General features: G+C 65.4%; 52 protein-coding genes and 1 riboswitch (2 of these 53 only partly in view). Of the genes, 36 read left to right on the top strand and 16 right to left on the bottom strand.

The genetic code is table 11. The features are described 5' to 3' along the window. The 7 genes from QX124_RS06800 to QX124_RS06770 form a co-directional block, all read left to right on the top strand. On the top strand, positions 1-178 hold the 3' portion of the coding sequence (locus QX124_RS06800) for an ABC transporter permease (protein WP_315796728.1). 740 nt of this gene lie to the left of the window's left edge; 178 of the gene's 918 nt are visible here — the last part of the coding sequence; its start codon lies off the left edge, out of view; the stop codon is at positions 176-178. Positions 179-259: 81 nt separating this feature from the next. Beyond that, the gene (locus tag QX124_RS06795; protein ID WP_315796727.1) at positions 260-1,339 is read left to right on the top strand and encodes a BMP family ABC transporter substrate-binding protein; all 1,080 of its coding nucleotides are present in this window, start codon (positions 260-262) and stop codon (positions 1,337-1,339) included. 203 nt (positions 1,340-1,542) lie between these two features. After that, positions 1,543-3,144, top strand: a complete 1,602-nt coding sequence (locus QX124_RS06790; RefSeq protein ID WP_315781890.1) for an ABC transporter substrate-binding protein — start codon at positions 1,543-1,545, stop codon at positions 3,142-3,144. A 92-nt stretch (positions 3,145-3,236) separates the two neighbouring features. Next, positions 3,237-4,247, top strand: coding sequence for an ABC transporter permease subunit (locus QX124_RS06785; protein ID WP_315738539.1), 1,011 nt, complete (start codon positions 3,237-3,239; stop codon positions 4,245-4,247). Continuing rightward, on the top strand, positions 4,244-5,155 hold the full coding sequence (locus QX124_RS06780) for an ABC transporter permease subunit (RefSeq protein WP_315781892.1): 912 nt from the start codon (positions 4,244-4,246) through the stop codon (positions 5,153-5,155). Before QX124_RS06785 ends, QX124_RS06780 begins: the two co-directional genes overlap by 4 nt. A 27-nt stretch (positions 5,156-5,182) precedes the next feature. Next, positions 5,183-6,217 carry an ABC transporter ATP-binding protein gene (locus QX124_RS06775; RefSeq protein ID WP_315796726.1) on the top strand — a complete coding sequence of 345 codons (1,035 nt, stop codon included), beginning with the start codon at positions 5,183-5,185 and terminating at the stop codon, positions 6,215-6,217. Continuing rightward, on the top strand, positions 6,214-7,191 hold the full coding sequence (locus QX124_RS06770; protein WP_315796725.1) for a peptide ABC transporter ATP-binding protein: 978 nt from the start codon (positions 6,214-6,216) through the stop codon (positions 7,189-7,191). The genes QX124_RS06775 and QX124_RS06770 overlap by 4 nt, the downstream gene beginning before the upstream one ends. 9 nt (positions 7,192-7,200) lie before the next feature. Here the strand turns inward: QX124_RS06770 and QX124_RS06765 are convergent, their stop codons facing one another. Continuing rightward, a complete protein-coding gene (locus QX124_RS06765) occupies positions 7,201-8,547 on the bottom strand; it encodes an 8-oxoguanine deaminase (protein WP_315796724.1) in 1,347 nt (448 codons plus the stop codon). Positions 8,548-8,687: 140 nt separating this feature from the next. Here QX124_RS06765 and QX124_RS06760 point away from each other — a divergent pair, with 140 nt between their 5' ends. Together QX124_RS06760 and QX124_RS06755 are read left to right on the top strand one after the other, a co-directional pair. Beyond that, positions 8,688-9,515: an FAD binding domain-containing protein gene (locus QX124_RS06760; protein WP_315796723.1), complete on the top strand. Its 828-nt coding sequence runs from the start codon at positions 8,688-8,690 to the stop codon at positions 9,513-9,515. Then, entirely contained in the window at positions 9,512-12,226 is a 2,715-nt protein-coding gene (locus tag QX124_RS06755) for a molybdopterin-dependent oxidoreductase (RefSeq protein WP_315796722.1), read from the top strand. Before QX124_RS06760 ends, QX124_RS06755 begins: the two co-directional genes overlap by 4 nt. 116 nt (positions 12,227-12,342) lie before the next feature. Here QX124_RS06755 and QX124_RS06750 read toward each other — a convergent pair whose 3' ends face one another. Further along, positions 12,343-12,654: a hypothetical protein gene (locus tag QX124_RS06750; protein ID WP_315796721.1), complete on the bottom strand. Its 312-nt coding sequence runs from the start codon at positions 12,652-12,654 to the stop codon at positions 12,343-12,345. A 200-nt stretch (positions 12,655-12,854) separates the two neighbouring features. On the opposite strand from QX124_RS06750, the gene QX124_RS06745 reads away from it, so the two are divergent. Further along, positions 12,855-14,039, top strand: coding sequence for a urate hydroxylase PuuD (locus tag QX124_RS06745; RefSeq protein WP_315796720.1), 1,185 nt, complete (start codon positions 12,855-12,857; stop codon positions 14,037-14,039). A gap of 519 nt (positions 14,040-14,558) precedes the next feature. Then, entirely contained in the window at positions 14,559-14,858 is a 300-nt protein-coding gene (locus QX124_RS06740; protein WP_315781907.1) for a hypothetical protein, read from the top strand. Between the two features lie 310 nt (positions 14,859-15,168). On the opposite strand, the gene QX124_RS06735 is transcribed toward QX124_RS06740, so the two are convergent. Beyond that, complete coding sequence (locus tag QX124_RS06735) at positions 15,169-15,807, bottom strand: TetR/AcrR family transcriptional regulator (protein ID WP_315796719.1); 639 nt, start codon at positions 15,805-15,807, stop codon at positions 15,169-15,171. Between the two features lie 315 nt (positions 15,808-16,122). Here QX124_RS06735 and QX124_RS06730 point away from each other — a divergent pair, with 315 nt between their 5' ends. The 4 genes from QX124_RS06730 to QX124_RS06715 all read left to right on the top strand — a co-directional run bounded on the left by QX124_RS06730 (position 16,123) and on the right by QX124_RS06715 (position 22,776). Continuing rightward, a complete protein-coding gene (locus QX124_RS06730) occupies positions 16,123-17,244 on the top strand; it encodes an efflux RND transporter periplasmic adaptor subunit (RefSeq protein WP_315796718.1) in 1,122 nt (373 codons plus the stop codon). Next, the gene (locus tag QX124_RS06725; protein WP_315796717.1) at positions 17,241-18,317 is read left to right on the top strand and encodes an efflux RND transporter periplasmic adaptor subunit; all 1,077 of its coding nucleotides are present in this window, start codon (positions 17,241-17,243) and stop codon (positions 18,315-18,317) included. Before QX124_RS06730 ends, QX124_RS06725 begins: the two co-directional genes overlap by 4 nt. Continuing rightward, positions 18,314-21,391 (top strand): efflux RND transporter permease subunit, encoded by a 3,078-nt coding sequence (locus QX124_RS06720; RefSeq protein WP_315781916.1) that lies wholly within the window; start codon positions 18,314-18,316, stop codon positions 21,389-21,391. Before QX124_RS06725 ends, QX124_RS06720 begins: the two co-directional genes overlap by 4 nt. 110 nt (positions 21,392-21,501) lie before the next feature. Then, positions 21,502-22,776 carry a DUF2130 domain-containing protein gene (locus tag QX124_RS06715; protein ID WP_315796716.1) on the top strand — a complete coding sequence of 425 codons (1,275 nt, stop codon included), beginning with the start codon at positions 21,502-21,504 and terminating at the stop codon, positions 22,774-22,776. A gap of 106 nt (positions 22,777-22,882) precedes the next feature. On the opposite strand, the gene QX124_RS06710 is transcribed toward QX124_RS06715, so the two are convergent. The 4 genes from QX124_RS06710 to asd all read right to left on the bottom strand — a co-directional run bounded on the left by QX124_RS06710 (position 22,883) and on the right by asd (position 26,846). Then, complete coding sequence (locus QX124_RS06710) at positions 22,883-23,776, bottom strand: DUF3313 domain-containing protein (RefSeq protein WP_315796715.1); 894 nt, start codon at positions 23,774-23,776, stop codon at positions 22,883-22,885. Positions 23,777-23,950: 174 nt separating this feature from the next. Continuing rightward, positions 23,951-24,829 (bottom strand): DMT family transporter, encoded by an 879-nt coding sequence (locus QX124_RS06705; protein WP_315755497.1) that lies wholly within the window; start codon positions 24,827-24,829, stop codon positions 23,951-23,953. A 30-nt stretch (positions 24,830-24,859) separates the two neighbouring features. After that, a complete protein-coding gene (locus QX124_RS06700) occupies positions 24,860-25,855 on the bottom strand; it encodes an NUDIX hydrolase (protein ID WP_315796714.1) in 996 nt (331 codons plus the stop codon). 115 nt (positions 25,856-25,970) lie between these two features. Continuing rightward, positions 25,971-26,846 (bottom strand): archaetidylserine decarboxylase, encoded by an 876-nt coding sequence (asd, locus tag QX124_RS06695; protein ID WP_315796713.1) that lies wholly within the window; start codon positions 26,844-26,846, stop codon positions 25,971-25,973. A 35-nt stretch (positions 26,847-26,881) separates the two neighbouring features. Here asd and QX124_RS06690 point away from each other — a divergent pair, with 35 nt between their 5' ends. Further along, a complete protein-coding gene (locus tag QX124_RS06690; RefSeq protein ID WP_409997673.1) occupies positions 26,882-28,546 on the top strand; it encodes an aminotransferase class III-fold pyridoxal phosphate-dependent enzyme in 1,665 nt (554 codons plus the stop codon). Between the two features lie 275 nt (positions 28,547-28,821). Here QX124_RS06690 and QX124_RS06685 read toward each other — a convergent pair whose 3' ends face one another. From QX124_RS06685 to QX124_RS06675, 3 genes are all read right to left on the bottom strand, one after another. Continuing rightward, positions 28,822-29,454, bottom strand: coding sequence for a hypothetical protein (locus QX124_RS06685; protein ID WP_315775983.1), 633 nt, complete (start codon positions 29,452-29,454; stop codon positions 28,822-28,824). 144 nt (positions 29,455-29,598) lie between these two features. Then, the gene (locus QX124_RS06680) at positions 29,599-30,288 is read right to left on the bottom strand and encodes a class I SAM-dependent methyltransferase (RefSeq protein WP_315738560.1); all 690 of its coding nucleotides are present in this window, start codon (positions 30,286-30,288) and stop codon (positions 29,599-29,601) included. A 50-nt stretch (positions 30,289-30,338) separates the two neighbouring features. Further along, positions 30,339-31,394 (bottom strand): glycosyltransferase family 1 protein, encoded by a 1,056-nt coding sequence (locus QX124_RS06675; RefSeq protein ID WP_315796711.1) that lies wholly within the window; start codon positions 31,392-31,394, stop codon positions 30,339-30,341. A gap of 357 nt (positions 31,395-31,751) precedes the next feature. Between QX124_RS06675 and QX124_RS06670 the strand changes: the two genes are divergently transcribed. The 4 genes from QX124_RS06670 (at position 31,752) to QX124_RS06655 (ending at position 36,931) form a co-directional block, all read left to right on the top strand. Continuing rightward, entirely contained in the window at positions 31,752-32,450 is a 699-nt protein-coding gene (locus QX124_RS06670; RefSeq protein WP_315738562.1) for a L,D-transpeptidase, read from the top strand. 255 nt (positions 32,451-32,705) lie between these two features. Further along, positions 32,706-34,343 (top strand): DUF4403 family protein, encoded by a 1,638-nt coding sequence (locus QX124_RS06665; RefSeq protein ID WP_315738563.1) that lies wholly within the window; start codon positions 32,706-32,708, stop codon positions 34,341-34,343. A gap of 411 nt (positions 34,344-34,754) precedes the next feature. Then, positions 34,755-35,495 carry a response regulator gene (locus QX124_RS06660; RefSeq protein WP_315717811.1) on the top strand — a complete coding sequence of 247 codons (741 nt, stop codon included), beginning with the start codon at positions 34,755-34,757 and terminating at the stop codon, positions 35,493-35,495. 23 nt (positions 35,496-35,518) lie between these two features. Continuing rightward, on the top strand, positions 35,519-36,931 hold the full coding sequence (locus tag QX124_RS06655) for an ATP-binding protein (protein WP_315776250.1): 1,413 nt from the start codon (positions 35,519-35,521) through the stop codon (positions 36,929-36,931). A 71-nt stretch (positions 36,932-37,002) separates the two neighbouring features. Here the strand turns inward: QX124_RS06655 and QX124_RS06650 are convergent, their stop codons facing one another. From QX124_RS06650 to QX124_RS06640, 3 genes are all read right to left on the bottom strand, one after another. Continuing rightward, the gene (locus QX124_RS06650; protein WP_315738564.1) at positions 37,003-37,539 is read right to left on the bottom strand and encodes a PRC-barrel domain-containing protein; all 537 of its coding nucleotides are present in this window, start codon (positions 37,537-37,539) and stop codon (positions 37,003-37,005) included. Positions 37,540-38,126: 587 nt separating this feature from the next. Further along, entirely contained in the window at positions 38,127-38,375 is a 249-nt protein-coding gene (locus QX124_RS06645) for a hypothetical protein (protein WP_315772004.1), read from the bottom strand. A gap of 163 nt (positions 38,376-38,538) precedes the next feature. Then, positions 38,539-40,026, bottom strand: coding sequence for a hypothetical protein (locus QX124_RS06640; RefSeq protein ID WP_315796710.1), 1,488 nt, complete (start codon positions 40,024-40,026; stop codon positions 38,539-38,541). A 215-nt stretch (positions 40,027-40,241) separates the two neighbouring features. On the opposite strand from QX124_RS06640, the gene QX124_RS06635 reads away from it, so the two are divergent. From QX124_RS06635 to QX124_RS06575, 13 genes are all read left to right on the top strand, one after another. Beyond that, positions 40,242-41,024 carry a lytic transglycosylase domain-containing protein gene (locus QX124_RS06635; RefSeq protein ID WP_315738566.1) on the top strand — a complete coding sequence of 261 codons (783 nt, stop codon included), beginning with the start codon at positions 40,242-40,244 and terminating at the stop codon, positions 41,022-41,024. A 79-nt stretch (positions 41,025-41,103) separates the two neighbouring features. After that, positions 41,104-41,214: riboswitch (TPP riboswitch) on the top strand. Next, positions 41,202-42,215, top strand: a complete 1,014-nt coding sequence (locus QX124_RS06630) for an FAD-dependent oxidoreductase (RefSeq protein WP_315796709.1) — start codon at positions 41,202-41,204, stop codon at positions 42,213-42,215. Its footprint overlaps the riboswitch before it by 13 nt. Further along, a complete protein-coding gene (gene thiS / locus QX124_RS06625) occupies positions 42,206-42,403 on the top strand; it encodes a sulfur carrier protein ThiS (RefSeq protein WP_315738568.1) in 198 nt (65 codons plus the stop codon). Before QX124_RS06630 ends, thiS begins: the two co-directional genes overlap by 10 nt. Before the next feature lie 358 nt (positions 42,404-42,761). Further along, a complete protein-coding gene (locus tag QX124_RS06620) occupies positions 42,762-43,544 on the top strand; it encodes a thiazole synthase (RefSeq protein ID WP_315796708.1) in 783 nt (260 codons plus the stop codon). Continuing rightward, positions 43,531-44,139, top strand: a complete 609-nt coding sequence (locus QX124_RS06615) for a thiamine phosphate synthase (RefSeq protein ID WP_315796707.1) — start codon at positions 43,531-43,533, stop codon at positions 44,137-44,139. The genes QX124_RS06620 and QX124_RS06615 overlap by 14 nt, the downstream gene beginning before the upstream one ends. Positions 44,140-44,526: 387 nt before the next feature. Beyond that, positions 44,527-46,425, top strand: coding sequence for a phosphomethylpyrimidine synthase ThiC (gene thiC, locus QX124_RS06610; protein ID WP_315796706.1), 1,899 nt, complete (start codon positions 44,527-44,529; stop codon positions 46,423-46,425). A gap of 49 nt (positions 46,426-46,474) precedes the next feature. Beyond that, positions 46,475-47,587 (top strand): DUF262 domain-containing protein, encoded by a 1,113-nt coding sequence (locus QX124_RS06605; protein ID WP_315796705.1) that lies wholly within the window; start codon positions 46,475-46,477, stop codon positions 47,585-47,587. 5 nt (positions 47,588-47,592) lie between these two features. Further along, on the top strand, positions 47,593-48,732 hold the full coding sequence (locus tag QX124_RS06600) for a DUF3696 domain-containing protein (protein WP_315796704.1): 1,140 nt from the start codon (positions 47,593-47,595) through the stop codon (positions 48,730-48,732). Next, positions 48,723-49,712 carry a hypothetical protein gene (locus QX124_RS06595; protein ID WP_315796703.1) on the top strand — a complete coding sequence of 330 codons (990 nt, stop codon included), beginning with the start codon at positions 48,723-48,725 and terminating at the stop codon, positions 49,710-49,712. The genes QX124_RS06600 and QX124_RS06595 overlap by 10 nt, the downstream gene beginning before the upstream one ends. Before the next feature lie 27 nt (positions 49,713-49,739). Continuing rightward, complete coding sequence (locus tag QX124_RS06590; protein WP_315796702.1) at positions 49,740-50,129, top strand: RidA family protein; 390 nt, start codon at positions 49,740-49,742, stop codon at positions 50,127-50,129. Positions 50,130-50,562: 433 nt separating this feature from the next. Further along, the gene (locus tag QX124_RS06585; protein WP_315796701.1) at positions 50,563-51,822 is read left to right on the top strand and encodes an acyltransferase; all 1,260 of its coding nucleotides are present in this window, start codon (positions 50,563-50,565) and stop codon (positions 51,820-51,822) included. Positions 51,823-52,010: 188 nt separating this feature from the next. Then, complete coding sequence (locus QX124_RS06580; RefSeq protein WP_315738574.1) at positions 52,011-52,268, top strand: hypothetical protein; 258 nt, start codon at positions 52,011-52,013, stop codon at positions 52,266-52,268. A 196-nt stretch (positions 52,269-52,464) separates the two neighbouring features. Next, positions 52,465-52,734: a hypothetical protein gene (locus QX124_RS06575; RefSeq protein ID WP_315738575.1), complete on the top strand. Its 270-nt coding sequence runs from the start codon at positions 52,465-52,467 to the stop codon at positions 52,732-52,734. A 33-nt stretch (positions 52,735-52,767) separates the two neighbouring features. Here the strand turns inward: QX124_RS06575 and QX124_RS06570 are convergent, their stop codons facing one another. Further along, the gene (locus tag QX124_RS06570) at positions 52,768-53,388 is read right to left on the bottom strand and encodes a glutathione S-transferase (RefSeq protein ID WP_315738576.1); all 621 of its coding nucleotides are present in this window, start codon (positions 53,386-53,388) and stop codon (positions 52,768-52,770) included. A 108-nt stretch (positions 53,389-53,496) separates the two neighbouring features. Here QX124_RS06570 and QX124_RS06565 point away from each other — a divergent pair, with 108 nt between their 5' ends. Further along, positions 53,497-54,024: a mismatch-specific DNA-glycosylase gene (locus QX124_RS06565; protein WP_315738735.1), complete on the top strand. Its 528-nt coding sequence runs from the start codon at positions 53,497-53,499 to the stop codon at positions 54,022-54,024. 953 nt (positions 54,025-54,977) lie between these two features. Here the strand turns inward: QX124_RS06565 and QX124_RS06560 are convergent. Then, positions 54,978-55,418, bottom strand: coding sequence for a hypothetical protein (locus tag QX124_RS06560; protein WP_315717830.1), 441 nt, complete (start codon positions 55,416-55,418; stop codon positions 54,978-54,980). Between the two features lie 416 nt (positions 55,419-55,834). Here QX124_RS06560 and QX124_RS06555 point away from each other — a divergent pair, with 416 nt between their 5' ends. Next, positions 55,835-56,104 carry a helix-turn-helix domain-containing protein gene (locus tag QX124_RS06555; RefSeq protein ID WP_315717831.1) on the top strand — a complete coding sequence of 90 codons (270 nt, stop codon included), beginning with the start codon at positions 55,835-55,837 and terminating at the stop codon, positions 56,102-56,104. Between the two features lie 161 nt (positions 56,105-56,265). Beyond that, on the top strand, positions 56,266-56,793 hold the full coding sequence (locus QX124_RS06550; RefSeq protein WP_315775966.1) for a collagen-like protein: 528 nt from the start codon (positions 56,266-56,268) through the stop codon (positions 56,791-56,793). 30 nt (positions 56,794-56,823) lie between these two features. Here QX124_RS06550 and QX124_RS06545 read toward each other — a convergent pair whose 3' ends face one another. Next, on the bottom strand, positions 56,824-57,061 hold the 3' portion of the coding sequence (locus QX124_RS06545; RefSeq protein ID WP_315796915.1) for a DUF2277 domain-containing protein. 35 nt of this gene lie beyond the right edge of the window; the window shows 238 of its 273 coding nt (coding positions 36-273); its start codon lies off the right edge, out of view; it ends in the stop codon at positions 56,824-56,826.

Here is a 57,061-nt window from a genome sequence, read left to right as displayed (position 1 = left end):
TGCGGTGACGATCCTGCAGCTGCATGCGCAAGGCGCCGGCGTCGGCATCCCCTCGCAGTTCATGTCGGCGCTGCCGTACCTCGCCACCGTGATCGTCCTGGTGCTGCTGTCGCGCGCCCGCACCGGCGGCTCCACCGCGCCGGCGGCGCTGGGGACGGTGTTCGTGCCGGATCGTTGAAGCAATCATCCGGAGCGCCAGCGATGGGGCGCGACGCTCTGGCTCACGAGGTTTCCCCCCGACTGTTTGGAGATATTGACGATGATGAAAAGGCTTCTGGGGGCTGCCGCCGCGTTGGTGCTGGCGGGAAGCATCGCCGGCGTGGCGCACGCCGCCGACAAGCTGAAGATCGGCTTCATCTACCTCGGGCCGATCGGCGACCTCGGCTGGACCTATCAGCATGAGCTCGCGCGCCAGGCGCTAGTGAAGGAGCTCGGTGACAAGATCGAGACGACCTATCTCGAGAATGTGCCGGAAGGCCCCGACTCCGAGCGCGCCATCGAGCAGTTGGTCCGCGCCGGCAACAAGCTGATCTTCACGACCTCGTTCGGCTACATGGATCCGACCCTGAAGGTCGCCAAGAAATATCCCAACGTGCATTTCGAGCACGCCACTGGCTACAAGCGCGACAAGAACATGTCGACCTATTCGGCGCGCTGGTATCAGGGCCGCTACATTCAGGGCATCATCGCCGGCAAGATGTCGAAGACCGGCGTACTCGGCTATATCGGCTCGTTCCCGATCCCGGAGGTTATCTCTGGCATCAACGCCACGATCATCGGCGCGCAGACGGTCAACCCGAACATCAAGGTCAAGATCATCTGGGCCAACACCTGGTTCGACCCGGGCAAGGAAGCCGACGCCGCCAAGGCGCTGATCGACCAGGGCGCCGACGTCATCATGCAGCACACCGACAGCCCGGCCGCGATGCAGATCGCAGCCGAGCGCGGTAAGCTCGCCTTCGGCCAGGACTCCGAGATGATCAAGTTCGGCCCCAAGGCGCAGCTCACCTCGATCCTCGACACCTGGGGCCCCTACTACATCGCGCGCGTCAAGGCCGAGCTCGACGGCACCTGGAAGTCGGAGGACACCTGGGGCGGCCTCGATTCCAAGATGTTCGAGATGGCGCCCTACACCAACATGCCCGATGACGTGAAGAAGCTGGCGGAGGAGACCCAGGCGGCGATCACCGCCGGCAAGCTGCACCCGTTCAAGTGCCCGGTGCTCGGCCAGGACGGCAAGGAGATCGAGTGCAAGGGCGGCGACCATCTCGCCGACGGCCAGATCCTCGGCATGAACTTCTACGTCAAGGGCATCGACGACAAGGTGCCGGGCAAGTAATCAAGCTGGAGCTGCCGATCACCCTGCAGCTCTGCTGCGGCAGGGTGATCGGTACTCACATTTGAGTTGGACCTTTTGTTACGACGGATGATGAGGTAGATCGTTACCCGAATGCATCGTGTGGTACGGCCGCATCGTCTGGGTCGAGTCCAATGATGCTCCGCCTTGCGATGCCTTGACAGCCGTAACCGGGAGTTCCAACTGTGAACAGATCTATCCTGCTCGTTGCCGTCTGCACGTCGGCGCTACTGACGACTCCAGCCGCTTTCGCCAAGACCCTGGTTTTCTGCTCGGAAGGCAGCCCGGAGAACTTCTATCCCGGTGTCAACACAACTGGGACATCGTTCGATGGCAATGAGCCAATCTACAACCGCATCGTCGAGTTCGAGCGCGGCAGCACGCAAGTCGTGCCAGGTCTCGCCGAGACCTGGACGATCTCGCCCGACGGCACCACCTACACGTTCAACCTCCGCAAGGGCGTGAAGTGGCATTCGACCTCCAAGTCGTTCAAGCCGACACGCGACTTCAATGCCGACGACATTCTGTTCTCGATCGAGCGGCAATGGAAGGAGGATAATCCCTATTTCAAGGTGACGAGCCCGAACCATTCGTATTTCGGCGACATGGCGATGCCGAAACTTTTGAAGTCGGTCGAGAAGATCGACGATTATACGATCAAGGTGACCCTCAATCAGCCGGAAGCCCCTTTCCTCGCGGATCTCGCGATGCCGTTCGCCGCGATCCAGTCGAAGGAATATGCCGACGCGATGCTGAAGGCCGGTACGCCCGAGAAAATCGACCAGGATCCGATCGGCACTGGTCCATTCTACCTCGTACAGTATCAAAAGGACGCCGTGATCCGGTACAAGGCGTTTCCCCAATATTGGGGCGGCAAGGCCAAGATCGACGACCTCGTCTATGCGATCACGCCGGATGCATCCGTTCGCTGGGCCAAGCTGCAGAAGGGCGAATGCGACGTGATGCCCTATCCGAACCCGGCCGATATCGACACGATCAGAAAGGACCCGAACGTCACCGTGCTGGAGCAGCCGGGCCTCAACGTTGGGTATCTCGCCTTCAACACGCAGAAGAAGCCGTTCGATGACGTGCGCGTGCGTAAAGCGCTCAGCATGGCGATCAACAAGCAGGCGATCATCGACGCGGTCTATTTGTCGACCGGCATCGCGGCAAAGAACCCGATCCCGCCGTCGATGTGGTCCTACAACGACGCCGTCAAGGACGATCCCTATGACCCCGACGCGGCCAAGAAGCTTCTCTCCGATGCCGGATTCCCGAACGGCCTGGAGACCGATCTGTGGGCCATGCCGGTGCAGCGTCCCTACAATCCGAATGCCAAGCGCATCGCCGAGCTGATGCAGGCCGATCTCGCCAAGATCGGCGTCAAGGCCGAGATCAAGTCGTTCGAATGGGGCGAATACCGCAAGCGGCTGCAGGCCGGCGAGCACCAGATGGGCATGTACGGCTGGACCGGCGACAACGGCGATCCCGACAACTTCCTGCACACCTTGCTGGGCTGTGCTTCGGCACAATCGGCATCGGGGTCGAACATCGCAAAGTTCTGCTACAAGCCGTTCGACGAACTGGTCGTAAAGGCCAAGACCGTCAGCGACCAGGCCGAGCGTGCCAAGCTCTACGAACAGGCCCAGGTGGTCTTCAAGGAGCAGGCACCGTGGTTCACGATCGCGCATGCGGTGCAGTTGAAGCCTGTCAGCAAACGCGTGATCGACTTCAAGCTGTCGCCGTTCGGACGCCACAGCTTCTACGGCGTCGACGTCAAGGATTAGCGGACCTCAGGGCGAAGCAGCTTTCGCTGCTTCGCCGCTTCCGCTTCGCTGCCCTCCCGAAGACCTTCCGGGGAAAGTTGACAGAGCTCTGCATGTTGCGGTTCGTCTTTACCCGGCTCAGCCTTGTGGTCCCGACCTTCATCGGCATCACGTTGCTCGTGTTCGTGCTGATCCGCCTGATCCCCGGCGACCCTATCGAGACGATGGCGGGCGAACGCGGCATCGATCCGGCCCGCCTCGCGCAATTGCGCAAGGATTACGGTTTCGATCAGCCCGTGCTGGTGCAGTATGGTCTCTATCTGTCGCGGCTGGCGCACGGAGATTTCGGCCGCTCGATCGTCACCCATGAGCCGGTGATTGCCGAATTCCAGACCTTGTTCCCCGCGACGGTCGAACTGTCGGTCTGCGCGATCCTGTTTGCGCTGTGCGTGGGGCTGCCGGCCGGCATCATCGCCGCGGTCAGGCGCAATTCGATTTTCGATCACGGCGTGATGGGGATCTCGCTCACCGGCTATTCGATGCCGATTTTCTGGTGGGGACTGCTGCTGATCCTGCTGTTTTCGGTGCAGCTCGGATGGACGCCGGTGTCGGGCCGGATCGCGGTGCAGTATTTCATCGAGCCGGTGACCGGCTTCCTGCTGATCGATACGCTCCTGGCCGGTGATGTCGGCGCGTTTCGTTCGGCCCTGTCACATCTCGTCCTGCCGACGATCGTGCTCGGCACGGTGCCGCTCGCGGTGATCGCCCGCATGACGCGATCGGCCATGCTGGAGGTCCTCGGCGAGGACTACATCCGCACCGCCCGCGCCAAGGGGCTGCCGCCGTTCCGCGTGATCGCGATTCACGCCTTGCGCAATGCGCTGATCCCGGTGGTGACGGTGATCGGGCTGCAGGTCGGCGTACTGTTCACCGGCGCCATCCTTACCGAAACCATCTTTTCCTGGCCGGGCGTGGGCAAATGGCTGATCGAGGGCATCAACCGCCGCGACTATCCGGTGCTGCAGGGCGGCACGCTGCTGATCGGCGCGATCGTCATGACCGTCAATCTGCTGGTTGATATCGCCTATGGGCTGATCAATCCCCGCATCCGGTACACGCGATGAGCGCCGAGAACCTCCCAACCCGCATCGTTGTCGCGCAAGCGGACGCGCCACCGTCTCCATTGCTGGAGTTCTGGCAGGACTTCAGAAAAAACGCAGGCGCCGTCGTGGGCCTCGTGGTGATCACGGTCCTGCTTCTGCTCGCACTATCAGCCGATGTGGTTGCGCCGCATTCGCCTGTTCTCACCAACAACGCAGTGTTCCTGAAGCCCCCGTTCTGGCAGCAGGGCGGATCGCTGTCCTATCCGCTCGGCACCGATGCGATCGGGCGCGATATTCTGTCCCGTCTCATCCATGGCGCGCGGCTGTCGCTGCTGATCGGCATCGCGGTGGTAACGTTGTCGGTGATAGCGGGCACGATCCTCGGCCTGGTTGCCGGCTTTTTCCGCGGCGTGACCGAGATCACGATCATGCGGCTGATGGACATCACGCTGACCTTGCCGAGCCTCTTGCTTGCAATCGTGATTGTCGCAATCCTCGGACCCGGCCTGATGAATGCCATGCTGGCGGTCGCGATCGTGCTGCTGCCGCACTACGTGCGGATCGCGCGCGCGGCCGTGATCAGCGAGGTCTCGAAGGACTACGTCATCGCGGCCAAGGTCGCGGGCGCCGGCCGGCTCCGCCTGATGTTCAAGGAGGTGCTGCCGAACTGCGCGGCGCCGCTGATCGTGCAGGCGACACTGGGAATTTCCACCGCGATCCTGGACGCCGCCGCGCTCGGCTTTCTCGGTCTCGGCGCGCAACCGCCCTTGCCCGAATGGGGAACCATGCTGGCGGACGCGCGCGAATTCGTGCTGCGCGCCTGGTGGGTCGTCACGCTGCCCGGCTTGGCAATCTTGCTGACCGTGCTGGCCTTCAACCTGCTCGGTGACGGGCTGCGCGACGCGCTTGATCCCAAGCTCAAACGATAATCTGCGCAAGAGAGTGAAGGCGATCCGATGCCGCTTCTCGAGATCGAAAATCTGTCGGTCGCATTTCCATCGCGGAACGGGATGGTCCGTGCCGTGGATGGCGTCAGCATCGCGCTCGACAAGGGCGAGGTGCTGGGCATCGTCGGCGAGTCCGGATCCGGCAAGAGCGTCGGCATGCTGGCCCTGATGGGACTGGTGCCCTACCCCGGCCAAGTCCAGGCCGACAAAATGTTGTTCGAGGGACGGGATCTGCAGACCCTGTCCGACCGCGAGCGGCGCGCCCTCACCGGCAAGGACGTCGCGATGATCTTCCAGGAGCCGACGACGTCGCTCAACCCGTCGTTCACGATCGGCTATCAGCTGGCCGAGACGCTGCGCATTCACGAGGGGATGAACCGCAAGGCCGCGCGGCGGCGGGTGATCGAGTTGCTGGAGCAGGTCGGCATTCCCGCCGCCGAGAGCCGGCTCTCGTCCTATCCGCACCAGCTCTCGGGCGGCATGAACCAGCGCATCATGATCGCGATGGCGATCGCCTGCAATCCGAAGCTCCTGATTGCCGACGAGCCGACGACGGCGCTCGATGTCACCATCCAGGCCCAGATCCTGGATTTGCTGCTGTCGCTGCAGCGCGACCGCGGCATGGCGCTGATCCTCATCACCCACAACATGGGCGTAGTCTCGGACACGACCGAGCGCGTCGCGGTGATGTATGCGGGACAGATCATGGAGCAGCGCCCGACCTCGAGCCTGTTCGCCTCGCCCCAGCATCCCTACACGGCCGCCTTGCTGGCGGCGCGCCCGGAAGCGAGCGACGGGGGACGGCTCGCCACCATCCCTGGCGTGGTGCCCGGAGCTTACGACCGGCCGCCCGGGTGCCTGTTCAGCCCGCGTTGCATCTATGCGACGCCGCTGACCGATGCGGTGCGTCCCGAGTTGCGTCCCTGGAGCGATGGCCTGGTGCGTTGTCATTACCCGCTCGGCGATCCCACGCGCGAAGAGCGAATCGAGGCCGACCGGCATGGCGCCTGTGCGCCGTGCCAGGCCCACGAGGCCCTGTCATGACGGCGCTCGTCACCGCGGACGGTCTCAAGCGCAGCTACGAGGTCAAGCAGGGCCTGTTCCGCGCCCCGGCGCATCTGCAGGCCGTCGGCGGCGTGTCCTTTGCCATTGAGACCGGCAAGACGCTGGCGGTCGTCGGCGAATCCGGTTGCGGCAAATCGACTCTCGCGCGACTGGTCACACTCATTGAGAAGCCGGACGCCGGCACGCTCATGCTCGACGGCCTCGACGCCGTCGATCCTCCGGCCGGCGCCTCGAGGACCTTGCGGCGTACCGTGCAGATCGTGTTTCAAAATCCATATGGCTCGCTCAACCCGCGCAAGCGCGTCGGCGCCATCCTCGAGGAGCCGCTGATCATCAACACCGACCTCACCAAGCAGGAGCGGCGCGCGCAGGCGCTCGACATGATGGCGAAGGTCGGGCTGCGTCCGGAGCATCATGGCCGCTATCCGCACATGTTCTCCGGCGGCCAGCGGCAGCGCATCGCGATCGCGCGCGCCCTGATGTTGCGGCCGAAGCTCTTGGTCGCCGACGAGCCGGTCTCCGCGCTCGATATGTCGGTGCAGGCGCAGGTGCTCAACCTGCTGGCCGATCTGCAGCGTGAGCTGGGGCTCGCTTATCTCTTCATCTCGCACGACCTCGGTGTTGTCAGGCACATCGCCGACGACGTGCTGATCATGTATCTGGGACTGGTCATGGAGCACGGGCCGAAGGAGCGCATTTTCGCGCGGCCACTTCATCCCTATGCGCAGGCCCTGGTCGACGCCACGCCGGGCCTTGGCCGCAAACGTCAGCGGATCGTGCCCAAGGGCGAGTTGCCGTCGCCGCTCGACCCACCGGCCGGTTGCGTGTTTTCGACCCGCTGTCCCTACGTGACGGATCTCTGCCGCGCGCAGCGCCCGCCGCTGCGCCCGCTCGACGGCCGCCTCGTCGCCTGCCATTACGCCGAGCGCTTCCTGGACCCACAGCCGGCCTGACAATCGTCTTCACCCCGCCTGCATCTGAGCTGCCGCCGCGCTGTGGCGCCGGATCAGCCGGGTGACATCGAGCCCCGGAATGGCGCCGTCGATCACGGTCCAGCGGCCGCCGACCATCACGCGATCGGCACGGTGCGCGCCACACAGCACCAGCGCGGCGATCGGATCCCCTGAACCCGAGAAGCGCAGCTCGTCGAGCTTGAACAGCGCGAGGTCGGCGGCCTTGCCGACCGCAATCTCGCCGAGCTCGGGCCGGCCGACGCAGGCGGCCGAGCCCTTCGTCGCCCACCGCAGCGCATCCTTGTGGCTGATCCGGCTAACGCCGTAGCGCGCCCGCTGCAGCAGGAAAGCGGAGCGCACCTCCTGCATCAGGTTGGAGCCGTCGTTCGAGGCCGAGCCATCGACGCCAAGGCCGATGCCGACGCCCGCCTCTTCCATCTCGCACACCGGACAGCAGCCGGAGGCGAGCAACTGGTTCGAGCAGGCGCAGTGCGTGATCGTCGTCCTCGCCTTGCCGAGCCGTTTCATCTCCTCGGCATTGAAGAAGATGCCGTGCGCAAGCCAGGTGCGCGGACCAAGCCAACCCTGCTTTTCGAGATAATCCAGCGGACGACAGCCGAACATCGCCTCGCAGAAGCGGTTCTCATCCTCGGTCTCGGCGAGATGCGTGTGCAGCCGCACGTCGAGCTTGTCGGCGAGCGCAGCCGTCTTCTGCATCAGCGATCCCGTCACCGAGAACGGCGAGCACGGCGCCAGCGCGATCTGCACCATCGCATCCGGCCCGCGCTCGTGATAGGTGGCGACCACGCGCTCACTGTCGGCAAGGATCGTGTCCTCGTCCTGCACCACGCTGTCCGGCGGCAGCCCGCCGTCGCGCTCGGACAAGTTCATCGAGCCGCGGGTCAATAGCACCCGAATGCCGAGCCGCTTCGCCACCGCGACCTCGATGCCAACTGCATCTTCGAGCCCGGCGGGGAAGACGTAGTGATGATCTGTCGTGGTCGTACAACCCGACAGCATCAGCTCGGCCATCGCGACCGTGACCGCCGCATCCAGTGCCTCCGGCGTCAGCTTCGCCCAGATTGGATAGAGCGCCTTCAGCCAGGGGAACAGCTCGCGGTCCATCGCGGCCGGCAGCGCGCGCGTCAGCGTCTGGTAGAAGTGATGATGGGTATTGATCAGCCCGGGGATCACGACATGCGCGCTGGCATCATAGGTCGCCGCATCAGCGGTGGCCGGCTCGGCACCGGCAGGCACCAGCTCGACGATGCGGCCGTCCTTGACGACGACACCGCGCGCAGCATCCTCGGCGAGAATGGCGAGCGGGTCCTTGATCCAGATCGGCGTCGTGCTCATGGCTGCCTCGTCTCGTTGATTGGGCGTTTGCGTGTGCCGGTAACTTGCAAGCGGAAGGCCAGCGTCATCCTATTGCCAGTTGGCGCTGGTCTTGCAAGGATTCCACCCGCGATAGGCTGCGCCCACGAGCTGGCATCACCATGGATCTGAACACCATCACGGAGGTCGTGCGCCCGAGAACGCGGGCCGAGCTGCCCAGCTGGCAGGCAGGCGATGCCTGGCTGGCCGGCGGCACGTGGCTGTTCTCCGAACCGCAGGCGCAGCTGTCGCGGCTGATCGATCTCAGCGAGCTCGCCTGGCCGCCACTCACCATCAGCGATCAGGGCCTGTGCATCGCCGCGACCTGCAGCGTCGCCGCGCTGGACGCGCTGCCCTGCCCGGCCGACTGGATCGCGGCGCCCCTGATCGATCAATGCTGCCGCGCGTTCCTCGCTTCCTTCAAGATCTGGAAGACGGCGACCGTCGGCGGCAATCTCTGCATGTCGCTGCCGGCCGGGCCGATGATCTCGCTGCTCGCCGCGCTCGAGGGCGTCTGCACGATCTGGAGGAGTGACGGCAGCGAGCAGCGCATAAGGGTCACCGACTTCGTCACCGGCAACAACAGCAACGTGCTCGCACCTGGAGACCTGTTGCGCCAGATCGACATTCCGCTGGCCGCGCTCAAGCGCCGCACCGCCTTCCGCCAGATCGCACTCACTCCGGTCGGACGCTCCGGCGCGCTGCTGATCGGAACCTCGGGCCGCAACGGCGACCTGCTGCTCACCGTAACCGGATCGACCGTCAAGCCGCTGCAGCTGCGCTTTGCCAGCATGCCCGACGCAACCTTGCTGCGCGCGAGCATCTTCGGCGACATCCCCGATACGTCGTATCATGATGATGTTCATGGCAAGCCCGCCTGGCGCAAGGCAATGACCCTGCGCCTCGCCGAGGAGATTCGCGCCGAGCTCGCTGGCGGCGCGCGGCCATGAGCGTGATCGTCGATGGCAAGGAAGTCGATGCTGCCCCGCGCCCCGGACAGTGCCTGCGGACCTTTCTGCGCGACGCCGGCCATTTCGGCGTCAAGAAGGGCTGCGACGCCGGTGATTGCGGCGCCTGCACCGTGCTGCTCGATGGCGAGCCGGTGCACAGCTGCCTGATCCCCGCCTTTCGCGCCGAGGGCAAGGCGGTCACGACTGTCGAAGGTCTCGCCGCCGATGACGGCCTGCATCCGATGCAGCAGGCCTTCCTCGATGCGCAGGCGTTCCAATGCGGCTTCTGCACCGCAGGCATGATCGTCACCTGCGCCTCGCTGAACCAGGCGCAGGTGAAGGATCTCGGCGCGGCGCTGAAGGGCAATCTGTGCCGCTGCACCGGCTATCGCGCCATCGAGGACGCGCTGCTCGGCCTCACCCATGTCGAGGATGTCACGGCCGGCGAAGCCTTCGGACGCAGCCTGCCGGCCCCCGCCGGCCCCGACGTCGTGCGCGGCCGGGCACGCTACACCTTCGACACGACGGTCGAAGGCCTGCTGCACGTCAAGCTCGCGCGCTCCCCGCACGCGCATGCGCGCATCGTCGGCATCGACAAGAGGGCTGCGCTGGCGGTGCCCGGCGTGCATGCGGTGCTGACGCACGAGGATGCGCCGGCGACGCTGTTCTCCACCGCGCGCCATGAGCAGGCCTGGATGGATCCGGCCGACACCCGCGTGCTCGACGACGTCGTCCGCTTCATCGGCCAGAAGGTCGCCGCCGTGGTCGCCGACAGCGAAGCCGCCGCTGAGGAAGGTTGCCGACGCCTCGTCGTCGACTACGAGATCCTGCCTGCCGTGGTCGATCCCGAAGCCGCGATCGCGCCCGGCGCGCCCGTCATTCACGCCGGCCGTATGGCTGCGCATCGCATCGCGGACGTCAGCCGCAACATCGTCGCCGAGACCCACGGCGAGTTCGGCAACGTCGCCGCCGCGCTCGCGTCTGCCGCCGCGACCTATGAAGGCACCTTCACCACGCAGCGAGTGCAGCACGCCGCCCTAGAAACGCACGGCGGTCTCGCCTGGCTCGACGACCACGGCGTGCTCACCGTCCGTTCCAGCACGCAAGTGCCGTTCCTGACACGGCGGGCGCTGTGTGAAATCTTCGACCTGCCTCCCGACCAGGTCCGCGTGTTCTGCGAGCGCGTCGGCGGCGGCTTCGGCGGCAAACAGGAGATGTTCGTCGAGGATATCCTCGCGCTCGCCGCGCTGAAGACCAACCGTCCCGTCAAGCTCGAATTCACCCGAGAGGAGCAGTTCATCGCGACCTCGACGCGACATCCGATGCGTGTCACGATCAAAGCGGGCGCCGACAGCGACGGCAAGCTGACCGCGCTGCAGCTCGATGTAGTCTCCAACACCGGCGCTTACGGCAATCACGCCGGGCCCGTGCTGTTCCATGCCTGCGGCGAGTCGATCTCGGTCTACAATTGTCCCAACAAGAAGGTCGACGCGATCGCCGTCTACACCAACACGGTGCCGGCCGGCGCCTATCGCGGCTACGGCCTGCCGCAAACCACCTTCGCGGTCGAAGCCGCAATCGATGAGCTCGCGCGGCAGCTCGGCATCGACGTTGTCGAGATGCGACGCCGCAATATCGTCAGGCCCGGCGATCCTATGCTGGCGCCGCCCGCATCGGAGCACAGCGACGTGCTGTACGGCTCCTACGGGCTCGACCAGTGCCTCGATCTGGTCGAGCGCGCGATGGCCGAGACGACGCCGACGCCGGAGCTGTCGGCCGAGTGGCTGACGGGCGATGGCATCGCGCTGACGATGATCGATACGGTGCCGCCTGACGGCCACTTCGCCGACGCCGCCATCAGCCTGCGCGACGACGGCGGCTTCGTGCTCACCGTCGGCACCGCCGAGTTCGGCAATGGCACCAGCACCGTGCATCGCCAGATCGCGGCGACCGTGCTCGGCACCACGCCCGACCGCATCACCCTCGAGCAGTCCGACACCGCCCATGGCGGCCACGACACCGGCGCCTACGGCTCGACCGGCACGTTCGTGGCCGGCCGCGCCACGCAGGCCGCGGCGGAGGCGCTCGCCGAGACGCTCAAGCGCTTCGCCGCCGATCATTGGAACCTGGATCCGGACGGCTGCCGGATCGCTGACAATGCGATCAGTTGCGGCGCTCGGCGCCTGTCCTTTTCCGAGATTGCCAAGCTCAGCGGATCGCCGCTCACGGCAAGCGGCAACTCGCAGGGCACGCCGCGCTCGGTCGCGTTCAACGTCCAGGGCTTTCGCGTCGCCGTGAACAAGCACACCGGCGAGGTCAAGATCCTCAAGAGCGTGCAGGCCGCGGATGCTGGCCGCGTCGCCAATCCGATGCAGTGCCGCGGCCAGATCGAGGGCGGCGTTGCGCAGTCGCTGGGTGCTGCGCTCTACGAGGAGATCGTGATCGACGAGACGGGCCGCGTGATCAATCCGCGCTTCCGCGACTACCATGTGCCGTCCTATGCCGACGTGCCCCGCACCGAAGTGCTGTTTGCCGACACCAGCGATACGATCGGCCCATTGGGGGCGAAGTCGATGAGCGAGAGCCCCTACAATCCCGTCGCCGCCGCGCTCGGCAACGCGCTGCGTGCCGCCACCGGCATCCGCTTCACCGCCGTGCCGTTCAAGCCGGACCGGCTGTTTCCGCAGTTGCAGGAGACATTCGGCGAATGAGCCAATGATGGCGGCGATCCGGGGACGCGCATGAGCGAGACATTTCGTCCGGTCGACGAGCGTCCGGCGGCCACCAGCTCCTCAGCGCAGCACGTCCGAGGTGGGAGATGGCTGCGCTAGGGCTTCGACCGGCGATCGTAGGACCAGCCGAACAGGCCGCTTCGCTCGGTCTCGGGCTCCGGCTCGGCTGTCGGAGCAGATTGCGTCGGCTGCGCGGCCGCCTGTGGCGCGGCAGGCGCGACCGGCTTTGGAGTGATCTCGCACTTCATCGAATAGACCAGCTTGCCGTCCTCGGTGCGCCCGATCGGCGCGCAGGCATCGGCGCGCCTGGCTGCTGCCGGCTTCGGCGCGGGCGCTGTCTGCGCCAAGGCGGATTGCACCAAGGCGGGCTGCGCCATCACCAGAATGATCAGGACCGGTCTCTTCATCGCGTCCGCCATGCGTCGTTACCGGATGCATTGAACGCAATCGCGCGGTCGAAGTCCACCAGATCAAGTGCGCATGAAGGCCTGTCTCCTGTGCACGGCCTGCCAAAGCGATGCGCTGGAAATCACACGGGATCGATGCAACAGATGGGGCGCAGGCGGCCGTCGTTCGGCGCGTGCTGCACAAAGGAGATGAGCGCACGATGTGGGCCTCGATCATATCGGAATGGCTGAGCCTGATCTTCCGCTGGCTGCACGTGGTCGCGGCGGTGGCGTGGATCGGGAGTTCGTTCTACTTCATCGCGCTCGATCTCAGCCTGAAGCCGCGTGAGGGCCTGCCGACGGGCGTGATGGGCGAAGCCTGGCAGGTCCATGGCGGCGGCTTCTACCACATCGTCAAATATCTGGTGGCGCCGGCGCAGATGCCGCGCGAGCTGACCTGGTTCAAATGGGAGGCCTACACCACCTGGCTGTCCGGCTTCGTGCTGATGATCGTGGTGTATTATCTCAACGCCGACCTGTTCCTGGTCGACAAGTCGATCCTCGATCTCACGCCCGTTCAGGCCGGCCTGTTCAGCTTCGGCTCGCTGGCGCTGGCGTGGCTGCTGTACGAGGGCGCCTGCCGCAGCGGCCTTGCCAGGCACGAGCTGCCGTTCGCGATCGGCGGCTACATCTTCCTCGTCGCGCTCACCTACGCCTTCACCCACGTGCTGAGCGGCCGCGGCGCCTTCAACCAGATCGGCGCGATCATCGGCACCATCATGGTCGCCAACGTGTTCGCGGTGATCATCCCCAACCAGAAGAAGATCGTTGCCGCGTTGATCGCAGGTCAGGCCCCGGACCCCAGGCTCGGCAAGACCGGCAAGGAGCGATCGGTCCACAACAACTATCTGACCCTGCCGGTCGTGGTGCTGATGATCAGCAATCACTATCCGCTGCTGTTCGGCACCCGCTACAATTGGGCGATCGTCGCCATCGTGCTCGCGCTTGGGCCGGTGATCCGCCACTTCTTCAACGCGCGTCACCAGGGTCATCCGTCGCCATGGTGGGTGTGGGGCGTTGCGGCCGCGGGCATGATCGGCATCCTGCTGTTGTCCGCGGCGGGCCCTCGCGACGCCAAGACGACGATGAGCGCGCCGCCAACATTCGCGCAGGTCGAGGAGATCGTGACCTCCCGCTGCAGCATGTGCCACGCCGCCGAGCCCGTATGGGACGGCATCGTCGCAGCCCCCAAGGGCGTGCGGCTCGACACCGCCGACAACATCCAGCGCAATGCACGGCTGATCGCGCGCAACGCCGCGTGGTCGAGCGCCATGCCGCCCGGCAACATCACCGAGATCACCGGCGACGAGCGCGCCGTGCTCGCGGCGTGGGCGGGCGCGCAATAGCCGCTCACCTTCACTGTCCTCTTCACCTGTCAAACAGCTCGTTCGCCGAGCCCACGCACCCGCGCGAGCTCATGCGCCCTGGCAACGGTTCGACTTTCAATCATCGCGGTTCTCTAGAGAAGACGTACCACGGCGCTCCCGCGGCGCGATCGGCCCGGGTTGCGTATATCGTTTGCCCTCACGGTCGCGGGGCATGTTCTCGGCGCGCAACAAGCACTCGACCCACCGTTCCTGCATTCGCCGACAACGCAGCCGTCGGCTCGGCCATTGCGCGACGGCGTGCTTGCAGATGCTCGCTTCGGTTCCCCACGACGCATGCGTGAAGCCGACGCTGGGACAACCGGATTTTCACAACGCGCAGTTGAGCTGAGATCCGAGCAACGACGATTGAGTTGGAGCGCATCCGATTGTCGTCATGACCTTGCGGCAAAATTTACCACCCATTGGGACGCGGCTTGGCTGCAGAAAACATGGCGCTAGAGTGGCGCCCACAATCAGCTATCAGCGAAACGCTCCATCATGTCGATCTCCGTCAAAGGCCGGCTGGCCATTGTCGCGCTCATCGCGCTTGCCTGCTTCGCAAGCTCGGTGCTGAAGCTCTATCTGGGGCTGCTGTGCATCTCGCTGCTCGTGAGCTTTGCCGTGGTCGGCGTCGTGGCCCGGCTGGTCGAAGGGATCGCCAGCAAACGCAATCGGAGCGGCGAGCAGCGGCTGGCCCATCGCCGCGATCGCCCTGCTCTCGTCGAGGGCCCGCAGCCGCTGTCGATGACGACGATGGATCATGTCGACACGCCATCGCCAGCGGGGCCCGTGCGATGAGCGGGATGCATACGGCCGCGCCTGCCTCGTCGTTCCGTCTGATCTGCAGCATCGTCGGCGGCACCGAACGACCCTCGCGGTCGTCGATCATCCGTCTCGCGATCGAGCGCTGAAGGACAGGCATTATCGGACACCGGAGACTGGCAAATGGTGCTACGAGTTCGACCGCTGGAACGGCGAGGACCAGATCATCCTCTCGGCCAAGCCGATCGAGGACACAGCGACGCCGCGCTCGGTGGCGATCCATCGGAAAAGGAGCGAGTGGCCGTTCAGGTCGCCGCACTGATCGCGTCGATACGGCGTCTGTACCTCAGCCCTTCGGCCGCTTCCGCTTCGCCTCCAGCGCCGTGAGATAGGTTGCCATCATCTCCGGCAGCGCGGCGACCACGACGTCGCGACTGCGCGGATCCTGCTCGCGCGTGAACAGCAGGGTACCGAGCACGACGGCATCGAGCGTGGTGGCCGCCTGTTGGCCCAATTCATCGCCGAGCTTGGCGCGCATGACGCGGTCGATGAGGGCCCTGAACTCGGCATGCATGGTCTGATCGTGCAGATCCAGCGTCGCCAGCGCATCTGGATGGCGAACGAAGTAGCGAATCGCCCAGCCTATCAACTGCTCGATGACCTGCGGCGGCGACATCGCTGCCCATTCCGCATCGCTTCGCTGCAGCACGCGATCGAACGCCGGCTGCAGCTCGGCATCGTGACGCTCGGCGAGCGCGTCGAGCATCTGCTCCTTGTCACGGAAGAAGTGATAGACCGAGCCGATCGACGCGCCGGCGCGCTGGGCTGCGGCGTGCATGCCGACGGCACCGATCCCGGCCTCGGCGATGATGGCGGCTGCCGCGTCGAGCAACTGCTCGCGGCGCTCACGGCCGCGCGCCTGGCGGGGCGCACGAGCCGTCGAGCGCGCGGGGTCATTCAGGTCGGTCGCAGCTTTCCGTCGCACGTTCGCGTCATGCCTTCGTTCATCGCGGCGGCAGCGATGCCGATGTCCCAACGGGAACGCCCGACAAGCCGCATAGGGGTAATTGGAAACCGCCACGAGAATGTTACTAGACGATATATTCTAGATTTGATTGTCTAATTCACGCACTGTCAAGAGGATGGTGTTCAACTCTCGCGTGAACCTGCTTCCTTGCAACGGCAGGCGGCTGAGCGAATTCTGCGGGCTGCTTGCGACCAACAGGCGCTTCTGATCCGGCGCGCATGCGCGGCGGGACAGGGACGACCGTCACCACCCAACCGGGCCGAAGATACGACCATGTCTCCATTCGCAGGATTCCCCTTCCTTCGGACGTCGGGCTCACGCCTGCTGGCCGTGGCCGGCTGTGCTGCCGTTGGCCTGCTGCTGGCCGGCTGCGAGCAGAAGACGGCCGCAACGGCGCCGCCGTCCCGGCTGGTGCGGACCGAGGTGGTCAAGCTGTCGGAGCGGCGGCAATCGATCACGCTGACCGGCGACGTCCAGGCGCGCGTGCTCGCGGACCTGTCGTTCCGGGTCAGTGGCCGCGTCACCGAGCGGCTGGTCGAGGTCGGCGCGCACGTCAAGGCCGGCCAGTTGCTGGCCAAGATCGACCCGGCCGAGCAGCAGGCCGATCTCGATTCCGCGGAGGCCGCCGTGACGGCTGCGGAGTCGCAGGTCAAGGTCGCGACCTCCAACTTCAACCGGCAGCAGACCTTGTTGTCGAGCGGCTTCACGACACGGGCGACCTTCGACCAGGCCCAGGAGACGCTGCGCACGGCGGAGGGTTCGCTGGAGTCCGCCAAGGCGCAGCTGGGCACGGCCAAGGACGCCCTGACCTATACCGAGCTGCGCGCCGATGCCGACGGCACCATCACCGCGCGCAACATCGAGGTCGGCCAGGTTGCCCAGGCCGCGCAGTCGGTGTTCACGCTGGCCCATGACGGCGCCCGCGACGCCGTGATCGACGTCTACGAGGCCGCGCTGTCGCTCAAGTTCGACGACAGCAAGGTGGCGCTTTCGCTGCTGTCGGATCCCTCGGTCACCGCCAAGGGCACGGTGCGCGAGGTCTCGCCGACCATCGATCCGAAGTCCGGCACGGTCCGCGTCAAGATCGCGATCGAGACTCCGCCACCTGAGATGACCCTCGGCAGCGCCGTCAGCGCCACCGGCTTCATCAAGCCGGAGCAGCGCATCGTGCTGCCATGGAGCGCGCTGACGGCCGCAGGCAAGACGCCGGCGGTCTGGCTGGTCAATGCCGCCGACAAGTCCGTGTCGCTGAAGCCGATCACGATCGAGGATTACGAGACCGGCGCGATCGTCGTCTCGGCCGGATTGAAGCCCGGCGATCGCGTCGTGACCGATGGCGGCAAGCTGCTCAGCGTCGGACAACAGATCACATTCAACGAGGAGAAGCGGTCGTGATGACGCCAATGCGTTGTGTTCTTCCGCTTGGCGCGCTCGCCCTGCTCGCCGGCTGCAACGAGCAGGCCGCCGCCCCCGAGCCGGTCCGGCCTGTGCTGTCGATGAAGATCGAGCCGCAGGCGGCCAACGGCTCGGCCGTCACCGGCACCATCGAGCCGCGCTACAAGTCTGATCTGAGCTTCCGAGTCCTTGGACGGCTGATCTCGCGTCCCGTTTTCGTCGGCGACACGGTCAAGCAGGACCAGGTGGTGGCGGCGATCGATCCCGCCGCGCTCGAGCTCGCCGTGCGTGCCTCGGCCGCCGAGGTCTCGCGCAGCCAGGCGCAACTGACCAATGCGACCGGCACCGAGGGCCGGCAGCGCACCCTGCTGGAAACCGACGCCACCACCAAGGCGACCTTGGAGAGCGCGGAGCAGTCGCGCGCAGCCGCCCAGGCCTCCGTCGTCAAGGCGCAGTCCAACCTCGCCAAGGCGCGCGAGCAGCTCGGCTACGCGCAGCTCAAGGCTGATTTCGCCGGCATCGTCACCGCGGTCGGCGCGGAAGTCGGACAGGTCGTCTCGCCGGGCGTGAGCGTCGTCACCATCGCGCGGCCCGACGTCCGCGAAGCCGTCATCGATGTCGGCGACGACATCGCCGGCGGCCTGCAGGCCGGCACGCCGTTCACCGTGCGGCTCCAGGTCGATCCCGGCATCAGCGCGGCAGGCAAGGTCCGCGAGATCGCGCCGCGCGCCGATGCCACGACGCGCACGCGCCGCATCCGCATCACGCTCGACAGCCCGCCGGAGATCATGCGCCTCGGCACCACCGTGACCGCCACGCTGGACACCGAGCAGAAGACCGTCATCCGGCTGCCGCGCTCGGCCGTGCTGGAGCAGAACGACAAGAGCTTCGTCTGGCTGATCGATGCGGCCAGCAAGACCGTCAAGCGACAGGAAATCACGATCGCCAGGAACGAGGACGGCAGCGTCCGCGTCACCGGCGGCCTCGACGCCGGACAGCGCGTCGTCACCGCCGGCGTGCACAGTCTCAAGGATGGCCAGTCCGTCCGCATCGATCAGGAATCTCAGCCGTGAAGTCCTTCAACCTCTCCGACTGGGCGCTCGAGCACCGCTCGCTCGTCTGGTATTTCATGATCGCGTTCATGGCCGCGGGTCTCTACTCCTACCTGCATCTCGGCCGTGAGGAGGATCCGTCATTCACCATCAAGACGATGCTGATCCAGGCCAAGTGGCCCGGCGCCTCCGCCGAGGAGATGACACGCCAGGTCACCGACCGCATCGAGAAGAAGCTCGAGGAGCTGCCGGCGCTCGACTATACCAAGAGCTTGACCGTGCCCGGCCAGACTACCGTGTTCGTCAACCTGCGCGACACGACCAAGGCGCGCGATGTCGTTCCGACCTGGCTGCAGGTGCGCAACCTGATCAACGACATCAAGGGCGACTTTCCGTCCGGCGTGATCGGGCCGGGATTCAACGACCGCTTCGGCGACGTGTTCGGCAACATCTACGCCTTCACCAGCGACGGGCTGAGCCAGCGCCAGCTCCGTGACCGCGTCGAAGAGGTCCGCGCCAAGGTGTTGACCGTGCCCAATGTCGGCCGCGTCGACATCGTCGGCGCGCAGAACGAGGTGATCTATCTCGAATTCTCGCCACGCAAGGTGGCCGCGCTCGGTATCGACCAGCGCACCATCCTGACCGCGCTGCAGGCGCAGAACGCGGTGTCGCCGTCCGGCGTGCTGCAGGCCGGCCCCGAGCGCGTCGCCGTGCGCGTCTCCGGCCAGTTCACCTCCGAGGAGAGCCTCAAGGCGATCAACCTGCGCATCAACGACCGCTTCTTTCCGCTCACCGACGTCGCCACCATCACCCGCGGCTATGAGGACCCGCCGACGTCGCTGTTCCGCTTCAACGGCCAGCCGGCGATCGGGCTTGCCATCGGCATGAAGGCGGGCGCCAACCTGCTCGACTTCGGCGAGGCGCTGAAGGAGGAGATGGCGAAGGTCGTGGCCGACCTGCCGGTCGGCGTCGGCGTGCATCTCGTCTCGGACCAGCCCAAGATCGTCGAGGAAGCCGTCGGCGGCTTCACCAAGGCACTGTACGAAGCCGTCATCATCGTGCTGGCGATCAGCTTCGTCAGCCTCGGCGTGCGCGCGGGCCTCGTCGTCGCGATCTCGATCCCGCTGGTGCTCGCGATCACCTTCCTGTTCATGAACTACACGGGCATATCCCTGCAGCGCATCTCGCTGGGCGCGCTGATCATCGCGCTCGGCCTCCTGGTCGACGACGCCATGATCGCGGTCGAGATGATGGTGGCGCGGCTCGAAGTGGGCGACAGCCTGCGCAAGGCAGCGACCTATGTCTACACCTCGACCGCGTTCCCGATGCTGACGGGAACGCTGGTCACGGTCGCCGGCTTCATTCCGATCGGCCTCAACAACAGCGCCGCCGGCGAGTTCACCTTCACGCTGTTCGTCGTGATCGCGGTGTCGCTGGTCGTGTCGTGGATCGTCGCCGTGCTGTTCACGCCGCTGCTCGGCGTCTCCATTCTGCCCGCGACCTTGCCGAGTCATCATGCCGAAGGCGGCCGGCTGACGCGGATCTTCCGCGCCATGCTCAATGCCTGCATGCGGCACCGCTGGACCACGATCATCGCCACGGTGCTGATCTTCGGCCTCTCCGTGTTCGGCATGCGCTTCGTGCAGCAGCAGTTCTTCCCCTCCTCCGACCGCAATGAGCTCGTCATCGACTTCAACCTGCCGCAGAACTCCTCGATCGCCGAGACCAATGCGCAGATGGCGCAGTTCGAGCAGGAGGCGCTGAAGGGCGATCCCGACATCGACCATTGGTCGACCTATGTCGGCTCCGGCGCGCAGCGCTTCGTGCTGTCGTTCGACGTGCAGCCGGCCGACGTGTCGTTCGGCCAGATCATCATCGTCACCAAGAGCCTCGAGGCGCGCGACCGTGCCCGCGCCAAGCTGCAGGCCTATCTGACCAAGACGTTCCCCGGCACCGACGCCTATGTGCATTTGCTCGACATCGGCCCGCCGGTCGGCCGCCCGGTGCAGTATCGCGTCAGCGGGCCCGATGTGGCCAAGGTGCGCGAGATCGCGCAGGAATTGGCCGGCGTCCTGCGCGGCAACAGCCATCTCGGGGCCGTCATCTTCGACTGGATGGAGCCGGCGCGCGTCGTGAAAGTCGACGTGCTGCAGGACAAGGCGCGCCAGCTCGGCGTCACCTCGGAGGACATCGCCAACGCGCTGAACGGCGTGCTCGACGGCACCTCGATCACCCAGGTGCGCGACGACATCTATCTGATCGACGTTCGCGGCCGCGCCCAGGCCAAGGAACGACAGTCGCTGGAGACGCTGCGCGATCTGCAGCTGTCCGGATCGAACGGCCAGTCGATCCCGCTCGCGGCGCTGGCGACCCTGCGCTACCAGATCGAGCAGCCGGAGATCTGGCGCCGCTCGCGGCAGCCGACGCTGACCCTGAAGGCCAGCGTGATCGATCAGGTGCAGCCCAACACGGTCGTCGATCAGCTCAAGCCGGCGATCACGGCCTTCGACGCCAAACTTCCGGCCGGCTACAAGGTCGCCACCGGCGGCAGCGTCGAGGAGAGCGCCAAGAGCCAGGCGCCGATCATCGCGGTCGTCCCGATCATGCTGTTCACGATGGCGACCATCCTGATGCTGCAGCTGCAGAGCTTCCAGCGTCTGTTCCTGGTGTTCGCGGTGGCGCCGCTGGCCCTGATCGGCGTCGTCGCGGCGCTGCTGCCGAGCGGCGCGCCGCTCGGCTTCGTCGCCATCCTCGGCGTGCTCGCGCTGATCGGCATCCTGATCAGAAACTCGGTGATCCTGATCGTGCAGATCGAGCATCTGCGCGAAGAAGGACGGCCGCCGTGGGAGGCCGTGATGGAGGCGACCGAGCACCGCATGCGGCCGATCATGCTGACGGCGGCCGCAGCCTCGCTGGCGCTGATCCCGATCGCGCGCGAGGTGTTCTGGGGCCCGATGGCCTATGCGATGATGGGCGGCATCATCGTCGGCACAGTGCTGACCTTGCTGTTCCTGCCGGCGCTCTACGTCGCCTGGTTCCGCATCAAGGCGCCGGATAACACCGCGGCTCCGGAGGCCACGCCGCACGGCGTGTAAGACGACGAAGGGCGGGGAATCGCAGATAATTGCATGGGATAAGCCGTCCGCGTGGGTTAAACGCCACGCGGCGGCCGGTTAGATTCGGCCTTCATGGAAGGATGCGAATCATGACCGATCCTCAGATCGTCTGCCCCTCCTGCCGTACCGAGATCAAGCTGACCGAGCAGCTCGCAGCGCCCTTGATCGCGGAGACGCGCCGGCAGTTCGAGAAGCAGCTCCAGGCGAAGGAAGCCGATTTCGGCCGCCGCGAGGCGCAGCTCAAAGCGGCGCAGGAGCAGATCGCCCAGGCCAAGGCCGCGATCGATCAGCAGGTCGCCGCCAAGCTGAAGGCCGAGCGCGCCGCGATCGCGCAGGCCGAGGCGGCGAAGGCCCGCCAGGCCGTTGCGGACGAAATGGGCAACCGCGACCGCCAGCTCGCCGAGCTGCATGAGGCCATCGTCAGCAAGGACGCCAAGCTCGCCGACGCCCAGAAGGCGCAGGCCGAGATGATGCGCAAGCAGCGCGAGCTCGACGAGGCCCGCCGCGAACTCGATCTCACCATCGAGACCAAGGTGCAGGAGAGCCTTGTTGCCGTGCGCGACAAGGCGCGGCTGGAGGCCGAGGAGTCGCTGAAGGCCAAGGTCGCCGAGAAGGAAACCCAGATCGCCGGCATGCAGCGCCAGATCGAGGAACTCCGCCGCAAGGCCGAGCAAGGCTCGCAGCAACTGCAGGGCGAGGCGCTCGAGATCGAGCTAGAGTCACAACTGCGTGCGCGCTTCCCCCGCGACCTTGTCGAGCCGGTGCCGAAGGGCGAGTTCGGCGGCGACGTGATCCATCGGGTCGTGGCCCCCAGCGGCCAGGTCTGCGGGGCGATCCTGTGGGAGTCCAAGCGCACCAAGAACTGGAGCGATGGCTGGCTGGTCAAGCTGCGCGACGACCTGCGCGCCGCCAAGGCCGACATCGCGCTGATCGTCTCGAGCGCGCTGCCCAAGGGGGTCGACGGCTTCGACCTGATCGACGGCGTCTGGGTCGCCGAGCCGCGCTTCGCGCTGCCACTGTCGCTGGCACTGCGGCAGTCGCTGATCGACGTCGCCTGCAGCAAGCTCGCGCAGGAGGGCCAGCAGACCAAGATGGAGATGGTCTACGCCTATCTCACGGGCCCCCGTTTCCGCCACCGCATCGACGCCATCGTCGAGCGCTTCACCGAGATGCAATCGGACCTCGACCGCGAGCGCAAGACCATGATGCGGCTCTGGGCCAAGCGCGAGGAGCAACTGCGCGGCGTGCTGGATTCGACGGCGGGACTGTATGGCGACCTGCAGGGCATCGCCGGCCGGGCGATGCAGGAGATCGAGAGCCTCGACGTGCTGCTGATCGAGGGCAAGAGCGAGGCGGCGGAGTAGCGCGCGCCGGCCGCGCCGATCCGAGGTGTGCCAGCACCGCACCGCGCCTATGCTTTCCTACGCGGCCGCGTCTCGCATTCCCATGGCATGCGGATGCAGATGGCCGCTACTGCTTCGCCATCTGTGTGCTCGCCTGCGCGTCCCTTTGCACAGCACCCTTGTCGACCCATTCCGGCGGGGCGCCCAGGCGGTTGGCGACCATGCCGATGACTCCAGGATCCCTGCCGAACGCCTCACATGCCGCATTCTTCGGCTTGCCGCCGAGCGCCGCGCCGATCCGTTCGATCGACGGCAGCTTCGGCACCTTGCCGAACGGGGTCTCGCCGGTCACCAGCATCTGGCCGAAATCGGCGCTGAACGAACCTGCCAAATCGTAGGCATCGCCGGCCTGCGACAGCACCGGCGAGTTGGTGAACGAATTGGCGCCGCGCGCCCATACCATTGCGGCCTGCTGCCGGCCCTTGCGGTCGAGCGCCTCAGCCTCGATCGTGAGACTGCCGAGCCCGATCGGCAGCCGCGGCACCGGAACAGGAACGCCGAGCGCGCCCGGCACGGCCGACACGACCTTGGAGGCCCCGGCGGCAACCGGATCGGTCGGCGTCGCCTGGGTGATGAAGGTGCGCGTCGTCAGATCGGCCCTTTGATTGGGCGCCACGACCGTGAAACGTTCGCTCAGGTTGAGACACAGCGCGCGGTCGACGGCATTGGCAACGAGCTGCCGCTGCTGGTCCGTCAGCACCGCGCCGGCCTGGCCCGAGAAGGATGTCGGCATGATACGCACGGTCTGCGCCGCGAGCACATTGTCCTTGTCGACGTTGAGCTGCGACTTGGCGAGCAGGCCGTTCGATTCCGCCAGCGACTGATAGGACGCGAGCGCGCCGCTCTGCGTCATCGGCGCCGTGGCGCAGCCCGACAGGCCGAGGGCCGCGCACAGCATCGCCAGGCGGATGGTGGCCGGGGTGCATGATCTCACGAAAGCCGCGACGTCGATTTCGACCATGCCCGGACCGCCTCACGCCGACCAATCTGCGCGCCCCTCGCGAGCGGCGCCATGTTTCTCCTAGGAAAATCCGGACAGCGTGGGGCGGAAGCATGGAGAGATGTTACGCAACGCCACCAACCAAGGAGAGAGTGCGGCAAGCGCGTCCGCGGTCCGCCACCTGCGCCGGCGGACTCAAAATCCGCTGGTGATGGCGACGACGCCCGACACCGCCAGGACGGCGCCCAGCCAGGCGGCCGGCGCGGGCCTGAGCCCGGTGCTCCACCACAGCAGCGGCAGGATCATGACAGGGGTCGTCGACGACAGGCTGGAGACGATCCCGACGGGCCGGCTGGTCAGCGCAAACAAGACGAGTGTCATGCCGACGCCCATCCCCAGCACACCGCTCAGCGCGGACCGCATGACGACCGATCGATCCACTGCGAACGAGCTGCGGAAACGCGGCATGACGGACAAGGCGACCAAAGCAGCCAATCCGATCGCGGCGCGAATTGACGTGGCCAATGCCGGATCCAGACCCGCGGCCATCACGGGACGCGCCATCAGGACAGCGGCCGCCGCGAACAGCGCGGCCGCCAGACCGAACAACAAACCTGCTCCGACCGAGCCGTGCGCTTCCTGAGCGACCGCGACAGGCTGTCGAAAGACGATCGCGACCCACACGCCGCTCACGATACACCCCACGCCCGTCATCTTGATCGTGGACAGCGTCTCACCGAGCAGGAGATAGCCGAGCACGGCCGCGAATGCGGCCCAGCTGGCGTAGACGACGGCGGTCAGGCGCGGCCCCAGCCGGGCCAGCGCCGCATAGAAACAGGAATCCGCGACGACGACGCCGAGCAGGCTCGATGCTGCCAGCATCAGCAGCTGATCACCGGACGGCGCGGCCCAGTGGCCTCGCAGCGTCACCAAGGCCAGCATGCTCAAGAGCGCCGCCGCAAGGCGGATCGCGTTGAACCTGACGGGACCGAGTTGGCGGACGGCCGACGGCGCGATGATGTTGCTGACGGCGATGCTGAAAGCGGCCGCCAGCGCGGCCAGATCGTGAAGCATCATCGGCGGCACGCCGGTCGGCCGAACACCTCACGCGGCACGGCCAAGCCAGGCGCGCATCTTCTGGGCCAAGGTGAGGCGCGGCTCTCCCGCCGATGTCCCGTTGCCGACCGGATCATCGGCAGCTTCGCGATCCGCATCGGAAGGCTGCGGCTCGGAGCTGCCCGTCTCTCGTGTCGGCACGGCGCCGGCTGCGCCGCCACGCGTCGCCGGACGGTCCGGAACGAGCGATTTGATCGCGGCCACGACAGCTTCCACCCGCTCGACATCCTCGGGCACGCGCTCCGCCTCGGCGGGCTGCGGCGCGATCGTCGCGCCGACCTCGGACAGTGCCTCCGTCTCCGACCGGTCCGGCCGAGCCTCCGGCGCCGCTGCTGTGGCCGCCACTGCCGGCGTTGGTGCGATCTCCGGCGCGGGCGCGTCGTGCTCGGCTGCGGTGACGGCGGCGATCTCTGCAGGCGGCGCAGGCGGCTCGCTGACGCGGCTGCGGCGCTTCTTCGCCACGGCAGACTTTTCGGCGACGGCGGCCTTCTCCGCCACGATCTTTTCAGCTGCCGCCGGGGTCTTTTCCACCGTTCTGGCCACCTCCGGCGCCGGCTTCGCCCTGGTCTTGCGGATCAGTCCGGCCAGCGCGTAGGGCCCGACCATCTCCAGGAACGTCCTTTCATGATCGCGCGACAGCCGCGCGACCGCGGCATCGAGCAGCAGCCAGTCGACGGCGCGGACGTCGTCCATCAGCGGCTGCGACGGCTCATCGGCCGCTTCCATGCGCCAGTAATGCACGACCTTGGAACGCGTGCCGGTGTCGACGACCAACGTGCCGAGGAACTCGTGCACGGTGACCTTGTGGCCGGTTTCCTCCAGCACCTCGCGCTTGGCAGCGTCGCGCGGCGTCTCGCCGTCGTCGAGCTTGCCCTTGGGCAGCACCCATTCGTCGCGCTTGCGCAGGCGCACGACCGCGATGCGCGGCGGCTGTTCCCGCCGCAGCACGATGCCACCTGCCGCCATGATCGGCGCTCTCGCCATCGCCTCTCCCGAGCCGCAACGACCGCAACTCCCGCGGTCCGATTCGCCAGTTGAACGCTCCGATATAGGACTGCGCAACGACGAAATCGAGATTCCGCAAGCGTGGACCTGACATTCATCCGGCGGCGACGCGCCTGCGCCACAGTGGCTGTCCGGCGCGGATGCGGGCGCCTTCCGTCACATTGGGGCAGAACGTGAAGTCGCCGGGCGCGAGCAGGATGATCGTCGAGCCATGCTCGAACCAGCCGAGCTCGTCGCCCTTGCGCACATTGTTGTTACAGGTGTAGGCGAGCGGCCGCTCGGTCTGCGCGTTCAATACGCGGTCCAGCGCATGCAGGCGGATGCTCGCCACCAGGATCGCGGCGACCGGCACGATCGTGAACGGCTCGCCGGAAGCGAGGTGCGTGCGGATCACCGCGCGCTCGTTCTTGCAGAACAGCCGCTCGACCCGCTTCAGCGCGATCGGATTGACGTTCCAGACGTCGCCATGGATCAGGCTGACATGCTCGATCGTCATGTCGGCCGGCGCGTGGAAGCGGTGATACATGCTCGAGGTGAGGCGCAAGGTGACGAAGCAGCCGTTGCGATGGGTCTCGACCACAGCGGGATCGGCGACCAGATCACGCAGCGAATAAGGCGCGCCCTTGATCTGATAGAGTTCGCCGTCCTTGATCAGGCCGTGGGCGCCGATGATGCCGTCCGACGGGCTGGTGACGATGGTGGAATCGGGATCGAACGGCCGCAGGCCGGGCTTCAGCTCGCGCGTGAAGCAGGCGTGCAGGCTCTTGAAGCGGCTTTCCTTGGCTTCCGAGAGATCGAGGTCGGAGAACAGCTTCCACAGCGCGATCGAGGCGTCCCGGACGAGCGGAGTCTCGATCTTGGAGAACCAGCCCATGAAGCGGGTCAGCGCGGCGCGCGGCACGCGGTTGGTGAGCAGGAAGTTGAGGTCTTCCTGTTGGGTGACGGAGGCGATCAGGCTTTTGACTGTCATGAATCTGTCAGCAGGAGGGGTTAGCGCTTTTGGACATGATGGAAAACTCGATTCCTTATGTATCGCTCGCCGTTGGCGCTGCCGTGACGGCCGCCGTCGCCCCGAAGGTCAAGGCTCGCATCGAATTGTCGCGCGCCAAGCACCGCTCGCTGGCCGGCCATTCCAAGATGTCGCGCCGGATCTCGAAGCTGATCCCGCGCTATGAGTTCGACATCGACGACTTCTTCCGCTCCGACGGCGCTCCGCCGGATGTCGCGACCCGGCGGCAGGATGGCTTCTTCCGGCTCGGCACGCTGTTCCAGGAGAAGTTCGCCAAGAGCCGCGCGCTGACGGCGGAAGCCGCGAGCCGCATCTCCGATCTGCAGTTCACGCAGTCCTACCGCGTGCCGTTCCAGTACAGCCGGCTGGTCAAGGAGCAGCTCGGCGCCGGCTCGTTCATGCAGGCCTCCTCCGGCGTGACCCTGACCGATCTCGACGGCAACCGGTTCTACGATCTCACCGGCTCCTACGGCGTCAACATCTTCGGCTACGACTTCTACAAGGAGTGCATCGCGGCCGCCGAGCGGCGCGCGAGCGCGCTCGGCCCGGTGCTCGGGCTCTATCATCCGGTCGTCGCCGACAACGTGAAGCGCCTGACCGAGCTGTCCGGCATGGACGAGGTCTCGTTCCACATGTCCGGCACCGAGGCGGTGATGCAGGCGGTGCGGCTCGCCCGCTACCACACCGGCCGCAGCCATCTGGTGCGCTTCGCCGGCGCCTACCACGGCTGGTGGGGCGACGTGCAGCCCGGCGTCGGCAATCCGATCGCGCCGCACGAGACCTACACCTTGGCCGAAATGTCCGAGCGCACCCTGCACGTCCTGCGCACGCGCCGCGACATCGCCTGCGTGCTGGTCAACCCGCTGCAGGCGCTGCACCCGAACGGAAATGCGCCCGGCGATTCGGCACTGGTGGATTCCTCGCGCAAGGGCCGCTATGACCGCGAGGCCTATGCCGCCTGGCTGAAGCAGCTGCGCGAGGTGTGCACCGAGCGCGGCATCGTGCTGCTGTTCGACGAGGTGTTCCTCGGCTTCCGGCTCGCGCCGGGCGGCGCGCAGGAGTATTTCGGCGTCAAGGCCGACATGGTGACCTACGGCAAAAGCCTCGGCGGCGGCCTGCCGATCGGCGTGGTCTGCGGCAAGCGCGAGCTGATGCGCCGCTTCCGCGACGACCGCCCGGCCGACATCTGCTTCGCCCGCGGCACCTTCAACTCGCATCCTTACGTGATGGCGGCGATGGACGAGTTCCTGAGCCGGCTCGACAGCCCGAACTTCCGTGCCATCTACGACGGCCTCGACGAGACCTGGAACGGCCGCGCCGCGCAACTCAACGCCGCACTGGCCGAGCACGAGCTGCCGGTGCGCGTGTCCAATCTGCAGTCGATCTGGCTGGTCGAGTACCCCGTGCCGTCGCGCTACAATTGGATGCTGCAGTACTACCTGCGCGCCGAGGGCCTGGCGCTGAGCTGGGTCGGCACCGGCCGCTTGATCTTCAGCCTGAACTACACCGATGCCGATTTCGCCGAGGTGACCAGGCGCTTCGTCATGGCAGCCGAGAAGATGAAGCAGGACGGCTGGTGGTGGAACGACGGCACCCTCACCAACAAGACGATCAAGCGCCAGATCCTGAAAGAGATGCTCGGCGCCGTGGTCAGACGCTGAGCTCGCTGCCACCCTCCCCTGGAGGGGGAGGGTCGCTTCACGGGGCGCGCAGCGGCGCGTGAGGCGGGGTGGGGTGATCTCTCGACGCAGTTCAGTGCTCGTGGAGAGATCACCCCACCCCGACGCCCGCTGCGCGCGCGTCGACCCTCCCCCTCTAGGGGAGGGTGGCACCGCCGCTTCGGCTTCGGGCGCGATCGATCTCACTTTGGCCTTCCCACAAACACCGATGCCCGGGACCGGCCCGGGCATCGCGCAACTCAAACGCAGCGTCCGGCTCAGGCGTGCTGCTCTTCGAGGCTCTCGCCCATCAGGTGCAGGCCGGGGTCGATCAGCTCGCCGCGCAGCAGCGCCAGCGGGGCCGAGCGATACTGCACGAAATCGTTGAACGGGTCGGTGATGATCTTGGTCATCCAGACGAGGCCGGTTTCGACGTCACGGATGAAGAACAGGTGCACGGTGCGGAACAGCAGCCCGCCGATGCCGATCACGAGCCACAGCTTGGCGGTCTCGCGCACGAAATCCATCGCCGAGGTCCAGGGCGACAGCAGGCCGAACAGGGTCGGCTGCAGATAGAGCACCACGGGAGCCGCGGCCCAGATCGACATCAGCACGACCTTGCGCTGCAGATTGTAGCCGACCTTGATCTCTTCCTTGTGTTCGTGGGTCGCCTGGTTGACGTGGTCGTAGCCCTTCGGCTCGAAGAAGAAGTGGCCCGCCTGGCGCGAGGTCATCGACACCAGCCAGCCGATCAGCGCCGAGACCAGCGGATCGAACACCATCATCACGTAGGCGATCATGAAGCTGAGCGCGCTGACGAAGTGGAGGCTCTGGTTGATGCGGCTGTGATGATAATAGCGGTGGTCGTCCCAGCGCTGGATCCGCAGCTGCTCCAGGAAATGCTTGATCATGGTTGCTCCGAAGAATGAGTTGCAGGTCGTGTACAGGGATTCGGTGTAGATCGTGTGACATCATCAAGATGTCACACGATCGGACGCAGCGAGACGTTGGGGACTACGGAGAACGCCGCAGCGGCGGCAGAGGGCTGCCGCGGCTCAGGCCGCGGCGGCACGCTCCAGCTTGCGGAAACGGACCAGCGAGAAATGGCCGAGCGGCGGGATCAGGCGGCGTTCGACCAGCTCCATGCGCTCGGCGCCGGCGAGCCAGCGGAGATAGCGCGACCAGCCGAACTCGGCGGTGCGGAAGCCGAGACGGCGGACCACCGGCTGCAACGCCTGCTCGATGACGCGGCGCAGGCCGTCGTCGGCGCTGACGCGGGTCAGGATGATCAGCTCGCCGCCCGGGCGCAGCACGCGCGCGAATTCGTCGAGCGCGACCTCCGGGTTCGGTACGGCGGTGACGACATATTGCGCCATCACGACGTCGAAGGAGTCGTCGGGGAAGTCGAGCTGCTCGGCGTCCATCACCGCGAGGCCCTCGACGTTTTTGAGCCGCTGGTCGGCGACGCGGCGCATCGCCTTGCCGAGCATCGCCTCGGAGATGTCGGTGCCGAACACGCGCACATGCGGCGCATAGAGCGGCAGCGAGATGCCGGTGCCGACGCCGACCTCGAGCACGCGGCCGCCGAGCTTGTTGGTGGCTGATATCGCGGCCTTGCGGCCCTTCTCGAACACGCCGCCGAACACGAGGTCGTAGATCGGTGCCCAGCGGTCATAGGCCTGCTCGACCTGCTCGCGATCGAAGTCGAGCTCCCGCGCGCCGTCGAGCTTCATGGTTTCTGCCATCGTTACATCTCACTTGGTTTGGAATTGATGGAGTGACGCAACATCTGCCGTCAGCCGCGCACGGCGCTCTGACCGGCCAGCACCGGGGTCGGACGCACGACGCGGGACGGCTGCAGCACGGCGAGATTGCCGATGAACTGGCGCGCGCTGTTCTCCCAGGAGCGGTCGAGCGCAAATGCGCGGCAGGTCTCCCGCGACATCGTCAGCGCCTTCAAACATGCTGCGCGCAGATCCCAGTCGATCGCTCCGATCGGATGATCGGCGATGACGTCGAGCGGACCGGTCACTGGGAAGGCCGCGACCGGCGTGCCGCAGGCCAGCGACTCCAGTTGCACCACGCCGAACGTATCGGTCAGGCTCGGAAACACGAAGACGTCGGCGGCGGCCATGTGCGCGGTCAGATCCTTGCCGGTCTTCTCGCCGAGGAAATGCGCCGTCGGAAACCGGCGCTCCAGCTCCGCCTTCTGCGGGCCGTTGCCGATCACGACCTTCGAGCCGGGCAGATCGAGCGACAGGAACGCCTCGAGGTTCTTCTCGACCGCAACGCGGCCGACCGTCATGAACACCGGACGCGGCAGATCGAGCGTGACAGGCTCATCCGGATTGAACAGTCTCGTATCGACACCCCGCGTCCAGAAGCCCAGCTTCTTGAAGCCGCGCGAAGCGAGATCCTGCTTCAGCGAATTGGTCGCCACCATGGTCATCGCAGCCGCATCATGGAAGCGGCGCATCACCCAGTAGCCGACGGCATCGGGGATGCCGGTGCGCACCGAGACATATTCCGGAAAGCGCGTCGTGTAGGACGTCGTGAACGGCAGGCCGTGGCGCAGACAGTAGCGGCGCACCGCCCAGCCGATCGTGCCTTCGGTGGCGATATGAATCGCATCCGGCGCGGCGGCCTCGATGCGCCGGGCGATCTCGCGGCCGTTGGTCACGGCGAGCCGCAGGCCCGGATAGGTCGGCACGCCGAACGATGGAAAGCCTTCCGGCGTGAGGAAGGTGATGTCGGCGCCGAGGCCGGCGGCCGCGCGCGCCAGCGAGGTGAGCGTGCGCACCACGCCATTGACCTGCGGGTGCCAGGCGTCGGTTGCGATTAAGATCCGCATAAGGCGATCCGGAAAGTTGCAGCGATTCTGAACGGCCGCAAATTCCGACATTGTTATTTCAGGCGTGTGACGTCATCGAACTGTCGAAGGGTCTTTTTGCCCGCCCGCCGCTATTTTTCCCGCGATCCGTGGCGGCGTCGTACAGGCGCTGTCGTGAAACCGTCATGAAACAAACGGTTAAGCCGACGAAACCGTTTTGCGTGCAGCGCGCAAACGCAACGAAACTTTTCTCCCCTATGAGTTGCAGCATCAGGCGTGGGTCGAAGCGCCACAAAGAATGATGACAGGCAGCCGATTTTGACGACGCCGGCCGAGATAATGGCAGCGCGCACCAAGCGATCAAACAAGGGGACGTCCATGTTCACGCCAGGCACAGTCCGTTCGCCATCCCGCATCCTGTTCGGTGCGCTGATCGTCGGCACGATCGTTGCCACAACGCCGACGCTGGCCGCGCCCCCGGCCCCGCTCCCCTTCCCTTTCCTGCTGCAGCCGCCAGTGGCGACCTACGAGCCGCCGGCAACGACGCCGCAACTGATCACGCCGCGCGAGGACGAGGCGACCGCCTATGAGTTGCCCCCGCGCCTGCGCCGCCAGGTCGTGAGCTACGCGGCCCGCGAAGCGCCCGGCACGATCATCATCGACACACCAAACAAGTATTTGTACTACGTTCTCGGCAACGGCCAGGCGATGCGCTACGGCATCGGCGTCGGCCGTGACGGATTCACCTGGTCGGGCGTGCAGTCGGTGACCAGGAAGGCCGAATGGCCGGACTGGACGCCGCCGCCGGAGATGATCGCGCGCCAGCCCTATCTGCCGCGTCACATGGCCGGCGGTCCCGGCAATCCGCTCGGCGCCCGCGCGATGTATCTCGGCGGCACCGTCTACCGCATTCACGGCACCAACGCGCCCGAGACGATCGGCACGCATGTGTCGTCGGGCTGCATCCGCCTGACCAATCAGGACGTGATCGACCTCTATTCCCGCGTCGGCGTCGGCGCCAAGGTGATCGTGCTGCCGATGGAGCGCCGCGCCGATCTCGGCCGCATGACCCGCTGACCTGCGCGGGCCGCACTGCTCGTTCCTTCTCCCGGATCCTCCCTGACTGGACCGCCGAGGCCCGAAAGCCGCGGCGGTCATTTCTTTGCGCACATTTCGCCATTCACCATCACGGCCGATTGATGGTGGCCTGCTTCATCGGCTGCCCTGGCGCGCCTCCGTCCGGCCCTGTAAGCTCGGCAATCTTGCATTAACCGCGATCTCGCCGCTTCCGGCACGAGCCGGCCCGTGGCAACTGGAGTCCGTGGATCCGACATGAATCTTCCGACGCCGCGACCGGATTGGCAAAGCAGACCTCATCCGCTCGCTCCGAGACCGCAGCAGCCACGGCGGCGCTCGCCGCCCCGGCTGCGGATGATCCTGATCGGCGCCGCCGGCCTTGCCGCCGTCGTGCTGATCGGCATCATCATCGCGGAGGTGTTTCTGTTCTCGGGCAGCACGCCGGCGCCGCAACTGACCCAACTGCCGCCGCTGCCGCCGGCCACGCGCAACTCGATCATCATGACGCCTGTGTCGATCTCGCTCGGCGCGATTCGTGACGCCGCCGAAAAGGCCGCGCCGCGCAACTTCTCCGGCAAGGCCGACAACCCCGTCAACCAGATCCTGCAGAACGCCGACATCGGCTGGACGGTCACCCGCGGCGTCATCGCCGCCACCGGCACCCAGGACACATTGTCCCTGGCGACGCCGCTCTCGGGCCGGCTGAACGTCACCGGATCGCTGTCCGCCAAGGCGACCGGCGCGCTCGGCGATGCCATCGGCGGCCTGCTCGGCTCGGATGCCGCCAAGCAGATCGGCGGCATCAACATCAAGAATCTGAACGCCACCGCCGACATCAAGGGCAACGTCCTGATCGCGATGCGGCCGCGGCTCGCCGCCTCATGGTATGTCGAGCCGAATTTCGCCGCCCAGGTCAATCTCGGCGACACCGCGCTGACCGTGGCGGGTGCCCGCGTCAACGTGCCGGCGCAGATGAAGCCGATCATCGACAAGACCGTCAATGAGCAACTCAGCGCGCTCAGCGACAGGCTGCGCAAGGACCCGACCATCCGACGCGTGGCGCAGGCGCAATGGGCCCGCGCCTGTCGCTCGGTGCCGCTGCAGGGCACCGCGCCCGGATTGCCCGCCGTCTGGCTCGAGATCAAGCCGACGCGCGCGTTGGCCGCGCAGCCCGCGATCGATGCCAACGCAGTCAGCGTCACCATGGGAATCGAAGCGGAGACCCGGGTCACGGCGGCCGAGACCAAGCCGGAGTGTCCGTTCCCCGATAAGATTACGATCATTCCGCCCACCGCCGGAACTATCAATGTCGCGGTTCCGATCGACGTCCCCTTCACCGAGCTCAGCAAGCTCGTCGATTCGCAACTTGCGGGGCGGACGTTCCCCGAGGACGGCTCCGGCCCAGTCGCGGTCACCGTCAAGCATGCGACCGTCGTGCCCTCGGGCGACCGGCTGCTGATCTCGCTGCAGGTCAAGGGCAAGGAGAAAGAGAGCCTCTTCGGCTTCGGCGCCGATGCGACCGTGCACATCTGGGGACGCCCCATGGTGGATCAGGCGCAGCAGATTCTGCGGCTGTCCGACCTGCAGCTCGCCGTCGAATCCGACGCGGCATTCGGCCTGCTCGGCGCCGCCGCTCGCGCCGTGGTGCCGCATCTGCAACGCGCGCTGCTGGAACGTTCGGTGGTCGATCTCAAGCCTTTCGCCGACAACGTCCGCGACAAGATCGCCACGGCGGTCGCCGAGCTGCAGAAGAACGAGAACGGCATCCGCGTCGATACCGACATCAACAATCTCGCTTTGACCGACATCGCCTTCGACGCCACCGTGCTGCGCGTGATCGCCTCGGCGGAGGGCACGATGTCGGTTCGAGTCAATACATTGCCAGGACTGTAACGGCCCGTTGCTACGCCTGGACGACGACGCCTTGCCGAAACCGGCGGCAATTCGTGATCCTCGACGGCCGAGGCCACTTCAGGAGCAGGACATGGGAAGCCAAATGGATGGCGCCATTAGTCTGGCGATCGACAAATAGACGGACGCGGGGCATCGACGGCTTCGTCATCATTCCGCTTCACGACCGATCTGGTATTATCATCCGCAAGCGCATAGCTGGGCCGTCATGCGCGGCGCGGACGCGAGACGGGACCGTAGCGCTCCCGCCACTGCGCGGGCTTGACGCGCTCTCACGAAAGCCGCAACACGGCGCAGAGAGATGTCGTCGGGCCCTTTCCGCGCGCCCGTCGCAGGAAACATTCCGTAACAAAATTCTTCGCAAAACGCCGCGATTCTAGGTCACTTGTCGGTATGGCCCAGACACAACCACACATTCTTGTCGTCGAGGACGACCGCGAGACGCGGACGCTGATCGCAAAATATCTGCGCAACAATGCCTGCAACGTGACCACCGCGACCGACGGCCGCGAGATGACCCGCATCATGGGCGACCACCGTGTCGATCTCCTGATCCTCGACGTGATGCTGCCCGGCGAGGACGGCCTGACCTTGTGCCGCAAGCTGCGCGCGGAGTCGCAAGTGCCGATCATCATGCTCACCGCGCGCGGCGAGGACGTCGATCGCATCCTCGGACTGGAGATGGGCGCCGACGACTATCTGCCGAAGCCGTTCAATCCGCGCGAGCTGCTCGCCCGCATCAACGCGGTGCTGCGCCGGCAGGCGGCCGCGATGACGGCGAGCGCAACCGAAGGCGCGACCGCGCTGAGCTTCCTCGGCTGGACGATCGACTTCCGGCTGCGCGAGCTGCGCAATCCCGAAGGCGCGCGCGTGGCGATGACCAGCGCCGAGTTCGATCTGCTCCGCACCTTCTGCGAGCGGCCGGGCCGCGTGCTGTCGCGCGACAGCCTGCTCGACCTGACGCAGGGCCGCAGCGCCGGCTCGTTCGAGCGCTCGATCGACGTGCTGGTCAGCCGCATCCGCCGCAAGATCGAGCCAGACCCGCAGGAGGCCACCATGATCAAGACCGTGCGCTCCGGCGGCTACATGTTCACGCCCGTCGTCGAGGTGGTGACCGGCCCGCAAAGCCATTGACCATCGGATCGAATGGCGATGTCATGATGTCGTTCGGCTTTCTCAACCTCAAGGGAATCCGCGGCCAGATCACGGCGCTGGTGGCCATTTCGATCGTGGCGCTCCACGCCATCATCACTGCGACGTTCCTGATCTATCGTGCCGAGCAGCCCGACCCCGAAAACGAGGTCGGGCCGTTTCAGCTCGCGACGGCCATCCGCATTCTTGGCCGCGCCCCTGCTGCCGAGCGACCTCGGCTGATCTCCGACATCGCTCGTGCCTATCCTGAGTTCGAGCTCAAGCCTCACGCGGGACCTCTGCCGGGTGATCCCGGCCGCCTGCACGAGCCGGCCGGCCCCGACGTCGGCATCGGGAGCGGTGGCGACGAGCGCCGCCCGGCCCCTCCGGAGATGCCTGACGGACGGCCTCACGGTCCAGGCGGCTTTCGCGGCCTTGGCCCAGGCTATCGCATCTTCATGCCGCCGCCCGGCTCCCAGACGCGCACCGTCATCTTCGCTCTGCCCGATGGCAACATGGTCTCGGCCCGAATGGTCGACCGGCCGCACCGGCCGCCGTTCTGGGGTGCGCCCTGGCTGACGACGATCATGTTCGCGCTGATCAGCATGACGCTGCTCGGCCTGTGGGCCGCGCGCGCACTGACATCGCCGCTGTCGGGCTTCGCGAAGGCCGCCGAGAATTTCAGCCTCGACGGCGATGCGCCGGAATTGCCCGAGCGCGGACCGGAGGAGATCCGATCGTTGGCGCGCGCTCTCAACCGGATGCGCCAACGCATCACGGCGCTGATGAACGACCGCACCAAGATGCTGGCGGCCATCAGCCACGATCTGCGGACACCGCTGACCCGCATGCGGCTGCGTTGTGAGTTCGTCGAGGACGAGCTGCAGCGCAGCCGAATGCTGGCCGATCTCGATCAGATGCATGCGATGCTGGGCTCGGTGCTGTCGTTCCTGCGCAACGGCCGCAAGCTCGAGCCGATGACGCTGGTCGATATCGCGAGCATCCTGCAGCTCGTCGCCGACCAGTTCGCCGACGTCGGCCACAGCGTCACCTATATCGGCCCGGCGCACGCAATGGCGACGGTGCGGCCCGACGACCTGATGCGCTCGGTCACCAATCTGGTCGAGAACGCCGTGAAGTACGGCAAGGAAACGGTCATCAGGTTAACTGCGTCGGGGAAGCGCCTGACGATCGATGTGGAGGATGACGGACCCGGGATCGCCGATGCGCGCAAGCCCGACATGCTGGAGCCGTTCGTGCGCGGCGACGATGCCCGCAACATGGACGAGGCCACCGGCTTCGGGCTTGGCCTGTCGATCGCAAAGGCGATCGTCCAGGCTCATGGCGGCGAACTGTCGCTGCACGATCGCAGGCCGCACGGGCTGATCGCCCGCATCGAGCTGCCGCTCGGCCAGACCACCTTGCGCCCCGCAGCATGACGCGCGAACGCGCCCGGACAAGCCGGGCGCGCCGCGATCGAGACGAGCAGCTATTTTCGTCGGCGATGCCGTTACTGGGAGTACTTGAACTCGGGCATCGACTTCAGCTGGTCCTTGGTCGCGTTGATCATCGCGTGATCGGGATACCAGCGGTTCTTCGTGGAGCTCATCGACGAGGACGAAGTGCCGGTGGCCGCACCAGTCGTGGTCGTGGCCGGCGGCGTGGTCGAGGACGTGGTGCCGGAGGCCGGGGCATTCGACGCAGTGCTTGCCTGAACCGGCTGATCCGAGAACTTGATCTGATCGAACGAGACGGCGACGAGGTGCTCGCCCATGCCGAGGAAGCCGCCGACGCCGATCACGACACCCTTGACCGCGCCGCTCTTGTCGACCAGCAGATCGTCGATCGAGCCGACATTCTCGTTGTTGTTGTTGTAGACCTTCACGCCAACGAGCTTCGAGCTGCGCCAGTCGCCCTGATACGACGCCGCGGTCGTATCGGCGCGGATCGTGGTGCTGGTCGTCGTGGTGGTGCTCTCCGCAGCAAACGCCGCGGTCGCGAGCAACAGGGAACCGGCGAGGCCGGCCGCAACAGTTTTCATCACCATGTGGTGTCTCCTCTCAATGTGTATGATGACGAGAGAACTGCAACCGCCCCCCAGCGTTCCGTGGGAACTACGATTTCGTCATTTTGCGCGACAAGCCGCCTCGGTGCAGCGCGACAACGTCGCTTTGTGACACTCGGGAGCGCGCCGGGCCGGCGAGCCGAAAGCTGGAATCGCGTTTGAGGAGAGCGTTCGACTGGGAGCCCGTGCAACCGGAAGAGCCGCCCCTCACAGCAGAGGACTGCGAGTCGGCGGTCTTCGTTGAGCTGCGCGCGTCGAGCACGGATCCCGCAACGCGGTTCGATGCTCACCTCCCGCAGGTCAATCGCATCTGGAAGAGGCTGGCAGCCCGATACGCCCGCCTGCGGCGGGCTCCTCGGGACGAGGGCTGCTTGGCAAGATCCAAGCCCTCATAAATCCAAGCCCTCGTGGTGAGCGTCTCGAACCAGGGGGCCACGACGGCTCAGCCCATAGGAGATTGCCCTGCCCGCCGACTGCGTCAGGGCCATCTCATTCGGGACGACTGGTCGGTCGATCGACGAAAACTCCGAGCTTCGATATTTCCGAGAGAGCGGCGCATTCTGAATCAGCTACGCGGCCATCGCGCCGTCCTCATCGACGGCCTCGGCATAGAACGCGATGGTCTCGTAGCGATAGTCGCAGAGACGGCAGTGCCAGAGATAGGCGGTGCGCCGCCCATCCTTCTCGACCCAGGCCGGCAGCGCGATCGGCTCGCCACATTGGGCGCAGGGATTGTTGCGCGGCAGGTCGAGGACGCGCATCGCGGATTGCGCGTTGTCGAAATTGCGAAACTGGATGTCGGCTGCCTTCACGGCCATGACGCGCTCCCTCTCTGTTCAGTCTTCTTGAATGAGTCAGGCATGCTGTCGAACTGACGGGCGGGATCATAGCCGCGCAGCGGCTGATTTGCACGCGCCGGGATGCCGCGCGACATCCGACCTCACGAGGATGGGATCCGAGGATGGGATCAATGCGTTTGATTCAATTGCCTCCGGAAGTGACCGCCGGTTCCGCGACATGGCGGGCGCCTGGATTACGCAGATGGATGGTGGCGATATCGTCGGCATAAACCTTCTGCCAGCCGTCGACGTGATCAAGCAGCTTGGTCGCCGCACTCTGCGTGCGCAGCAGGGTCGCCTCGATGTCGTAGTCCTTGAGCAGGCGGAACAGATTGTCCGGCTCCATCAGGCCGGAGGCGGCATTGTGATCGACGAAGAACTTTTCGCCATAGAGCTCGGTGCGGCCGTCGATGAACGGCGCGACACCGGCTGAGATCAGATAGCCGCCGAAATCATAGTCGTTGAGGACCCGCGTGAGGTTGAGCTTCTTCAGCTCGGTCACGGCTGCGACCGGGGTGCCGCGCATGTTCGGCGTGTAGTTCAGGATCGAGGCCGATGCGATGGTGCCGGCGCCGAGCACGAGCATCACCGCCCCCGTCAGCGCGGCTCCCGACGCGCGCGCCTGCGGCAGCACGGGCAGCGCGCCCGCCTGCCGGGCCAGCGGCCCGGCGAGCACCAGCGGGCCGACCAGCGCCAGGATCTCCGCCGCGCGCGCCTGCGCCAGCGCCATGTGCAGCAGGCCGAGCAGCATCAGGATGCGCACCGGCGGCAGCCTGAGGCCGTGGAACAGCGCGAACCCGATCGCGATCAGCAGGCAGATCTCGAACGGGCCGAGGCCCTGGAAATCGGTCGCCTTCCATTCCACGATCAGCGGCAGCGCCTGTCCCAGCGACAGGATCTTCTGCGACGCCAGCAGCGCGTTCCAGCCATAGGGCGTGCAGCAGCTCGCCGCCAGCGCGAGCGCCGCAAACCCCGCCCAGCGCAGCGCCAGGCTGGAGCGGACCGAGCGATCGGCGTTGACCAGCGAGTCGAGTGCGGCGGGCGCGATGAAGAACAGGCCGAACACGAAGCCGCCATGCAGATTGGCCCATAGCGCGATCAGCAGCGCCAGCGGCCATGGCGGCGCGTCCTTGCGATCGGCGGCGTCGATCAGACCGGCGATCCAGGCGACCAGGATGGGAAACGCCAGCACATGCGGCCGCGCCAATAGATGCGGCAGGCAGAGCAGGAACGCCGCGACCACGAACACCAATGTCGTGCTGTCGCGCAGATGCCGGCCGAGCGCACGCGCGAACAGCGCAAAGGACAGCGCAATCACCGACGCCGCCAGCACCACCGGTCCGGTCCAGCCGGCCGCCTTGTAGGCTGCGGCATAGGCGACCTGCGCCAGCCACTGCGTGGAGATCCACGGCGCGCCGCGCATGGTGAAGGAATAGACGTCGACCTCGGGCACCGCGCGGTGGTCGATGATCCACTGCCCCACCGTGATCTGCCACAACGTGTCGGGATCGTTGAGCAGCCGGTTGCCGGAGATCAGCAGCAGCGCATAGACGCCGGCGCCGACCCATAGTGGCAGCAGCGCCTGCGCGCGCCCGGCGGTGGCTTCGGTGTGGGTGACGGACAGCGTCATCGCGGCAGGGCCCCGTTGGCGGAATTGCTCCGCCAGCCAAGCATGCACGGTATAATTCGCGGTAAACCGCCGGCGCATCCGGACTCGACCCGGCGTCTTCGCCCCATTCCTGCCACATTATCGCCCGGCGTTTGCGCCAATTACGGTGTGCAAAGTGTAAAGCGCGTGCTGGGGGGCTACTCGGCATGCGTGTGGTTCCCGGGGGATCCTGACACATGAGACGTCTCGTGCTGACGGCCTGCATTGCAGGCTTCGCGATGGCTGGTCCCGTGCCGTTCGCCATGGCTGCCGATGATGCGAGCACCGCATCGGACAGTGCAGCCAAACCGAAGGCCGGCAAGGTCAAGCTCGCCCATGTCCGCTCTGACGGCACCAGGGAGCTGGCCGTACGCAGCGCGGTGACCAAGGCCGCGCGCGAGGTCGAGGCGATCGAGGCCGTCAGCAGCGCCGACACCTCGCCGCCGATGGACGCCAATGCCTCAGCGCCAGCCGACACCGATGCCGCTGCGGCCGAGCCCCGCGAGGCCGAGCGCAAGGCGGCCGAGGCCAAGCCGCGCCACATCGACACCGGCCATCCGCATATCGACGCGCTGGTAGCGGTGCACGCCGCCGCCAACAACATTCCGGAATCGCTGATCCACCGCGTCATCGTGCGCGAGAGCAAATACCAGAAGGACCTGGTCGGCCGCTGCGGCTGCATCGGCCTGATGCAGATCAAGCTCGGCACCGCGCGCGGCCTCGGCTACACCGGCGACGCGCAGGGCCTGCACGATCCGAACACCAACCTCACCTATGGCGTGCGCTATCTCGCCGGCGCCTACCGTGCCGCCCGCGGCGACCACGACCGCGCCGTGCTCTACTTCGCCAGGGGCTATTACGAGGAGGCCAAGCGGCAGCGCCTGGCTGACGCGCGGCCCGCCGGCCGCTCCGAGCGGACGAGCGCCCCGCTCGACATCACCCCGAAGATTGCAACCGGCCGCCACGCGCGGGCGCACTGATCGCCATTGGTTCCAAGGGCCGTCGGCATTGTCTTTCCGTGACACTCCGTTGACACGGGGGGATATCGGTCTATTTTAAGCGCGTTCCGAGGGGAGCTCCGAGGGGAGCTGAGATACCGCAGCGATGTGCGGTGACCCTTTGAACCTGATCCGGGTCATGCCGGCGAAGGGACAGGGATGCAGCAGACAACCACGCGCGGGGATGTCCCCGTTTCCATCATCGGTGCAGGCATCGCGGGTGCCTGGCAAGCCCTGCTGTTCGCGCGGGCCGGCCATCACGTCACCTTGCACGAGCGCAGCGACGCCGATCTGATGCTCTCCACCAGCCATTGGGCAGGCGGCATGCTCGCGCCCTATTGCGAGAGCGAGGTCGCCGAGCCGATCATCAGCCGGCTCGGGCTCGCCTCGCTCGACATCTGGCGGCGCGAGCTGCCGGACACGCCGTTCAACGGTTCGCTGGTGATCGCGCATGCCCGCGACCGCGCCGACTACGACCGCTTCGCCCGCCGCACCTCAGGCTATCAGCGGCTGGACGCGCAGCAGCTTGCGGCGTTGGAGCCGTCGCTGGAGGGGCGCTTCCGCGAGGGCCTGTTCTATCCGACCGAGGGCCATGTCGAGCCACGCCGCGTGCTACCGAAGCTGCATCAGCGCATCGTCGAGGCCGGCGGCCGGGTGCTGTTCAACAGCGACGTCACGGCTGATGATCTCGACGGCCTCGTGATCGACTGCCGCGGGCTGGAGGCGCGCGACGCCGAGCGCGAGCTGCGCGGCGTCAAGGGCGAGATGATCCTGATCGAGACCGCCGAGGTGCAGCTCGCGCGGCCCGTGCGGCTGATGCATCCGCGCTTCCCGCTCTATCTGATCCCGCGCGAGGACAATTTGTTCATGCTGGGGGCGACCTCGCTCGAGGCCGAGGACACCGGCGTCAGCTTGCGCTCGGCGCTGGAATTGCTCGGTGCCGCCTACTCCGTGCATCCCGCATTCGGCGAGGCCCGCATCCTCGAATTCGGCTCAGGGCTCAGGCCGGCCTATCCCGACAATCTGCCGCGCATCACCATCAAGGGCGAGCGCGAGATCCGCGTCAACGGCCTCTATCGCCACGGCTTCCTGATCGCGCCCGCGCTGGCGCAGGCGACGCTGAACTACATCTCGCACGGCCAGATCGACAACGAGGTGATGCGATGCGCGTGACCGTCAATGGCGAGGCCCGCGACATCGCCGCGAGCTCCGTCGCCGCGCTGCTCTCCGAGCTCGACTACGAGGGCACCCATTTCGCGATCGCGCTGAACTACGACGTCGTGCCGAGGAGCCGCTGGGCGGAGACGCAGCTCAAGACCGGCGACGAGATCGAGATCATCACACCCCGGCAGGGAGGGTGACGTTCATGGAGCGCTCGCTTGCGCCACGCACTCCGCTGTCGTCCCGGCGAACGCCGGGACCCATAGCCACCGGCTTTTGTGTTGACGCTCGATCTCTCCCACCGAGGTCCCACGCCAGATCACGCGGTATGGGTCCCGGCGTTCGCCGGGACGACGTGGGGAGGGAGGTCGCGCCCCACGCACACCTGTCATCGCCCGGCGAAAGCGCGAAGCGCGTCTCGGCGAAAACGACCGGGCGATCCAGTACGCCGCGGCCTATCTGCGTGTCCGAGCCGCCTCTGGAATACTGGATCCCCGCTTTCGCGGGGATGACAGGCTTCATTGCGGCGACCACCGTCCGACATGACGGAGACCATTGATGCCCACCTTCTACGACAAGACCTTCACCTCCCGCCTGCTGATCGGCACCGCGCTCTACCCCTCGCCCGCGATCATGCAGGACGCGATCCGCGCCTCGGGCGCGCAGATCGTCACCGTGTCGCTGCGGCGCGAGGCGGCCGGCGGCAAGACCGGCGACGCGTTCTGGAAGCTGATCAACGAGCTGAATGTCACGGTGCTGCCGAACACCGCCGGCTGCCGCAGCGTGCGCGAGGCGGTGACGACCGCCAAGCTCGCGCGCGAATTATTCGGCACGTCCTGGATCAAGCTCGAGGTGATCGGCGACAACGACACTTTGCAGCCCGACGTGGTCGGGCTCGTCGAAGCCGCGACCATCCTGATCAAGGACGGTTTCGAGGTCTTCCCCTATTGCACCGAGGATCTCACGGTCGCGATGCGCCTGGTCGATGCCGGCTGCAAGGTCGTGATGCCCTGGGCGGCGCCGATCGGCTCGGCCAAGGGCATCACCAATCGCGATGCGCTCAAGCTCCTACGCGACCGCCTGCCCGACATCACCCTCGTCGTCGACGCCGGCCTCGGCGCGCCCTCGCACGCGGCGGAGGCGCTCGAGCTCGGCTACGACGCCGTGCTGCTCAACACCGCGGTGGCAAAAGCCGCCGACCCGGTCGCGATGGCGCGCGCCTTCCGGCTCGGCTGCGAGGCCGGCCGCACCGCCTTTGAGGCCGGGCTGATGGACGCCCGTGATTTCGCCTCGCCCTCCACCCCTGTCGTTGGGACACCGTTCTGGCATGCCGTATCCTGACCGCTTCTATCCCGTCGTCGACAGCCTCGCCTGGGTCGAGCGTCTCACCAAGCTCGGCGTCGGCACGGTGCAGTTGCGCGCGAAAGACCTTAATGACGGCGAGGCGCTGCAGATCGTCACCGACGCGCTCGCCATCACCAAGGGCACCGCGACCAGGCTGATCGTCAACGACTACTGGCGCGCCGCGATCGTCGCCGGCGCCGCGCACGTCCATCTCGGCCAGGAGGATCTCGCCGACGCCGACGTCGCCGCGATCAAGGAGGCCGGCCTGACGCTCGGCCTCTCGACGCATGACGATGCCGAGCTGGAGACCGCGCTCGCCGCCAAGCCCGACTACGTCGCACTCGGTCCGATCTTCCCGACCACGTTGAAGGCGATGCGCTTCGCGCCGCAGGGCGTCGCGAAGATCAGCGACTGGAAGAAGCGCGTCGGCAATATTCCGCTGGTCGCGATCGGCGGCATCAAGCTGGAGCAGGCCGCGGAGATCTTTGCCGCCGGCGCCGATTCCATCGCGGTCGTCAGCGACGTCACGCAGAACGTAGACCCCGACGCCCGCGTCCGCGCCTGGCTCGATGCGACGAAGGAGCCGGCCTGATGCGCGCCGCTATTGCGAATGCGTCTGAGAGCGATTGGGCCCCGACCTCGCCCCACGCGAGCTCGTTCCCTCCCCCCTTGTGGGGGAGGGCTAGGGAGGGGGGTGAGCCACGAGCACCGAACGCGGGGTTACCCCCCTCCCCAACCCTCCCCCACAAGGGGGGAGGGAGCCTGAACAGCATCCGCCCCTTACGTCGACAACTCATTTTCGCCCTCGGCTCGGTACGAGCGAGCAACTGGCATGAGGCTCAACTCTCTCCACCGTCATTGCGAGCGAAGCGACGCAATCCAGAGCGACGTGAGCAGCCCTGGATTGCTTCGTCGCAAGTGCTCCTCGCAGTGACGTCCCCCATTCACTCCGACAACAACAATTGAGAAGGAGGATCCCATGAACATCCGCTCCAATCCCGACACCACGCTGCCCGCCGTCACCACCGGCCCGCTGCCCTCCTCGCGCAAGATCTACGCGACGCCTGATGCCGCGCCCGACCTGCGCGTGCCGCTGCGCGAGATCATCCTTTCGGAAGGCGCCGGTGAGCCGAACCTGCCTGTCTACGACACCTCCGGCCCCTACACCGATCCGACCGTGACGATCGACGTCAACGCCGGCCTGTCGCGCGCCCGCATTGCCTGGGTGCGCGAGCGCGGCGGCGTCGAGGAATATGTGGGCCGCGACATCAAGCCGGAGGACAACGGCAATGTCGGCGCCGACAAGGCCGCAAAGGCCTTCACCGCGCATCACAAGCCGCTGCGCGGCCTCGACGGCCACAAGATCACCCAGCTCGAATTCGCCCGCGCCGGCATCATCACCAAGGAGATGATCTACGTCGCCGAGCGCGAGAATCTCGGCCGCAAAAAGCAGCTCGACCGCGCCGAGGCCGCGCTCGCCGACGGCGAGAGCTTCGGCGCCGAGGTCCCGGCCTTCATCACCCCGGAATTCGTCCGCTCCGAGATCGCGCGCGGCCGCGCCATCATCCCCTGCAACATCAACCATGCCGAGCTCGAGCCGATGATCATCGGCCGCAACTTCCTGACCAAGATCAACGCCAATATCGGCAACTCGGCGGTGACCTCCTCGGTCGAGGAGGAGGTGGACAAGATGGTGTGGGCGATCCGCTGGGGCGCCGACACCGTGATGGACCTCTCCACGGGCCGCAACATCCACACCACGCGCGAGTGGATCCTGCGCAATTCGCCGGTGCCGATCGGCACCGTGCCGATCTACCAGGCGCTGGAGAAGTGCAACGGCGACCCGGTGCAGCTGACCTGGGAGCTCTACAAGGACACCCTGATCGAGCAGTGCGAGCAGGGCGTCGACTACTTCACCATCCATGCCGGCGTGCGGCTCGCCTACATCCACCTCACCGCGAGCCGCGTCACCGGCATCGTCTCGCGTGGCGGCTCGATCATGGCCAAGTGGTGCCTCGCGCATCACAAGGAGAGCTTCCTCTACACCCATTTCGAGGAGATCTGCGACATCATGCGCAAGTATGACGTCTCGTTCTCGCTCGGCGACGGCCTGCGCCCCGGCTCGATCGCGGACGCCAACGACCGCGCGCAGTTTGCTGAACTGGAAACGCTTGGCGAGCTGACCAAGATCGCCTGGGACAAGGGTTGCCAGGTGATGATCGAGGGCCCCGGCCACGTGCCGATGCACAAGATCAAGATCAACATGGACAAGCAGCTCAAGGAGTGCGGCGAGGCGCCGTTCTACACCTTGGGGCCGCTGACCACCGACATCGCGCCGGGCTACGACCACATCACTTCGGGCATCGGTGCGGCGATGATCGGCTGGTTCGGCTGCGCCATGCTGTGCTACGTGACGCCGAAGGAGCATCTCGGCCTGCCCGACCGCAACGACGTCAAGGTCGGCGTCATCACCTACAAGATCGCCGCCCACGCCGCCGATCTCGCCAAGGGCCATCCCGCAGCGCAGCTCCGCGACGACGCGCTGTCCCGCGCCCGCTTCGACTTCCGCTGGACCGACCAGTTCAACCTCGGCCTCGATCCGGAGACCGCAAAGCACTTCCACGACGAGACCCTGCCGAAGGAAGCCCACAAGGTCGCGCATTTCTGCTCGATGTGCGGCCCGAAATTCTGCTCGATGAAGATCACCCAGGACGTCCGCGACTACGCCGCCACGCTGAATGATCCGACCACCGTTGGCATGACCATCAGCGGTACCATCGAGGACGGCATGGCCCAGATGAGCGCCAAGTTCAAGGAAATGGGCGGCAGCGTGTATCTGGATGCGGAGAAGGTGAAGGAGAGCAACAAGGCGTTGTAAAAGACATCGTCGTAACCTAAAATGGCAGGATATAGGACGGAATCCCTGGATGTCCATCACAAAGCAAGATGCCGATTACGAAGGCGACGATTCGGCGAGCGGCAATTGGGACGACTATCCGCTGGATTCCGTTTTCGTGCGAACAGAGACAAGGACGGTATCTGACGTCGTTAATCGCATTCAAAACAATCGCTATATTTTAGATCCAGACTTTCAACGCGACTTTGTTTGGTCAACGGAGAAACAGTCAAAACTAATAGAGAGCTGCGTAATGCGCATTCCGTTGCCCGTCTTCTATGTTGCTGAAGCGGAGGATGGTCGCATTGTTGTAGTAGATGGCCTTCAGCGGCTGACGACATTTGCCCGCTTTCTTACCGGTCAGTTACGTTTAGCGGGACTACGCAAAGGCCAATCGACAACTGACGGACCGAGCCTGGACGGCAAGACATTCTCAGACCTGCCTCTAAACCTGCAGGAAAGGGTACTTGATACCCAGCTTACTATGTACATCCTAGACGCAAAAGCGCCCGAACGGGCGAGACTAGATATATTTGAGCGCGTAAACAGCGGTGAGGCACTCACCCGTCAACAGATGCGAAACGCGCTATACAATGGCTCAGGCACGACTTGGCTCAAGGAAGCAGCCAGCGGACATATGTTTATCGCCGCGACAGGAGGAGCTCTAGACAGCAGATCCATGCGCGACCGAGAGGCTATAAATCGTTTCTGCGCATTCAAATTACTCGGCAGCAAGAGCTACACAAGCGGCGACATGGATACTTTCCTAGCACAAGGCTTAAAGCGCCTATCCACCCTTTCTGACAACGAGAGAAAGCAGCTCAAAATTGGATTCGATGAAGCCTTAGGCCTAAATCGAGAACTATTCGGGGAACATGCGTTCCGCCGCTCGTTAGCCTCTTACGAGACAAACCCGCGCCGCACCCCCTTGAATATCTCGCTCTTCGAGGTCTGCACCGTCACAATGTTTGGAATAGCGCCCCTACTGAATACATCACAAAAGGAGCGCCTCAAATCAGGACTCATAGAGCTAATCAGGGACGACGACCATTTCAGACGTTCAATTTCTTACTCAACAAACAGCTCTCAGCCGGTCTCAGTTCGGTTTGCCGCACTTGAGGAACTCATATCAGGACTGGCTTAACAACAATGCTCACACAGTTAACCGTAAAGAACTTCAAGTGTTTTACAAATCTTCGCATGGGCTTCGCACGCCTGACGCTACTTACTGGCTTAAATGGAGCAGGCAAATCGACATCCATCCAGCCATTGTTACTTCTCGCACAAGCAAGCCGGCAGGGAGCGAACCCCGCAAAGCTACCTTTAAACGGCTCACTCACGAGACTCGGCTCCGCAGGAGACATTGCACCGACCAAAGGACAACCTGAGTTCCTCATCGAAGCAGGCAATGATAAAATTGGCTGGCGCCTCTCAGCTGTTGCGGGAGAGCGATCCCTGGCTATCAGCAATGCGTCTGCACCTGGACCATTCACCCAGGCCGCTGAATGGCAGGACACGGTCTGGCCTCCAGGACTCGGGCAAGCTCACGATCCAGCCAGAACATATTCTGTTCGCTCCTCGCTTGCGAAATTGATTTACATTGGAGCGACCCGCGCCAGCCAGCAGGAAGTCTATCCATACCCTGATGTTGACGCAGACATTCAAGGCGACGTGGGAAGCAGCGGCGAGTACGCACCGTACTGGTATGACCGGATGGTGGACGAATACGTGGATCCAAAAGAGGCCAATCCTGCCACTCTAAGGAAACGCCTCGATGACCTTCTCTCGTCATTATTTGCCGGCGCGCAGGCGAATGTTACCGCGATCCCTCAATCGTCATCATTTGCTTTGCGGTTTAGGATTGGCGAGTCAAACGAGTGGAGACGTCCAGCCAACGTGGGTTTTGGATTATCTTATTCGTTCCCAATACTGGTGTCTCTTCTCACCTCTCGTCCGGGACAAACATTGATCATTGATAGCCCGGAAGCTCACCTTCATCCTTCAGCCCAATCCACGATGGGAAGAATACTGGCTAATCTCGCGGCTCAGGGAATTCAGGTTATCGTCGAAACACACAGCGACCACCTTCTTAATGGAGTTCGTCTCGCCGTGAAGAACAAGGCGCTTTCCCACAAAGATGTCTCCATCCACTTTTTTGGCGGAGTTGAAGGCGCGCAACACGGCGTTACATCGCCAACGATGGACCGAGAAGGAAATATAAATGAGTGGCCATCCGGGTTCTTCGACCAAAATGAGCGCGACTTAGCCCAGCTTACTGGATGGAGTTGAAAGTGCGGTGGTATGTCAATGACACGTCATTGCAGGGACAGTTTAATTCGATTGCAGAGTTCGAGCCAGTTTTGCGCACCCTCGCCGAACTGAGACGCAATGAACCGGCTTGTAGCAATTTGTATGTCACCCGCTCCTTTGGAGCGCAAATGGTTACCGCGGATAGAACACTCGCACACGCCGTTCAAGAATTACGAAATCGCGACTTAAAACTGCGCATTTTGCAATGGGTAAGCCAACGTGGCCCATTTATCGACGATGACAGGCAAGCTGAAGAAAACGATTATTTTGAATGTCTTGGGCTAGACGTAACAGACAGTGGACTTGGTGAAGCAGCTCGACGTATGATCGCTAGTCATTTGGCCGGGTCTTGGAGCTTTGTCGGCGGAGCGGTTAATTTCCTGCATAATCCGCTCGTTGCCGAGCATGGGCTCCCAGAGGAGAGGTACGGCAGCTACAACATACCAAATGTATGGACGGAAGATGATTTTAACTACCAAGCTGGCGCGTCAGCGGTAGCCCCGACCTCTTGGTCGACCCTTGCTGAGACGCTCAGACTGAAATTCCCGCAACTGCTGATTGCGCCAATTCTTGCCGAAAATCCTGCCCTTCAGCAAGAACCCTACAGCAGTACAATCGGGGATAGAGCAACCGAGTTGTGCCGACACTTAAACGAATACATGGTCAGCCGAAACGCTGATGGATCAGATAGCGTTCTCTCTACCGAAATGGTGCGTGCTCTATTTACAAACGCCACCGGAAGCGAGCCACTTTTTACTGGAGAGTCAGATTCGAACCAAAGGCAATTTAGACGAGAGCTAACGTTTTCAGATCCAGACGATAAAAAGAAGACGATCTTTGCTCATTGGCATGGAAAGATCAGGCATAGAGTATTTCGAATGCATTTCGAATGGCCTGCGCCTCGGACAGCAAAACGCCTAAAAATCCTTTATCTGGGGCCGAAGATCACTAAGGACTGAAGGTTTCTGGCGTGACTGAGTATGCTCGTGAACCCCATCCACCACATCCCGGCCCCACCCTACATCAAGGCCCCACCGCTGTCGTTCGGCACCCGCGTCGGCGATCTCCTCTTCGTCTCCGGCATTCCCGGCTTCGACGCCCACGGCAACCTGCCCGACGACTTCGACGCGCAGTTCGCCAACGTCGTGACCAACTTCACCCGCGTCCTGACCGAAGGCGGCGCTGATATTCGCGACCTCGTCAAGGTCAACGTGCTGCTGACGCGCGCCGCTGATGTTGCGACCATGAACCGGCTCTATGCCGAGGCGTTTGGGCCGGCGCCGTATCCGGCGCGCACCACCTGCGTGGTGGTGGCGCTGCCTGATCCGAAGATGCTGATCGAGATCGAGGGCGTCGCGGCGGCCGTGAAACGGTAGGGTGGGTTAGCGGACGGCAACCGACGGTCTCTCCACGCTCGCACATGGCTGAAAGCCGTTCGCGTAACCCACCATTCCGCGCAGGCGGCGGGTTACGCGCCCTGGCAAACATTCCCTCCGCGGTGAAATCGTCCCGCGGGCGCTAACCCGCCCTGCGTTCTCCGTGCAGGAAGCAACCGCTCCGCCTGCAGAATTCGCCGGCCTCAGCTACTCGCCGTCGCCCAAGCGCAGTTCAACCGCGAGGCCCCCTTCATCCACTGCAATGATGCCGAGCCGCGCCGCCGTTTGCCACCGCAGCGAGCGGCCTGCCTCATTCTTCTGCAACCCTGCGTCGTGATGGCCCCCGCTCCGCGATTTTCGTCTCTTGCGGACGATTTAAATTTTAAATAGGATTTAATAGTCCGAAACATTATCTCCGAAAATTTCACGATAGATGTTTTATTCATGGCCGATCCATGCCCTGTTCCGCCTCGTTGGCGCCGCCACGGCGCCATTGCGGGAGGCGATCCGGGAGGCCTTCCAGGCCCAGGTCTATCCGCTCGGCTACGTTCCCTCGCATGACGGCATGCGCGGGCTGATGACCCTGGGCGTCGTTACGGCCCATGTCTCGCACACGCTCGTGCCGGGCGCGGTGCTCTATATCGACCTGTTCTTCGTGGCGAGCGCCTATTACATCACCGGCCTGCTGCTGCGGGACATCGATAAGCACGGCCACATCAGGTTCCGGCAGTTCTATGCGCGGCGCTTCGCCCGGATCGTGCCGCCGCTGCTGCTGATGCTCGCCGCCTATCTGCTGTTCACCTGGCTGCTGCGGCCGCCGTTCCTGCCGGCGCTGGAACGCGCCGCGATCGCGCTCTCCTACATCGCCAACTACTGGTATGTGTTCGACCCGAAGACGATCGAGGACATCGGCCACACCTGGACGCTGTCGACCGAGGAGCAGTTCTATCTGCTGTGGCCGCTGACCTTCGCAGTCCTGGTCAAACGCCTCGGCGTCACCTGGCGATTGGTCGGCGCCATCTGCGCCATTGCGGCCGCGATCTGGGCCTGGCGCGTGGCGCTGGTGCTCGATGGGGCCGAGTGGCGGCGGCTCTACACCGCGTTCGACACCCGCGCCGATGCACTGATGGCGGGATGCGCGATGGCCGTCGTGCTCAGGCTGGTGCCGCACGGCACCTCACCCGCGCTCGACCGGCTCTGGCCGAAGCTGGCGTGGCCGCTCCTGATCTATTGGGGCACGGTCACCTTCCTGTTCTGGTCGGCGGACGGGCCGAGCATGAACTACTATCTGTTCGGCAGCATGGTGTGCGGCGTGCTTCCCGGCATCCTCGCGTTGACCATGCTGATGCGCAGCCACGGCACGATCTGCCACCGCATCTTCGAATGGCCGGTCGCGATCTTCCTCGGCCGGATCTTCTACGGCATCTATCTCTGGCACCTGCCGGTCCTGAATTTCCTGGACAGCTACGGCGTCTGGTGGCCGCTGCGGCTCGCGATCGGGCTGCCGCTGTCGGTCGTGGCGGCCACGCTGTCCTACGCTTATCTCGAGCGCCACTTCCTGCGTCGGCGCGCGGGGCCGGTGGCCTCGCAGCCGCTCCTCGCCGGCGCGGGTCCGGCGCTGGTTCCGACCGCGAGCTTCAGCGGCGATCTCCGGTTCTCGTCCCGACCGAGCGCCGGAGGCATCCACTCCTGAGGCCTGCGCGACGCGCTGCGCAGGCCGAGAGGCCTCTCGCTCCGCCGCCTCATCGCGCCTCATCATCGGCCGGGGGCATCGCGCGCTTTTGCCGCACGATTCGCGCGCGGCTGCCTTCAAATTGATCGAGACCGCTCCGACATAGGGCCGGCCGCGGGCTGGGCCAGTTTGTTGCCGGAGTTTTCACGATGCCTCGTTTCACCACAGTCTGTCTTGCCGCAGGCCTCGCCGCGGCCGCGCTGCTCGCCGCTGCGCCGGCGCAAGCCGGCTACTACATCATCCGCTGGGACAACACCGGCATCTGCCAGGTCTGGAGCGAGGCTTTCGCCTTCAAGCCGATCGCATGGCCGTCAGGCTATCAGGTCATCAGCCGGCCGGTGCCGACGTTCAACGACGCCGTGACCCGCCAGATCAGGCTGCGCCAGCAGGGCCGCTGCACGCTGTAAGCCGGCGCGCGCCTGACGCGCGTCCATGTGACGGCTGCATGTCGTCATTCACATCCCGGACATCGCTGTGAACGACGGCACGGGCGGCTTGCGTTGCGCGCGCTTTTGTCGCACCACTTGGGCCTTGGTCCGGCCGCAAGGCCGGTGGCCCGCGCAGGGCGGGCGATTGTCGTTGTTTCGTTTGAGGAGATTGATGATGCGTCGCCTGACCACGTTCGCTGCCGCCACGGCCATTGCAGCCGCCTCGATCGTGCCCACCGCCTTCGCCGCGCCTGCGCCCAAGTCCGGCTACTACGTGATCCGCTGGGACAACACCGGCATCTGCCAGATCTGGAACACCGAGTTGCAGTCGAAGCCGGTGGAGTGGCCGTCGACCTACAAGATCGTTTCCAAGCCGGTGCCGACCTTCGTCGAGGCGACCAACATCCAGCTCAAGCTGCGCGACGAGCGCCGCTGCTTCCTGTAAGCGGCGTTCGCACGCATTCATGCATGGCGGCGGTCAGGCGGCGCTGACCGCGCTCGCCTGCATCGGCACGAATCCGGGCAGATCAGTGATCCGCGCCAGCCACGCCTGCACGCTCGGGTACGGCGTCAGCGACACGCCGCCTTCGGGCGCGTGCGCGGTGTAGCTGTAGAGCGCGACGTCGGCGATGGTCGGCGCCGCGCCGGTGAGGAACGGCCGCGCGGCGAGTTCGCGCTCCATCACCGTGAACAGGCTGTTGGCGAGCAGATGCGCCCTCGCCATGTCCAGCGGGGCGCCGAACAAGGTCGCCACCCGCGCCGCTGCCGGGCCGAACGCGAGCGGACCGGCCGCGGCCGACAGCCAGCGCTGGACCTGCGCCTGGCCGAGCGGATCGCGCGGCAGCCATTTGCCCGAGCCGTCATAGCGGCCGGCGAGATAGACCAGGATCGCATTGGAGTCCGGGATGACGGCGTCGCCGTCGACCAGCACCGGCACCTGGCCGAACGAATTGAGCGCGAGAAAGTCCGGCCGCTTGTGCGCGCCGCCCTTGAGGTCGACCTCGACGAGCTCGCAAGGCAGGTCAAGCAGGCTCAACATGAGCCGCACGCGATGCGCGTGGCCGGAAAGGACGAAATGATACAGACGACGTTGCGACATGCTGTGCTCCTGTTGCTCGCCGTCACCTAGACCACGGCCGCCGCAGCAACAATGCAGCATCGCGTCAACAGCCTGTTGCAACGACTGCAACAATGCGACAACGGCGCCATGGATCGCCTGCCCGACCAACTCCAGCCCGGCCTGCGCCTCGTCTTCGTCGGCACCGCCGCGAGCGAGCGCTCGGCGGCGACCGGGCACTATTACGCCCACCCCGGCAACCGCTTCTGGCCGACGCTGTTCGCCGTCGGCCTGACGCCGCGGCTGTACCAGCCGCACGAGTTTCCAGCGCTGCGCGCGCTCGGCATCGGCTTCACCGATCTGTGCAAGCAGGGCGCGGGCATGGACCATGTCGCGCTGAAGGCCGGCGTCGACGTCGCCGGTTTCATTGCGAAGATCCGACAGCATCGACCAGCCACGGTCGCCTTCACCAGCAAGAAGGCCGCGAGCCTGTTCTATGGCCAGCCGACCGGCGCGACCGCGCTCGGGCTGCAGCCGGAGCAGGCCGACTTCCCGACCACGTTCGTGCTCGCCTCGCCGTCCGGCGCGGCGTCGGGTGCGTGGACATTGGCGCCGTGGCGGGAGCTGGCGATGCATTTGGCCCAGACCTCAGACGCGCAGCCGACTCGCGTGCGGTGATGATGGGTAGTAAGCCCATCATCATTGCGGCAAGCGACTCGCTGACGACGATCCGCGCAATGCCGATGACTGCGCCCTCTCCCCTTGTGGGAGAGGGCATGTAGTATAGAGCGGCAAACGCGCTCGGGTGAGGGGTCCCTCTCCGAGCGTAGTTTGCTGAGAGAGACCTCTCACCCAAGCGAGCGGGCTGATCGGCCGGAGATGCCCTCTCCCACAAGGGGAGAGGGCGCTGCATCGCAGAGCGCAATGCTGGCGATCCGACGCGCGGTTGTGGCTATCCACGTCACCGAGGTGAAGCATCCTATCTCTGCCCGACGGGCAATCCGCGCATGCGCATCATGCGCAAACTGCCCGTCGTGTTAGTTTGTCGCACCCACGCGCGCTTGCCACGTCGGGCAAATCAGGACGATGTTTTCGCTCAACCCGCCTCATGCAGAGGGACGTACGCGTCGTCACGATACGTGGAGGTGGGCCGCGGTGGACGTGGTGGCTGCGCCCGACGAGCGCCGGCTGTCACGTACGGTGAAGTCGTGATGTCCTGACACCCCGAAGCTGGTGTCACGTGCGTGCTCATGCGAAAGCGTAGCGCGCGCAATGGTGGCCAACAAGCCCGGCGCACCAGGGAGACCACGTATAAGCCGTCAAACCATGCGCGCAGGGAAGGCCGGGATGTCTCCGCCGAACCTGTGGTTCTGCCGCGTGCTTTTTTGTTGCACGCGGACCATGGGAGCGGCGAGCTCCCGGCCTTCCCTGCCCCTCTCGATTTTCGACGGGGCTCTCACGATGCATCCCTCGCGCACGCGGTGCGGCGAGAGCGCGGGCTTATGAGCAGAAGAGAGGGAGAGAGACGGTGTTGGCAATGCTCAGCACGCAACAACGGTCGTCGCCCGCGCAAGCGGGCGATGACACCTGTTGTGAGTTGCTAGGCGTCCACGATGACGACGACGACGCAACTACCTGATCGTGATCGCAAGCCCCGACAGATCGACGTTCGCCAAGAGGCCGATCTGCTCACCCGAGAGCTCCAGCACCGCGCCCTTCTGGTTGGTCAGCACGATGCCGCGCACGCCGCGGCCGACGGCAAGGCCCGCGCCGGCGGCGCCATAGACGCCCTCGACGTCGGACGGACGCCAGATGTTGCTGACGCGGCCGCGCAGCACCGTGCGCGAGCCGCCGAACACCAGACCCCAGTCGAGGCCGCCGGTCGACAGCGGATAGGCGCGGCCATGAAAGTTCAACACGCCGCTGCCGCCGGAGCCGCCGATGATCCACCCCGCTTTGTAGATGGTCAGCGTGATGAAGCCGCCATCTGCGTGCGCCGTGGCCGGAATGACAGCGCCGCAAGCAGCTGTCAGTGCCACCAGCAGACCGCGAAGCGAGGATGCAATTGTCATGGATGAAGTCTCCAGCGAAGTGAATTTGGGCTTGAGGTAATTCGATGGCCGTGTGCGACGATCATGCCCCACTAAGCGAATCGATCGGGCCGAATTTAGCCCTTTGCACGGCACCGTGCATGCGCAGCCGCCGGTGTGTTCGATATGATGCGCTCGCAGCGCAGGAACTGTGGCGGTCCGACGATCAGTCCTCTGCACCCCCATCGTGGACGCGCGTCGACGCCGGCCAAATGGGTCGAGACCCGCGCGAAACCAAGGCCATTTCGGGGTATTCGGCACCGGTGCGACAGCAGGACGCCCGCGTTAAGGCCCCATTAACCTTGTCGGACCACGGTGATCTACGGGCTGGATGTTTAGTTGGTCTCGATGTTTGCGCGTCGTTTCAGTGTCGGCGTGGGCGTTGATCGGGAGGAGTTATGTCGCAAGAATTGTCATCCGAAGCCGCAAGTCCGTCACTCGTGCCGCTTGCCATGCCACCGTCGCGCTCCGCGGCGGAGGTCCTGCCGCTGTTGATCGGCACGCCGTTGTCCGAGATCGAGCGCGAGCTCATCGTGCAGACCCTGGCGCGCTGCAACGGCAACCGTACCCACGCAGCAAGGCTGCTCGGCATGCCCGTGCGCACTTTGCGCAACAAGATCCGCATCTACACGGCCGACGGCATCGCGGTGCCGGCCTATTCGGCCTGATCCAACGGCGGCCACGCGATATCCCATCGCGTGGAACTCATCAGGATGCGAGGCCGATTGATGTTGATCAATCGGCCTCGCAGCCCTGCTGCAATTGCTGCCATCATCGCGGCTCTGTTACGCTTCGCCGCGAATCAGAGGTGTGTAGCGGAGTTGCGGTAGTGGCAAAGAATCCGGCCGGACGCGGCCTGCAGGGCCCCGTGGGTCCACGTGGCCCGCAGGGGCAGCCCGGGCGGCGCGGGCCAGATGGTCAGCGCGGCAAGCCGGGTTCCGACGGCAAGGCAGGTGCGCAAGGCAAGCCCGGCCCGCAAGGGCCGCGCGGCGAGCAAGGCCCGCCCGGCAAGCCGGGACCGCAGGGGCCTCAAGGTCCGCAGGGTGAACCGGGACCGCCGGGCACGCTGCCGACGATCGATCAGCTGATGCCCTGGCTCGAGCAGATCTTCGCGGCCTATGACGACTACAAGCGCGCGCGGGATCGCGAGGCGCATGAGCGCGAGGCCGAGCTGGTCGCGGTGCGCGACATCTTCGCCGCGACGACCCATGACGATGCGCTGGACGAGGCCTTCGAGGACGACGATCCGCACGACATCGATATCCCGAAGAAGAAGAAAAAGAAGAAGGGCAAGAAAAAGAAGAAGCACGACAAGCAAGCCCAGGACCGCCACGACCACGACGACGATGGGTTCTGAGCTTCGCCCTCTGTCAGGGCACGATGGGCCTCAGCGCGGGCCGAACCTGGCCGCCGAACGCTCCCGCGCCTTGGCCGCCTCGATCTCGCGGTCGCGCGGCGCGGCCTGGGTCTGCAGCGAGGTCAAGAGCCTCCGCGCGGCGTCGGCCACCTCCTCGACCGCGCGGGCGAAGGCGGCCTCGTTGGCCTGCGACGGCGCGTTGAAGCCGGACAGCTTGCGCACGAATTGCAGGGCCGAGGCCTGAATTTCAGCCTCCGTCGCCGGCGGC

The organism is Bradyrhizobium sp. SZCCHNRI3043, assembly GCF_032377735.1.
GTDB lineage: Bacteria > Pseudomonadota > Alphaproteobacteria > Rhizobiales > Xanthobacteraceae > Bradyrhizobium.
This window is presented reverse-complemented; position numbering and strand designations above follow the sequence as displayed.

What these genes read in the sequence shown, in the direction of transcription:
- QX124_RS06795 (WP_315796727.1), top strand. Translation starts at nt 260, where the DNA reads ATGATGAAAAGGCTTCTGGGGGCTGCCGCCGCGTTGGTGCTGGCGGGA.
- QX124_RS06785 (WP_315738539.1), top strand. Translation starts at nt 3,237, where the DNA reads ATGTTGCGGTTCGTCTTTACCCGGCTCAGCCTTGTGGTCCCGACCTTC.
- QX124_RS06780 (WP_315781892.1), top strand. Translation starts at nt 4,244, where the DNA reads ATGAGCGCCGAGAACCTCCCAACCCGCATCGTTGTCGCGCAAGCGGAC.
- QX124_RS06775 (WP_315796726.1), top strand. Translation starts at nt 5,183, where the DNA reads ATGCCGCTTCTCGAGATCGAAAATCTGTCGGTCGCATTTCCATCGCGG.
- QX124_RS06770 (WP_315796725.1), top strand. Translation starts at nt 6,214, where the DNA reads ATGACGGCGCTCGTCACCGCGGACGGTCTCAAGCGCAGCTACGAGGTC.
- QX124_RS06765 (WP_315796724.1), bottom strand. Translation starts at nt 8,547, where the DNA reads ATGAGCACGACGCCGATCTGGATCAAGGACCCGCTCGCCATTCTCGCC.
- QX124_RS06760 (WP_315796723.1), top strand. Translation starts at nt 8,688, where the DNA reads ATGGATCTGAACACCATCACGGAGGTCGTGCGCCCGAGAACGCGGGCC.
- QX124_RS06755 (WP_315796722.1), top strand. Translation starts at nt 9,512, where the DNA reads ATGAGCGTGATCGTCGATGGCAAGGAAGTCGATGCTGCCCCGCGCCCC.
- QX124_RS06750 (WP_315796721.1), bottom strand. Translation starts at nt 12,654, where the DNA reads ATGAAGAGACCGGTCCTGATCATTCTGGTGATGGCGCAGCCCGCCTTG.
- QX124_RS06745 (WP_315796720.1), top strand. Translation starts at nt 12,855, where the DNA reads ATGTGGGCCTCGATCATATCGGAATGGCTGAGCCTGATCTTCCGCTGG.
- QX124_RS06740 (WP_315781907.1), top strand. Translation starts at nt 14,559, where the DNA reads ATGTCGATCTCCGTCAAAGGCCGGCTGGCCATTGTCGCGCTCATCGCG.
- QX124_RS06730 (WP_315796718.1), top strand. Translation starts at nt 16,123, where the DNA reads ATGTCTCCATTCGCAGGATTCCCCTTCCTTCGGACGTCGGGCTCACGC.
- QX124_RS06715 (WP_315796716.1), top strand. Translation starts at nt 21,502, where the DNA reads ATGACCGATCCTCAGATCGTCTGCCCCTCCTGCCGTACCGAGATCAAG.
- QX124_RS06710 (WP_315796715.1), bottom strand. Translation starts at nt 23,776, where the DNA reads ATGGTCGAAATCGACGTCGCGGCTTTCGTGAGATCATGCACCCCGGCC.
- QX124_RS06705 (WP_315755497.1), bottom strand. Translation starts at nt 24,829, where the DNA reads ATGCTTCACGATCTGGCCGCGCTGGCGGCCGCTTTCAGCATCGCCGTC.
- QX124_RS06700 (WP_315796714.1), bottom strand. Translation starts at nt 25,855, where the DNA reads ATGGCGAGAGCGCCGATCATGGCGGCAGGTGGCATCGTGCTGCGGCGG.
- asd (WP_315796713.1), bottom strand. Translation starts at nt 26,846, where the DNA reads ATGACAGTCAAAAGCCTGATCGCCTCCGTCACCCAACAGGAAGACCTC.
- QX124_RS06690 (WP_409997673.1), top strand. Translation starts at nt 26,882, where the DNA reads ATGATGGAAAACTCGATTCCTTATGTATCGCTCGCCGTTGGCGCTGCC.
- QX124_RS06685 (WP_315775983.1), bottom strand. Translation starts at nt 29,454, where the DNA reads ATGATCAAGCATTTCCTGGAGCAGCTGCGGATCCAGCGCTGGGACGAC.
- QX124_RS06680 (WP_315738560.1), bottom strand. Translation starts at nt 30,288, where the DNA reads ATGGCAGAAACCATGAAGCTCGACGGCGCGCGGGAGCTCGACTTCGAT.
- QX124_RS06675 (WP_315796711.1), bottom strand. Translation starts at nt 31,394, where the DNA reads ATGCGGATCTTAATCGCAACCGACGCCTGGCACCCGCAGGTCAATGGC.
- QX124_RS06670 (WP_315738562.1), top strand. Translation starts at nt 31,752, where the DNA reads ATGTTCACGCCAGGCACAGTCCGTTCGCCATCCCGCATCCTGTTCGGT.
- QX124_RS06665 (WP_315738563.1), top strand. Translation starts at nt 32,706, where the DNA reads ATGAATCTTCCGACGCCGCGACCGGATTGGCAAAGCAGACCTCATCCG.
- QX124_RS06660 (WP_315717811.1), top strand. Translation starts at nt 34,755, where the DNA reads ATGGCCCAGACACAACCACACATTCTTGTCGTCGAGGACGACCGCGAG.
- QX124_RS06655 (WP_315776250.1), top strand. Translation starts at nt 35,519, where the DNA reads ATGATGTCGTTCGGCTTTCTCAACCTCAAGGGAATCCGCGGCCAGATC.
- QX124_RS06650 (WP_315738564.1), bottom strand. Translation starts at nt 37,539, where the DNA reads ATGGTGATGAAAACTGTTGCGGCCGGCCTCGCCGGTTCCCTGTTGCTC.
- QX124_RS06645 (WP_315772004.1), bottom strand. Translation starts at nt 38,375, where the DNA reads ATGGCCGTGAAGGCAGCCGACATCCAGTTTCGCAATTTCGACAACGCG.
- QX124_RS06640 (WP_315796710.1), bottom strand. Translation starts at nt 40,026, where the DNA reads ATGACGCTGTCCGTCACCCACACCGAAGCCACCGCCGGGCGCGCGCAG.
- QX124_RS06635 (WP_315738566.1), top strand. Translation starts at nt 40,242, where the DNA reads ATGAGACGTCTCGTGCTGACGGCCTGCATTGCAGGCTTCGCGATGGCT.
- QX124_RS06630 (WP_315796709.1), top strand. Translation starts at nt 41,202, where the DNA reads ATGCAGCAGACAACCACGCGCGGGGATGTCCCCGTTTCCATCATCGGT.
- thiS (WP_315738568.1), top strand. Translation starts at nt 42,206, where the DNA reads ATGCGCGTGACCGTCAATGGCGAGGCCCGCGACATCGCCGCGAGCTCC.
- QX124_RS06620 (WP_315796708.1), top strand. Translation starts at nt 42,762, where the DNA reads ATGCCCACCTTCTACGACAAGACCTTCACCTCCCGCCTGCTGATCGGC.
- QX124_RS06615 (WP_315796707.1), top strand. Translation starts at nt 43,531, where the DNA reads ATGCCGTATCCTGACCGCTTCTATCCCGTCGTCGACAGCCTCGCCTGG.
- thiC (WP_315796706.1), top strand. Translation starts at nt 44,527, where the DNA reads ATGAACATCCGCTCCAATCCCGACACCACGCTGCCCGCCGTCACCACC.
- QX124_RS06605 (WP_315796705.1), top strand. Translation starts at nt 46,475, where the DNA reads ATGTCCATCACAAAGCAAGATGCCGATTACGAAGGCGACGATTCGGCG.
- QX124_RS06600 (WP_315796704.1), top strand. Translation starts at nt 47,593, where the DNA reads ATGCTCACACAGTTAACCGTAAAGAACTTCAAGTGTTTTACAAATCTT.
- QX124_RS06595 (WP_315796703.1), top strand. Translation starts at nt 48,723, where the DNA reads ATGGAGTTGAAAGTGCGGTGGTATGTCAATGACACGTCATTGCAGGGA.
- QX124_RS06585 (WP_315796701.1), top strand. Translation starts at nt 50,563, where the DNA reads ATGTTTTATTCATGGCCGATCCATGCCCTGTTCCGCCTCGTTGGCGCC.
- QX124_RS06580 (WP_315738574.1), top strand. Translation starts at nt 52,011, where the DNA reads ATGCCTCGTTTCACCACAGTCTGTCTTGCCGCAGGCCTCGCCGCGGCC.
- QX124_RS06575 (WP_315738575.1), top strand. Translation starts at nt 52,465, where the DNA reads ATGCGTCGCCTGACCACGTTCGCTGCCGCCACGGCCATTGCAGCCGCC.
- QX124_RS06570 (WP_315738576.1), bottom strand. Translation starts at nt 53,388, where the DNA reads ATGTCGCAACGTCGTCTGTATCATTTCGTCCTTTCCGGCCACGCGCAT.
- QX124_RS06565 (WP_315738735.1), top strand. Translation starts at nt 53,497, where the DNA reads ATGGATCGCCTGCCCGACCAACTCCAGCCCGGCCTGCGCCTCGTCTTC.
- QX124_RS06560 (WP_315717830.1), bottom strand. Translation starts at nt 55,418, where the DNA reads ATGACAATTGCATCCTCGCTTCGCGGTCTGCTGGTGGCACTGACAGCT.
- QX124_RS06555 (WP_315717831.1), top strand. Translation starts at nt 55,835, where the DNA reads ATGTCGCAAGAATTGTCATCCGAAGCCGCAAGTCCGTCACTCGTGCCG.